Source organism: Sphingomonas sp. PP-CE-1A-559, from assembly GCF_004340965.1.
GTDB lineage: Bacteria > Pseudomonadota > Alphaproteobacteria > Sphingomonadales > Sphingomonadaceae > Sphingomonas.
The window spans coordinates 567327-624997 of record NZ_SLYA01000002.1; the positions used below are offsets into that span (position 1 = coordinate 567327).

Below are 57671 nucleotides of genomic sequence, written 5' to 3' on the forward strand. Positions count from 1 at the left end.
GGGGTGGGGGCGCAGGCTACGGCGGGCGCTTCGGATGTGCGCGGGCCGGGGACGGGGAGTGGGGGGATCGGTAATGGCACCGGCAGCGGGGGGTATGGCGATGGCGACGGTGGTGGGGGCGAGGAGACGCCGCCGGAGTGGCGCAGCGGGCGGTTGCGGGACTCGGATTATCCGCGGGAAGCCGCTGAGACCGGGATTCGGGGGCGGGTGTTCGTGCGGTATCTGGTTCAGACGAATGGGCGGGTGTCGGGGTGCCGCGTGACTCGGTCGAGCGGGAGCCGGGTGTTGGATACTCTAACGTGCCGGCTGATCGAGCAGCGGTTTCGGTATGATCCGTCGCTGGATGCGGCGGGGCGACCGGTGGAGTCGACGATCGTGGAGAGCCACGACTGGTCTGTGGATGACGATTGAGGTCCCAAGCTAGGCGCGTCGTGCTTGGCTTGCCCTCACCCTCGCCGCCTGCGGCGTCTATCCCTCGCCCCTTTGGGGAGAGGGTACCTTGTTACGCGGTCCAGTTGCCGGATTTGCCGCCGCTCTTGGCTCGGACGCGGATGTCGGTGAGGACCATCGTCTTGTCGATCGCTTTGGCCATGTCGTAGATCGTCAGGAGCGTTACCGTGGCAGCCGTCAGGGCTTCCATCTCCACGCCGGTCTTGCCTTCGGTCGAGGCGGTGGCGGTGGCGGTTACGCCGGTTTCGTCCACCACGAGATCGATTTCCACCTTGGTCAGCGGGAGAGGGTGGCAGAGGGGGATGAGGTCGCTGGTGCGCTTGGCCGCCATGATGCCGGCGACGCGCGCGACGGCGAGGACGTCGCCCTTTTTCGCGGTGCCGGCGCCGATCGCCGCGGCGGCTTCGGTGGACATGGTGATGCGGCCGGAGGCGATGGCTTCGCGGGCGGTGACCGCCTTGCCGCCGACGTCGACCATGCGGGCCGCGCCGGCTTCGTCGATATGGGTCAGGCCGGTCACCCGATCAGCGCTCGTGTAGCGGCTTCGACGTCGGCCTGGCGCATGAGCGCTTCGCCGATCAGGAAGCAATGGATGTCGTGTTCGGCCATCGCGTCGAGTTCGGCGCGCGTCGTCAGGCCGCTTTCGGCGACGAAGGTGCAGTCCTTGGGCGCCTTGCCGACGAGGTCGTAGGTGCGCTGGAAGTCTACCGAGAAGTCGCGCAGGTCGCGGTTGTTGACGCCGATCAGCCGCGACTTGAGTCTCAGCGCGCGCTCCATCTCGTGCGCGTCGTGGACTTCGACCAGCACGTCCATCCCGCATTCTAACGCAGAGGCCTCGATCTCGGCCATCTGCACGTCGTCGAGCGCGGCGACGATGATCAGGATGCAGTCGGCGCCGATCGCGCGCGCTTCGGTCGATTGCCACGGGTCGACCATGAAGTCCTTCCGCAGGACGGGGATCGAAACGGCGTCGCGCGCCGCGGTCAGATAGGCGTCGGAGCCCTGGAACCACTTTTCGTCGGTCAGCACCGAGAGGCACGCGGCACCGCCAGCTTCGTAGGCTCGGGCGTGGGCGACCGGGTCGAAATCGGCGCGGATCAGGCCCTTAGAGGGGCTGGCTTTCTTGACCTCGGCGACCAGCGCGTAGCCGGTCTTCGCGTCGAGCGCAGCGCGGAAGCCGCGGGGTTTCGACATGCGGGCGATGCCCGCGTCGATGTCGGCGAGCGAGGTCGTTGCCTTGCGCGCGGCGACTTCGGCGCGCTTGGTCTCGAGGATACGGTCGAGCATGGTCATGTCAGTAGGCGATCCAGCGGGCGAGCAGCGCGTCGGCGCTGCCGGTGTCGAGGGCGGCGGCGGCCTTGGCCGCGCCGTCGACAAGATTGGGGACGGTGCCGGCGACCATCAAGGCGGCGGCGGCGTTGAGCAGGACGGCGTCGCGGTAGGCGCCGGTCTCGCCTTTCAGCAGGCGGCGGAGCGCGTCGGCGTTGTGGCGTGCGTCGCCGCCGCGGATGTCGATGATGGCGTGGCGGGTGAGGCCGGCGTCTTCGGGGGCGACTTTGGCGGGCAGCGTTACGGTGCCGACCGAGGCGACGATGCTGGGGCCGGCGCCCGACAGTTCGTCGAGGCCTTCTTCGCCCGAGACGACGAGCGCGGCTTCGGTGCCGAGCTGTTCGAGGGCTTCGGCGTAGAACGTGACGTAGTCGGGGCGGGCGATGCCGATGAGCTGGCGGGTGGTGCCGGCCGGGTTGGCGAGCGGGCCCATCAGGTTGAAGATGGTGCGCTTGGCTATGCGTTGGCGGATCGGGGTGATGCGCTTCATCGCCGGGTGATGGTTGGCAGCGAACAGGAAGGCGATGCCGATCTCGTTGAGGCTTGCCTCCGCGGTGGCGCCGGCGCGGTGCATGTCGAGGCCGAGAACCTCCAGCGTGTCGGCGGCGCCGGCCTTGCTCGAGGCGGCGCGGTTGCCGTGCTTGGCGACGGGGACTCCGCACGCTGCGACGACCAGCGCGACGGCGGTCGACACGTTCAAGGTGTGGTGGCCGTCGCCGCCGGTGCCGCAGACGTCGATCGCGCCGGCGGGGGCGTCGATCGGGATCATCCGGTTGCGCAGTGCGCGCGCGGCTTCGGCGATCTCGATGCTGGTCTCGCCGCGGGTTGCGAGATCGGTGAGGAAGGTGGCGATGGCGTCGTCGCTGGCGCGGGCGTCGAGGATGTCGGCGAACGCTTCGCGGGCGGATTCGCGCGAGAGGGGGGAGCTGGGGTCGGGAAGGAGCGTGGTGGTGGTCACATTCCCCTCCCATTTGCGGGAGGGGTCAGGGGAGGGGCGTCCTGTCCAGCCGAGGTCGTGGATGCGGCGCGGCCCTCCCCCGACCCCTCCCGCAGGCGGGAGGGGAGTTGGTGGGGAATGTTCGCCATCTTGAGGAAGTTCGCGAGCATTTCGTGGCCGTGTTCGGTGGCGATGCTTTCCGGGTGGAACTGGACGCCGTGGATCGGCAGCGTCTTGTGGCGGAAGCCCATTACCGTGCCGTCCTGCGCGGTCGCGTTGACGACCAGCGTGTCGGGGACCGCGTTGACGATCAGCGAGTGATAGCGCGTGGCGATGAACGGCGAGGGCAACCCGGCGTACAGCCCGGTATCGTCGTGGACGACGGGCGAGGTCTTGCCGTGCATCAGGCCGCCGCGCTCGACCTTGCCGCCGAAATGCTGGCCGATCGCCTGGTGGCCGAGGCACACGCCGAGCAGTGGCTTGCCGGCGTCCGCGCAGGCGGCGACCAGGTCGAGGCTCACGCCTGCCTCGGTCGGCGTGCAGGGGCCGGGGGAAATGAGGAACGCGTCCGCGCCCGACGACAGAGCCTGCCCGGCGGAGATCGCATCGTTGCGGACGACTTCGACCTCGGTACCAAGCTCCATCAGATAATGGACGAGGTTCCAGGTGAAGCTGTCGTAATTGTCGACGACGAGGATCATGGCGCCGCCATAGCCGATGCGGGGCGCGGTGCAACAGCGCTCGGCCGGGACGGTTGGGCGCTAATTGTCCTTGGCAAGGTCGCGAACGGCGATGGCGGTTCCTATATCGCCTGGGCAGGCGACCATCATTCAGTGCGGAGCAATGCTGCATGACGGACGTTATTCGCTCAAAGGAGCCTGATCCATGTTTCGTACCGCTGTCCTCGCCGCACTGATCGCATTCCCCGCCATGGCGTACGCGCAGGAGGCGCAGGTGGACACGCCGCCGCAGCGCATTCGCAGCGTGACGCTGACCGGGGACCAGGCGTGCCCGAAGTCGACGGCCGGCGAAGTCGTGGTGTGTTCGACGCTCGACCAGCCGTATCGCATTCCGAAGCAGTTGCGCGACGACAGGCCGATCGCCGCGCAGAACCAGAGCTGGGTCAATCGTGCGGCGTCGATGGATCAGCTCGGGCGTGTTGCCGGCGGGTTGCCGGATACATGCTCGGCGGTCGGGACCGGAGGCCAGTCCGGCTGCTTCCTGGCGCGGAACAATGCCTATGCCCAGGAGCGTCGTGCGCCGGCTAGCGAGACGAACACGACGCCTTGATTTGATCAACGTCGGTTGATGCGTGGTTGTAGTCGAGCAACCGCCTCTACCACCCCGGCGAAGGCCGGGGCCAAATTGGGGGACGGTGTTAACCGAGGTTGCGTGTTGTTACGGCGACCTTCCCAATTGGGCCCCGGCCTTCGCCGGGGTGGCGTTATCGGGCGGGCCTACTGACCGAAACCCGGAGCTTTCGCCCGGCTGACCGCTTCCCGTGCTGCCGCCAGGATCGCGCCAGCCTTAGCTTCACATTCACGTTGTTCGTATTCGGGTATGCTGTCGGCGACGATGCCCGCACCGGCCTGGACGTGGATCGTGCCGTCCTTCACCACCGCCGTCCTCAGCACGATGCACGAGTCCATCGAGCCGTCGGGCGAGAAATAACCGACCCCGCCGGCATAGGCACCGCGGCGTTCAGGTTCCAACTCGGCGATGATCTGGCAGGCGCGGACTTTCGGCGCGCCGCTGACGGTGCCGGCGGGAAAGCCGGCGAACAGCGCGTCGAGTGCGTCCTTGTCGGGGGACAGCGTGCCGACGACGTTCGAGACGATGTGCATGACGTGGCTGTAGAACTCGACGCTGTAGCTGGCGGTTACCTTCACCGACCCCGGCGCCGCCGCGCGGCCGACGTCGTTGCGGCCGAGATCGAGCAGCATCAGATGTTCCGCGCGCTCCTTTGGATCGGCGAGGAGGCTGACGCGGTTCGCCTCGTCCTCGGCGGCGGTCTTGCCGCGCGGGCGCGTGCCGGCGATCGGGCGGATGGTTACCTCGTCGTCGCGGACGCGGACGAGGATCTCGGGGCTCGAGCCGATCAGCGCGAAGCCGGGGAGATCGAGGTGATAGAGGAACGGCGACGGGTTGATGCGCCGGAGCGAGCGGTAGAGCTCGAACGGCGGTAACGCGAACGGCGTGCTGAAGCGCTGGGCGAGCACGACCTGGAAGATGTCGCCGGCGAGGATGTAGTCTTTCGCGGTGGCGACCATCTCCCCGTAGCGGCCTTCGGGCAGCGCCGGCGTGTATTCGGGCTCGGCGACGTCGGCGCGGATCGGTGCGGGGACGGGCGTGCTGGCGAGCTTGGCGGCGACCGCGTCGAGACGATCTTCGGCATCGGTGACTATCGCGTCGGCATCGCGTGCCGGATCGGGCCAGGCCGGTGCGACGAGGTACAGTGCGTCGGTCAGGCGGTCGAACACCAGGATGACGGTCGGGCGTACGAAGATCATGTCGGGCAGGCCGAGCGGATCAACCGGCGGCTGCGGCAGGGTCTCGACCAGGCCGATCGTCTCATAGCCGAAATAGCCGACCAGGCAGGCCAGCGCGCGGGGCAGTTCCGCGGGAACGTCCGCGCGGCATTCGGCGACCAGCGCGCGGAGTGCATCGAGCGTGGGGACCGGGCATGGCTCGAACGTCTCGCGATCGGTTGCCCAGTGGCGGTTGATCTCGGCGCTGTGGCCATGCGCGCGGAACAGCAGGTCGGGCGCGAGGCCGATCAGGCTGTGGCGACCGCGGGTCTCGCCGCCCTCGACCGATTCGAGCAGGAAGTCGCCACGCCCAGGCTCGATGAGCTTCAGCGCGGCGGCGACCGGCGTTTCGGTGTCGGCGACCTGACGACGCCAGACGAGCGCGGGACGCCCTTCGGCCAAGGCTTCACGCGCGCTCGTCATACGATCAGTTCCCGGCGCCGCCCTGGCCGAGCAGGTCGGCACGGACGCGCGCGAGTGCGGACGGGTTGGTCTTCACGCCGACATCTGCCCGGACCGCCTTGGCGAACTGCTCGACATATTCGCGACCGACCGAGCGGGCGATGTTGCCGCGCGCTGCCTTGATTGCTGCGTCGTTACCGGTCGCGTTGCCGCTCTGGACGTTGTCGAGCTTGATGACGAACCAGCCGCTGTCGTCGGGCGCCGCCAGCGTCTTGGCGGTGTTCGGCGCCATGCTGAACATCAGCGCGAGCGCGGGCGGGGCACCGCGCGGATCGGCGGCAAGCTGCGCACGGGCGGCGGTCAGCGTGCGTGCGGGCGGCATCGGCAGCTTGGTCTGCGCCAGCGACTGCTGGATCGTCATGCCCTTGTTGATGCGCGCGAGCACTTCGCCGGCAACACGACGGGCGGCCTGGCGAGCGCGATCGGCAGTCACGTCCTTGAGCACCGCGGCGCGAACCTGTGCCAGCGGACGCGGGGCGGAATGAACGACGCGGTCGAGCGCGACGACGGCGAAACCGCCATCGGTGCCGACCTGGACCAACTGCGGGCCATCGCCATCGGCCGCCTGGAACGCGGCGGCGACGAGTGGCGTAAGCGCAGGGTCGGGTTTGCTGGCGGGATCGTCGGGGTTGATTCCGCTGGCGATCAGCGCGGGCGTGGTGACAGCCGCGAGCTTCTGGTCGGCGATGACTTCGTCGAACGTCGCGTTCTTCGACAGCGAATCGTCGATCTTGTCGTGGATCGACGAAAGCGCCTCGGCCGACTTCTGGATACCGAGCGCGGCAGCGATTTCGCCACGCACCTGATCGAGCGAACGGGCCGCGACCTTTTCGACCTTGTCGACCTTGGCGACGGTCCAGCCGAGCGGCGTGCGGACCGGGCCGATTACTGCACCGCCGGCGGCAGCGAAGACGGCATCGGCGACCTGCGCGGACGTCGTTCCGGCATAGGCGGCCTTCTCGACACCGGTCTGGGTCGAGGCTTCGAGACCGGCACCGCGAGCGGCGTCGGCGAGGCTGGTGCCACCCTTCACCTTGGCGGCGATCGCGGCGGCACCGGCCTGGTCGGCGACGACGACCTGCGTGATGTCACGCTTCTCGGTCGCGGCGTAGCGGGCGCTGTCCTGCTGATACGTCTTGGCGATCTCGGCGTCGGTCGGGACGGCCTGTGCCTTGACGGCCTCGGGCGTGATCATCGCGTAGCGGACGACGCGGCGCTCGGGGACAGTGTAGCGAGCGATGTTGCGCTGATAGAAGGTATTGAGGTCCGCATCGCTCGGCGCGGGGCCGGCGGGGACGAGGGCGGCAGGAATGAAGCCGATCGTGCCGGTGCGCTTTTCGAGCAGCAGCGATGCGTAGGGCAGCGCGAGCTGGCTGGCGACCTGAGTCGCGCCGTTCGAGGGCAGCGTCAGCTGCTGCGCGAAGGTGTCACGCTCGATATCGCTGCGGATCTGCGCGTCGGTCAGCTTCCGCTGCGCGAGCACCTGGCGGTAGAGATTCTCGTCGAACTTGCCGGTCGGGCCCTGCAGCGCGGGGATGCTGGCGATCTGGCCATCGATCGCGCGCTTGCTGACGACCATGCCCTGCGCACGGCCGAACTGCTCGAGCGCCATGCTGGAGATGATCCGGTCGAGCGTGCCGTCGAAGCCGCCCTGGTTGACGAAGGTCGCCATGTCGAGCGTCGGCTGCTGCTGGCGGAAGCCCTCCATCTCGGTCTGCGCCTGCGTCTTCAGCTGGTTCGCGGTGACGTCCGCCTTGCCGACCTTGGCGACGTCGCCGCCGGTGATTCCGGCGCCGCCGGTCATCGAGCTGAGCCCGGTGACGTCACCCGCCGCGAACGCTAGCGCGATCACGCCGAGTACCAGGAACGTGATGATCACGCCGACCTTCGAATGGGTAAGGCGGCGGAAGAAAGCGAGCATGGACAGCCGATCGACAGGGATGGGAACGCGGTTGCTTTACGGGGGCGAGGGCGGCTCTTCAAGTCGGGCGCGCAACGTTGCTTGGGGTTGTGCGGGGCGGGTGCTGCGCTATCGCTGGTCAAAACATGCGGGAGATGACGATGCGGCGTAAGCTTGTAGCCGGAAACTGGAAGATGAATGGGTCGCGCGCGGCGCTGGCCGAGCTCGATACGATCGCTGCGGCAGCGGCTGCGGCGCCAGGCGTTGACGTCGCGGTGGCGGTGCCGTTCACGCTGATCGACGCGGCGTCGCAGCGCGTGCCAGGGCTGGCGATCGGCGCGGAGGACGTCCACGAGGCGGATTCGGGCGCGCATACCGGGTGCGTGTCGGCGTCGATGGTCAAGGAAGTCGGCGCGTCGTTTGCGATCGTCGGCCATTCGGAGCGACGTGCGGACCAGCACGAGACCAGCCACGACGCCTGGGCGAAGGCGGCGGCGGCGCGGCGGCAGGGGCTGAACGTGATCCTGTGCTGCGGCGAGACAGAGGCGGAGCGGGACGCGGACCGTGCCGAGCGCGTGGTGCAGGCGCAGATCGAGAAGTCGGTGCCGGACAATGCAGACGGCAGCTGGTTCACGCTGGCTTATGAACCGCGCTGGGCGATCGGCACGGGACGTACGCCGACGCTGGACGAGATCGCTGCGATCCATGCGATCGCGCGCGCGAAATTGCGGATGCTGATCGGCGACGCGGCGGCGGGGGTGCGGATCCTGTACGGCGGGTCGGTGACGGGCGCGAATGCGGCGTCGATTCTCGATACGCCGAACGTCGACGGGGCGCTGGTCGGTGGTGCTAGCCTGACCGCGGAAAAGTTCGTGCCGATCATCGAGGCTGCCGCGGGACTGTGACGGTCGTTCCGGTCGATCTTGATCCTGATCTGGACGTTTGTGATCAAGATCGTCGGCGCGGCGTGTTAAGTCTCGATAAACATGGCGGTCTTATGGTTGGTTAACTGATTCGACGGCTGGGTCGTCGATCGAACAACTGCGGTACGAGGGTGGATATGGCCAAGTGGTTCCCCGGTTGCGTGAGTGCCTCGCTGATCGCGAGCGCCGTCCTGTGTCCGATCGCGGCGCGAGCGGAGACGCCGCGTGAGTTGCTGACGCAGGCCGGGTTCGTCGACCGCGATCGCAATGTCGCGCTGGCGCGGATCGACCGGGCGGCGGCGGCGGCGGGGCAGGCGCTGAGCCGTTCGCCGAACGACGCCGAGGCCGCGATCATGCAGGCGATGGCGAAGGGGTATCGCGCCAAGCTGCTCGGCAACCGAAGCGAGGCGATCGCCGCGCGGAAGCAATATGAGGCGCTGGTCGTCCGTTATCCGCGCAATGCGGAGGCGCAGGCTGCGCTTGGCGCATGGCATGTCGGGGTGATCGCGAAGCTCGGGCGGTTCGTCGGGCGTGCGGTCGCGGGGGCGCAGAAGGCTACCGGGTTCGAGGCTTTGGATCGGTCGGTGGCACTGGGTGGTAACCGCGCGATGTTTGCCGGGCTTGCCGGGTTGTTGCGGTTGGAGCTTGATCCGAATGATGCTCGGGGACGGGCGCTGGTGGAGACGGCGAGTAAGGCGCCGACGCCGACCGCAATTGACGGGTATGTGCGGAAAGCTGCGGTGGCAGTGCTGGTGCCGTTGCGCGCTGGCGACGCGAATGCGACGAAGGCTCTGGCGGACAAGTTGCTGCCGTTCGGGCAGTTTGCGACGGGGTGATGTCGTCTTCGCTTGCGCTGTCCCAAGCATCAGCTTGTTCCTCCGCGGAGGCGGGGGCCCAGGATCTCACAGGCTGACGTTCGTGACCCTGGCCCCCCGCCTCCGCGGGGGAACGGGTTAGCTAAGCGAGAACCTTGTCTTCAACATCGCGAACGCGGCGCGGAGGGCGTAAGCTTCGCCGCCCTTCGGCCGCCCCGGCTTGGCGGACGGGCGCCACGCGAACACGTCGAGATGGGCCCACGCCGCGGTCTTCGGCACGAACCGGCGCAGGAACAGCGCGGCGGTGATCGCACCGGCGAACCCGCCATCGGGTGCGTTGACCATGTCGGCGATGTCCGACTTCAGCATCTCATCATACCCGTTCCAGAGCGGTAGCCGCCACATCTGGTCGTTCTGTTCCAGCCCGCATGCGAGCAGGTCCGCCGCCAGCGACTCGTCGTCGGTGAACATCGGCGGCAGATCGGGGCCGAGCGCGACGCGCGCTGCCCCCGTGAGCGTGGCGAAGTCGAGGATCAGCTCGGGATCGCTCTCGCCCGCCTTGGTCAGTGCGTCGCCGAGCACGAGGCGACCTTCGGCATCGGTGTTGGTGTTCTCGACCGTCAGCCCCTTGCGCGTGGCGAGCACGTCGCCCGGGCGGAAGGCGTTGCCGGCGATCGAGTTTTCCACAGCAGGGATCAGGAGATGGAGGCGGACCGGAAGCTTGGCGGCCATCACGAGGCTCGCGAGCGCCAGGGCATGCGCCGCGCCGCCCATGTCCTTCTTCATCAGTCGCATGCCGGCCGACGGCTTGATGTCGAGCCCGCCGGTGTCGAACGTGACGCCCTTGCCGACCAGCGCGATGCGGGGGTGCGACGGGTCGCCCCATTCGAGTTCGATCAGGCGAGGCGCGCGGTCCTTGCTCGCGGCCTGGCCGACCGCGTGGATCATCGGGTAGCCGGTCGCGAGCGCATCGCCGCGCGTGGTCGTGACGGTCGCGCCGTGGCGTTTGGCGAGCGTCTCGGCAGCGGCTTCGAGATCGGCGGGCCCCATGTCGGAGGCGCCGGTGTTGACGAGGTTGCGGACGAGCGCGGTGGCTTCGGCGAGGCGAACCGTCTCGTCGATGTGTGCGGCGTCCGCGGTCAGGAGCACGCGCGGGCCGGTCGCGTCGGGCTTAACGTACCGTGTGAACTGGTGCTGGGCGAGCATCCAGCCAAGCCCGGCTGCGCCGACGGGGCCTTCCGCGAGTCGGTAGGTACCCGCAGGCAGCGACGCGCCGAGCGAGGCGATCCGCCAGGGGGACGTGACGGCTTCGTTGCAGACCAGCAGCATCGACCAGTCGTCCGCGGTCTCGCCGGGCAGGACCGCGCGGTCGCCGGGCTTGCCGGTCAGCCGGTGTGCGGCGATCGTCGTGCGGATGCGCTGCGACTGTTTGGCGAGCCAGCTTTCATACGCGTCGGGCTCGACGACGTGGATCGTCCGCGCGGGCTGGCCGCGGTCGGGTTGGAGCATCGAAGCGAAGTCGGTCATTGTGCGGGCGCCACCAAAAGTTGTTCGTATCGGCCGTTCGCGCCGGGCTCGGCATAGGTGCTGAGCGAGAGCGTGCGGTCGGGATAGGTGATGCGGTAGGTGCGGTTGACGAAGCCGCCGCGCAAGCGGGTCTTGCCGGTTTGTGCGAATGCGGTGGGCTCGCCGAGTGCGCCGAGGCTGGTCTTGTAGTCGGAGAGCGCGACCGGCTTGAAGTAATAGTTCGCGTCTTCAGTCAGCCCTTTGCGGTCGAGCGTGCCGGTGCGGAGCTGGTCGTAGACGGCGCGGGCTCGGGCGAGCGCGGCGGTGTCCTCGGCATTGGCGGGTGCGGTGGGCAGGACGATCTTGGCGACGCCCGCGGCGATGCGGCCCGTTGCGTCGCTGAACCAGCTATTGGTGAGGACGACGATGGCCGCCTTGTCGTCGGGATAAACGGTGTTCTCGGACAGGAAGCCGACCGCTTCGCCGCTGTGCTCGACGTAGCGGCGGCCGTTCGCGCTGCCGGTGAAGACGCCGAGGCCGTAGCCGTTGCTAGATCCGTCGGCGAGTTTGACGGGGGTTTCCTGCGTGGCCCAGTCGTCGGCGGGGAGCGTGGTGCGGTTGAGGCGGGCGACGTCCCATTTGGCGAGGTCTTCGGCGCTCATCGAGAGTTCGCCGGCGGCGTAGAGCCAGCCGTCCGCGCTCGGCGTTTCGGGGCGGACCGGGCCGAGCGCGAAGCGGCCATAGCCTTGCGGGTAGGCCTTGCCGATTGCCTTGTCCTGATCGAGCGCGCGGATGTCGAGCGGCTTGAAGATGCGTTGCTGGAGGAAGGTGAGGAGTGGCTGGTGTGCGACCTTCTCGACGATGAGCCCGGCGACGACGTAGCCGGTGTTGGAATATTGCCACTGCGTACCGGGCTGGAAATCGAGCGGCTTCTTGGCCCAGAGATCGACGATCTGCTGCGGCGTGACGGGCTTGGCCATCGCCGCGAAACTGTAGTCCTGTGGCCAGTAATCCTGCAGGCCTGAGGTGTGGCTGAGCAACTGGCGGATCGTGATCCGGTCGCCGCCGGTGATGCCGGGGATGTATTTCGCGACGGTGTCGTCGAGGCTCAGCTTGCCCTCGTCCTCAAGCAACAGGATCGCGGCGGCGGTGAACTGCTTCGAGATCGAGGCGATCTGGTAGGGAAGTTTCGGGTCGGCCTTGGCGATCGTTTCGGAAGGTTTGCCGTACGCCTTGGCGAACACGATCCGGCCGCCGCGGACGACGGCGATCGAGGCCGAGGGGACGCCGGTGTCGCCGAGCGCGCCGGTGACCAGCGTGTCGATCTGTGCGGTTTCCGCGGGGGTGAGCGATTGCGCGATGGCGGGGGCCGGGAGCAGCGCGGCGACGGCGAGGAGGCGGAGGATCATGCGCCCAACGAAGCAGAACCGGCGTGCGCGCGCAACGCCGTGATTTTTATTCCGTGGCGGTTGAAGGGGTTAGGCTAGGGCAGAAATGTTGACGGAACACGCCGTGTTACACGCACGTTTCATCGTCCGACCGGGAGCCTTTTCACGTCTTAGGGGACACAACCATGCTGTATACCATCGCCGTCATCCTGCTGATCCTCTGGCTGGCAGGCTTCGCCTTCCATGTTGCAGGCGGACTGATCCACATCCTGCTGGTGATCGCGGTCATCGTCGTTCTGGTGAAGCTGTTCACCGGGCGTAACGTCGTCTGACGGACTCGCGAACTTAGCCGTTCTCCCGCGGACGCGGGAGTCCAGGATTACGAACGGGATTGTTCGAGATTCCTGGACCCCCGCTTTCGCGGGGGAACAGCTAATTAAACGGGAACGCCGTAGAGGTCGTGATCGTCGGCGTCTTCGATCGTGACCGGGACGATGTCGCCTACCGTCAGGTGGCCGGAATCGCGGAGGAACACTTCGCCGTCGATCTCGGGCGCGTCGGCCTGTGAGCGGCCGGTGGCGCCTTCTTCGTCGACCGCGTCGATGATCACGTCCAGCGTGCGGCCAATCTTGGCCTGCAGCTTGGCCGCGGAGATGGCCGCGGTCTTTTCCATGATGCGGGCGTAGCGCTCTTCCTTGAGTTCTTCGGGCACGTGGTCGGGCAGCAGGTTCGCCGCCGCCCCTTCGACCGGTTCGAAGCGGAACGCGCCGACACGGTCGAGCTGCGCCTCGTCGAGCCAATCGAGCAGATACTGGAAATCCTCCTCGGTCTCGCCGGGGAAGCCGACGACGAAAGTCGAGCGGATCGTGATGTCGGGCGCGATCGTCCGCCAGTTATGGATGCGCTGAAGCACTTTCGCGTCGTTGCCGGGGCGCTTCATCCGGCGCAGCACCGATGGTGCGGCGTGCTGGAACGGGATGTCGAGATACGGCAGTACCAAGCCTTCAGCCATCAGCGGGATGACGTGGTCGACGTGCGGATACGGGTAGACATAGTGAAGCCGAACCCACGGCGCGATCTTGCCGAGTTCGCGCGAGAGGTCGGTCATGTGCGCGCGGACGTCTCGGGCTTCGTTGCGGGACATCGGGCCGCCGGTCTTCACCGGCCAGCTGGCGTGGCGGAGGTCGACGCCGTACGCCGACGTGTCCTGGCTGATGACCAGCAGTTCCTTGGTGCCGGCCTCGACGAGCTTCTCCGCCTCGCGCAAAATCGCGTCGGGGCGGCGGCTGACGAGATCGCCGCGCAAGGACGGGATGATGCAGAACGAGCAGCGGTGGTTGCAGCCCTCCGAGATCTTCAGATAGCTATAGTGGCGCGGCGTCAGCTTCAGGCCGGCGTCGGGGATCAGGTTGAGGAATGCGGACGGCGGCATCGGTGCCGCTTCGTGGACAGCGCCGACGACCTGCTCGTACTCATGCGCGCCGGTGATCGCGAGGACCTGCGGGAAGCGCGCGCGGATCGCGTCGGCTTCCTTGCCCATGCAGCCGGTGACGATGACGCGGCCGTTCTCCGCGATCGCCTCGCCAATCGCCTCGAGGCTCTCCTCCTTGGCGGAGTCGAGGAAGCCGCAGGTGTTGACCAGCACGATGTCGGCACCGGCATAGTCGGGGGACATGTGATAGCCGTCACCGCGCAGCTGGGTGAGGATCCGCTCGCTGTCGACGAGGTTTTTCGGACAGCCGAGCGAGACCATGCCGATCTTCGGCGGGGAGGGGAGTGTTGTTGCCATGAAGCCCGCGCACATAGGCGCAAAGTTCGGTTTTTTCTAGGCGGGCGAATTTGCTTCGGCCATGGATGGGCGGATTGCGCGGGAAGGAACCGATATGCTGGCGATTGGACTAATGTCGGGGACGTCGCTCGACGGGATCGACGCGGCGTTGATCGAGACCGACGGCGAGGCGTTCGTGCGACCGATCGCGTTTCGTGGCGAGCCGTATTCGGATGCGGCGCGGGCGCAGCTGGCGGAAGCTACGCGGATGGCGCTGACGTTCGACAAGCCGCGCGCTAGTCCGCCGGTGGTTGCGGCGGGTGAACTGATTACGCGCGCGCACGTGTTTGCGGTGCACAAGTTGCTGGCGGATGCGGGGGTTGCGGCGGCGGAGGTCGATGTGATCGGCTTTCACGGGCAGACGATCGCGCATCGGCCGGATCGGCGCTGGACGTGGCAGATCGGCGATGGGGCTGCAGTGGCGCGCGCTACCGGGATCACGACGGTATCGGATTTTCGGTCGGCGGACGTCGCGGCGGGCGGGCAGGGCGCGCCGTTGCTGCCGGTGTATCACGCGGCGCTGGCGGCGAGGCTGGAGGGGCCGGTCGCGGTGCTGAACCTCGGTGGGGTGGGGAACATCACCTTCATTCCCGGCGGGCGGGACATGCATGATTCGCGCGAGATGTCGCCGGAGCGGGCGCAGATGGCGGATCGCGATGGGCTGGTGGCGTTCGATACCGGGCCGGCGAATGGGCTGATCGATAGCTGGGTCGAGGCGGAGACGGGCGCTCGGTATGATGCCGGGGGGGCGTTGGCGGCGTCGGGGCGGGTCGACGAGACCGTGTTGACGGCGATGCTCGATCACCCGTTTTTCGATGCGCTTCCGCCGAAGTCTTTGGACCGCAATGATTTTACGATCCAGCCGGCGCGGGGGCTGTCTGCCGCGGATGGGGCGGCGACTTTGACCGCGTTTACGGCCGCGACGGTGGCGGAGGCTTTGCGGCATCTGCCGGCTCGACCGGTTCGGTTGCTGGTGGCGGGGGGTGGTCGGCATAATCCGACGATGCTGGCGATGATCGCCGCGCGGACCGGGTTGGTGGTGGAGCCTACCGACGTGCTCGGGTGGAACGGCGATGCGCTGGAGGCCGAGGGATTCGCGTATATGGCGGTGCGGACGCTGAAGGGGCTGGCGATTAGTTTTCCGGGGACGACTGGGGTGCCAGTGGCGATGGCTGGTGGGGTTGTGGATCGGGTTTGAGGGGTGGCGGCTGGGCCAATACTACCGAAACTGGAGTAAAGCTTGTTCTCCCGCGAAGGCGGGAGCCCAGTCTGGGCTCCCGCCTTCGCGGGAGAACAAGGAGGGGCGGGCGGTTCGTATTACTGCCACCCGTTACGGTAACCGCACTTCACCTTCTACCACCCCGGCGGAGGCCGGGGCCCAATTGGAAAGGTTGTCGTAACGAAGCGCGCGCTCAGTCAGCGGCGTCCCCCGATTGGACCCCGGCCTTCGCCGGGGTGGTGGTTTTCTTGGCGGGGCTGACTTGCTCAATGCACACCAAGCCCGAGCGTCAGAGCCATGATGCCGGAATGAGTCCGGCATCACAAAGCCCCAAACTTAGTCGGCCTTGCCCTTCTTGCCCTTGCCAGGCTTGGGATCGGCCGGCGTCGGTGCCTTCTTGTCCGCTTCCTTCGCCAGCAACGCCGGCGCTGCGATCGCTGCGGCAATCCCCGCGATTACCGTCGCGCCAACCGCGATCGCGGTCTTCGGGTGCGACTTCACCGCATCCGTGGCCGTCGCGAGCCCAGCCTTTGCTGCATCGGTCGCGTCCTCAACCCAGTCGCTGGTCGTGGCAGTCTTCTTCGCCTCAGCCTTCGGCTTGTGGTCGTCGTCGTGATGGACCTTGGCGTGCGGCATGGCGGAGTTGGGGATCGACGACATCGGGCGTTCCTTTGGGAAGGGAATAATACCCGGTAAACCGATCGCGTCCGTGACGGTTCCGTTACGGTCAGCCAACTACCGTGCCAACTTCATCGTTTCCGCGTCAACTCGCGCATCGCATCGTCGAGCCCGGCCAAGCTCAGCGGGTACATCCGGTCGGTCATTAGCTCGCGGATGATCCGCACCGACTCCGAGTAGCCCCATTGCGCCTCCGGCACCGGGTTGAGCCACGCTGCCGCCGGATAGGTATTCGTCAGCCGCTGCATCCAGACCGCGCCCGGCTCCTCGTTGAAATGCTCGACCGAACCGCCGGGATGGGTGATCTCGTACGGGCTCATCGACGCGTCGCCGACGAAGATCAGTTTATAGTCGTGGCCGTATTTGTGGAGCACGTCCCACATCGGCGTGCGCTCGGCGAAGCGCCGCGTGTTGTCCTTCCACACCCCCTCGTACGGGCAATTGTGGAAGTAGAAGAATTCGAGGTTCTTGAACTCGGTGGTCGCGGCGGAGAACAGTTCCTCGCAGAGCTTGACGAACGGGTCCATCGAGCCGCCGACGTCGAGGAACAGCAGCAATTTCACCGCGTTGCGGCGCTCGGCACGCATGACGATGTCGAGATAGCCTTGCCTCGCGGTGCCGGCGATCGTGCCGTCGATGTCGAGTTCGTCGGCGGCGCCGTCGCGGGCGAAGCGGCGCAGGCGGCGAAGCGCGACCTTGATGTTGCGGGTGCCGAGTTCCTTGGTGTTGTCGAGGTTGCGGAACTCGCGCTGGTCCCAGACTTTCAGCGCGCGCTTGTGCGTGCTCTCGCCGCCGATGCGGACGCCTTCGGGGTTGTAGCCGCCGTTGCCATAGGGCGAGGTGCCGCCGGTGCCGACCCATTTGCTGCCGCCCTGATGGCGTTCCTTCTGCTCCTCGAGACGTTTCTTGAGCGTCTCCATGATCTCGTCCCACGAGCCGAGCGACTTGATCGCGGCCATCTCCTCGGGGGTCAGGAATTTCTCGGCGACCGCCTTCAGCCAGTCCTCGGGGACGTCGCCAGCGGGCGTGCCGTAGCTGGTGGCGAGGCCGCGGAAGACCTTGGCGAAGACCTGGTCGAACTTGTCGAGCAGCCCCTCATCCTTCACGTACACCGCGCGGGAGAGGTAGTAGAAATCCTCGGGCGTCCGCTCGATCACCTCTGCGTCGAGCGCCTCCAGGAGGATGAGGTGCTCTTTCAGGCTGGCGGGGATGCCGGCGCTGCGGAGTTCGTCGAGGAAGTTCAGGAACACAGGATCATGTCCTCACTTGGTAGCCGCGATCGGCAGTTCGATCGCGCTGGGCTGGGCGGCCGAGTGGAAGACGCTGATCGTCGCCTTGCGGTAGTCGGCGGGCTTCGCGTCGAAGATGTTGGCGACGTAGGTCTGCGGGTTGCGGTCGTAGAGCGGGAACCAGCTCGACTGGACCTGGACCATGATGCGGTGGCCGGGGAGGAAGACGTGGCTGGCGTTGGGTAGCACGACGCGGAAATGCGTCGGTTGGCCGGCGACGATCGGGGTCGGCCTCTCGAAGCTATCTCGGTAGCGCCCGCGCAAGATGTCCATCGAGACGGCGAGTTGGTAGCCGCCCATCTCGGGCTTGTCGGAATACTCCGCCGGGTAGACGTCGATCAGCTTCACGACGAAATCGCCGTCGGTGCCGGTGGTGCTGGCGATCAGGTCGGCGACGGGGGCGCCGGCGATCGCGACCGAGCTGGTGAGCGGGGGCGTCTGGTAGGTCAGCACGTCGGTGCGATCGGAGAAGGGGCGCTGGTCGTCGACCAGCCATTGCCGCCAGGTCGAACCGGTCGCGTAGGTCGGGCGGATCGGGCGCAGGCGGTACGGGATCGGCTTGGCGGGGTCGGAGATATAGTCGTCGTGGCCGTCCTGCGCGGGGGCGGTGGCGCCGAGGCCGCTGGCGGGCTGGAAATAGAGTTTCTGCGTAGCGGACGCGTTCGGCCAACCGGCGAGCGTCTGCCACTGGTTGGTGCCGGTCTGGAACGCGGTGACGGGGGCGAGCGGTGCGGGCTGGGCGCCGGTCTTCAGTGCGCCGTTCAGGAACGGGAGCAGGACGTTCTTGCGGAACCAGAGCGCGGTGTCGGCGTCGAAGCGGATCGCGCCGAGCGTCGAGCCATCGCCGTTCGCGCCGCCATGCGCCCAGGGGCCGAGCGCGAGGTGGTTGACGTGGTTGGGGTCGATCTTCGACACGGCTTCGTAGGCTGCGACCGCGCCGTAGATATCCTCCTGGTCCCATTGGCTGGCGACCCATAGCGTCTGCACGGTCTGCGGCTGCTTCGGCAGGATCGTCTCGAGTGCTTGGCCTTGCCAGAATGCGTCGTAGGTCGGGTGATCGTGGAGGCGGTTGACGAAGGGCAACTGCTCCAGCCCGCGACTTTTCACGAACGCGCTGGCGGAACCGGCGCGCAGGAAAGTGTCGTAATCGTCGTACGCGTCGCGCCAGAGGTCGCCGGCTTCGCCCTTCGCCGCGTCCTGCGTGTAGTAATAGTCGTAGCCGATCTGGCGGAACGCGCCGCCGTGGAAGTCGTCGTCGCCCTTCCAGGTGTTGATCACCGGGTTCATCGGGACGGCGGCTTTCAGCGCAGGATGCGGGTTCACGAGCGCCATCGCGGCCATCATGCCGTCGTAGCTGCCACCGATGATGCCGACGCGGCCGTTGCTGTTCTTGAGATTCTTCACGAGCCAGTCGATCGTGTCGTAGGCGTCGGTGGAGTGATCGACTTTCGTCTTGTTGAGCGGGCCGATCAGCGGGCGTTCGTTGATATAGGCGCCGTTCGAGCCGTTCTTGCCGCGGACGTCTTCGAACACGCGGATGTAGCCGGCGTCGAAGAACATCGCGTCGGACGCGCGGAGGTTCATCGCACCGCTGGGGCTGGAGGATCGGCTGGCGACGCTCTCGGCGTTGTAGGGGGTGCGCTGGAGCAGGATCGGCGCGTCGGTGACGCCCTTGCGCTGGACGATGACCGCGTGGAGCGTGACGCCGTCCCGCATCGGGATGTCGACCTCGCGGCGGTCGAAATCGAAGCTCGAATTGGCGGGGACGAACTTGGCGGGGATGTCGCCACCGGGGGGCGGGGACTTTTCCTTCTGCGCCAGCGCGGACGTTGTGAGCAGCGCAAGGGTGATCGTCGTAAGAGCCTTGAACCGCATCACTATCCTCGCCGTCTTTTCGGATACGGTGGTGGCACGGTTTCGAGGGTGGCGGCAATGCTTAGTATTTGGGCTTAGTATTGAAGCGCGCGGCTCTTCTGGCTCCCCTCCCTGGAAGGGAGGGGCTGGGGGTGGGTAGGTTTCAGTATCCCGGCACGGTTGCGACTAAAGCGGGCCGACCCACCCCCGACCCCTCCCTTCCAGGGAGGGGGGAAAGTTAGGGGGAAGGGGGTGTTCAGCGGGCAATGGGTTCGCCGCTTACGGGCACATAGGCGTCGATCAGCGCGCCCACATAATCGGGGTTCCGGCTCGTTAATTCAGCAGCCGCATGCGCGTGACCGTAGATGAAGCCGTACACCGGATACACCCCGCCGCCGAGGCCGTCGACGTCCTTGTACCAGACCTTCACGTCGCTCCAGTCGTTGTTGCGCGAGACGTCGAACAGCGTGACGTCTTGTTCGGCATGGCCGCGCTCGCCGTTCTGGCGTGACCAGTTGGCGTGGGTGAGCATGACGACGCGCTTCTCGACCACCCGGCTGACGACGGCGACATGGCCGAACGGCAGGCGCGGGGTCTTAGCGAAGACGATGACGGCGCCTTCCTTGGGCTTGTGCGTGCGTTCGTACTTGCCGTCGGCCTGCTCCCACCAGGTCCAGGCGTTGCCGTAGATCTGGATACCCGACGCGGCGCGGGCGAAGGGGACGCACTGGCCGACATAGTCGAGCAGAGAGGCGGATGCGGGGGCGGCCATGCCGATTGCCAGCAGTGCCGGCGCCCAACGACGGAAAGCATACAATCTCATGCCGTCACCTTGCCGGACAGGTATGGCATTATTGTTGCCGCAGATGGTTAATGTGCATCAATATCTAATCCGTGGGACTTCGCCGCGATCTGCTCGCCGATCGCCGTGACCGTCTCGACGAATTGCGGTCACAATGGCGCGGAATAGCTGAACGGACGGTGACGTCGATCCTGTTGATTCAAATACGTATAGTTCTCGAACACGGGCCACGAAAACTGCGGCGTCGTGCAATAACTCCGAAGTGGTCGCGTATCGACGGACCGATCCCGGGATTTGCGTTCAAAGAGACTAGGTGGTTCCCCGATCGGAATACTTCGCTTGTCCGACTGAGTGATCACGGTTTCACCATAAAAGGATTGTGATCATGTCGGTCGATATCAGCGATACAATCGATGCAGTTGCGGCAGAAGCACTGCTGGCCAACGTTGTAGACTGGAAGCAGTATGACGGATTGCGCGTTACATCGCACACCAGCGGGGCAGTCTATCTGGTGATGTGGGGCCAGCTTCACTGGATCCCGGATCCCGCAACCTTCAATAGCGTGTTCAAGGACTGGAACGGGATCGTCAACAGCGATTACATCGTCGACAACATGCCGAAGGCGTTGTCGCTGGCACCCGGTTCGTTCATCGCGATCAGCGGAGCGTCGCCGGCGTGGTATTTCGTGACGCTCGGCAAGAAGTTGCACATCCCCGATCCAGCGACGGTGAATCGCTTCAACTTCCGCAGCCCGATCTCGCTGCCGCATCTGGCGCTGGACTATATCCCGACGGGTCCGAACGTCACGTAACGCTCGAACTATCGGACCGGCGGCGGTGCTCATCCGCGGCCGCCGGTTCCTCGATAGCTTACCCCTGGTTCTTCTGCCGCTTCGCCATGAAGGCGAGGCGTTCGAACAGCATGACGTCCTGCTCGTTCTTCAGCAGGGCACCGTGCAAGGGCGGGATCGCCTTGGTCGGGTCGCGGTTCTGGAGGATGTCGAGCGGCATGTCCTCGTGGAGCAACAGCTTGAGCCAGTCGAGCAGCTCGCTGGTGGACGGCTTCTTCTTCAGGCCGGGCACGTCGCGGACGTCGTAGAACAGGTCCATCGCCTTGCTGACGAGGATCTTCTGGATGCCGGGGAAGTGGACGTCGACGATCGCCTGCATGGTCTGGCGATCGGGGAACTTGATATAGTGGAAGAAACACCGGCGCAGGAACGCGTCGGGCAGTTCCTTCTCGTTATTGCTGGTGATGATGACGATCGGGCGCTCGACCGCGCGCACCGTTTCCTTGGTCTCGTAGACGTGGAATTCCATCCGATCGAGTTCCTGCAACAGGTCGTTGGGAAACTCGATATCGGCCTTGTCGATCTCGTCGATCAGCAGGACGGGCGGCGCGGGTTGCGTGAACGCCTCCCAAAGCTTGCCCTTGCGGATATAGTTGCCGATGTCGTGGACGCGCGCATCGCCGAGCTGGCCATCGCGCAGGCGAGCGACCGCGTCGTACTCGTACAGCCCCTGTTGCGCCTTGGTGGTCGACTTGATGTTCCACTCGATCAGCGGCGCGCCGAGCGCCTTGGCGATCTCGTAGGCCAGCACGGTCTTGCCGGTGCCGGGCTCGCCCTTGATCAGCAGCGGGCGGCGCAGCGTCACGGCGGCGTTGACCGCGACTTTCAAATCGTCGGTCGCGACGTAGCTCTGGGTGCCCTCGAAGCGCTTCATGCGATGTCCCGTCCGGTTCTGAATACCGGGTATGGATAGAGGGGAAGCGTTGGTCAGCGCAAGCCGGTTACAGGTCGCCGCGGGCACTCGATCGCGCTTCGAGCAACGACCACAGGCCGCGGTGCTGCGCGAAAAGTTGCTGCGCGCCGAACAGGATCGCGCGCTGGCAGCCGGGCGATGCACCGAGTTCCGCGACGAGCGCGGCGGTGTCGGTATCGGACGGAAGGGTGATCGGGGAAACTGCTACCCCGAACCGGTCGGCGGCGACGTCGAGGACGCGGCGGATCGCGCGCCAGTCATGGAGCAGCGCAGCCACCGCCCCGGTCGCACATCCGCGACGCTCCGAGCGGGCGAGCATTTCGAGCGCATGACGTTCGCCGACCAGTGCCGACTCGCTCTCCGCCTGGCCGGGGGTCGAGGGTAGGGGGCCGACCGCGGCGGTGAGCTGTGCGAGATAGGTGCGCTCGTCCGCGAAGCCACTGGCGGCGGCGGCGAGCCAGTCCGATGCCTCGGGCTGGATCGCGCGGGTGAGCACGTCGACGATCAGGCCGGGATGGTCGCCGTGGACCGCGCACAGCGCGTGGACCGCGTCGGAGAGGTTGCGCTGGCCCGGGCCGCCGGCGATCAGGCGCGCGTGATGCGGATGCGCTGCGCTGCCGTCCGCGTCGGCGAGGGCGACGAGCGCATCCCATGCGCTCCGCTCACTCGGCTCCCCGCCTTGTATGCCCGCGTTCGAAACCATCATTCCCCGGCCGTGCTGCACCACGGAAAGCTCGATCCGCGACGATGTCCCGCTTGCCATAAACGAAGGACGTAAAGACGAAGTATACGCGGCGTTCATTATGCCGTGTTGGAGGGAAATGACGATGATGCGCGTCGAGGTCGTTTCGGCTCGCTCGGCATCACGATGCGCCCTTTACGCCGGGCCATGCCGCCGCGATAACGCGCGACCGAACATTTTCGGGTCCGTCGGGCGGTATCCGGCGGGATGATCCCACGGAGACTACAGGATGCGCACATGGTTGCTCGGGCTTGCACTCGCTTCGGTCGGAACTGCCGCGATGGCTGCTGATCAGGTGACCCCGCCGGCAGCGCCTGCCACGCCCGCGCCTGCGCCCATCCGGCCGGTCGAAGCCGCCAAGCCCGGCGACCTGACGATGGCGCGCGTGTTCGGCAATCCGGACCTGTCGGGATCGCAGCCTAAAGCGGTGCGCCTTTCGCCCGACGGCACGCTGCTGACGTCCCTCCGCAACCGCGCCGACGAGAAGGAGCGCTTCGATCTCTGGGCCGTCGATACCGCGACGGGCCAAGCGCGGATGCTGGTCGATTCGAAGACCGTCGGCAGCGGCGCCGAACTGACCGAGGCCGAAAAGATGCAGCGCGAGCGGGCGCGGATCGGCGGGCAGAAGGGCATCGTCGCGTATGACTGGGCGCCCGATGGCAAGTCGATCCTCGTGCCGCTCGACGGTGACCTGTATCTCGCGGGCCTCGACGGCAAGGTGAAGCGGCTTACCAACACCCCCGGCGGCGAGCTGAACCCGGTGGTGAGTCCCAAGGGCAGCTTCGTCTCGTTCGTCCGCGACCAGAACGTCTTCGTGCAGCCGCTCGCCGGCGGCGACGCGCGCGCGGTGACGACAGGCGGCGGCGGCACGGTCCACTTCGGCGAGGCGGAGTTCGTCGCGCAGGAGGAAATGCACCGCGACACCGGCTATTGGTGGTCGCCCGACGAACAGTACGTCGCGGTGGAGCGTTTCGACGAGGCACCGGTCCATACCGCGACGCGCGCGTCGATCGGCGCGACCGGGACCAAGGTCTACGAACAGCGCTATCCGGCGGCTGGCACGCCGAACGTGCTGGTCGACTTGTATATCATGAAGCCGGACGGCTCGGGTCAGGTGAAGGTCGATCTCGGCACCAACCCGGACATCTATCTGGCGCGCGTCGACTGGACGCCCGATGGCCGAATGCTGCTGGTGCAGCGCCAGAGCCGCGACCAGAAACTGCTGGAAATGCTGCGCGTCGATCCGGCGACGGGCAAGTCCACGGTGCTGTTCACCGAGAAGTCGGGCGTGAAGAGTTGGCTCAACCTCTCCGACGCGTATCGCGTGCTCAAGGACGGCAGCCTGATCTGGCGGTCGGAACGGAGCGGCTACGGCCAGCTCTACCGGTTCGCGTCGGGCAAGTGGACGCAGCTGACCAAGGGCGACTGGGTCGTCACCGATCTGGTCGGCGTCGATGAAACCAAGGGGCGGTTGTTTTTCCTCGGCAACAAGGACGACGTGCTCGAGCAGCAGCTCTATTCGGTCGACGTCGCCAAGCCGAACGTGATCACCAAGTTGACCGAAGCAGGCTGGTGGAACAGCGCGACGATGGACGCGGCCGCGAGCCGGTTCATCATCTCGCGCTCGAACCCGAAACAGCCGACGCAGGTGTATCTGGCGGATGCGACCGGCAAGCGGCTCTCGTGGATCAACGAGAATGCCGTCGTCGAGGGGCATCCTTACTACCCGTATCTGTCGAGCCATCAGGAGACCAAGTTCGGGACGCTGAAGGCCAAGAACGGCATGACGCTCCATTACGAGATGATCACGCCGCCGCTGGAGCCCGGCAAAAAATACCCGGTGTTCTTCGAGCATTACGGCGGACCAGGTACCGGTCAGGTCGTGACGCGTGGCTGGCAGGGTGCGCTGCCGCAATACCTCGTCGATCGTGGGTGGATTTACTTCAAGATCGACAATCGCGGCTCGTATAACCGCGGCAAGGCGTTCGAGGACCAGATCTATCACGCGATGGGCACGGTCGAGGTCGAGGACCAGCTATCGGGCGCGAACTACCTGAAATCGCTGCCGTTCGTCGAACCGAGCAAGATCGCGACCTATGGCTGGTCGTACGGCGGTTATATGTCGCTGAAGATGCTGGAGAAGACGCCGGGCGTGTATGCGGCCGCGGTCTCGGGCGCGCCGGTCACCGACTGGCAGTTGTACGACACGCATTATACCGAGCGCTATCTCGGCGATCCGGCGAAGGACCCGGCGAGCTATGCGACGTCGGCGGCGGTCGAGGAGGCGAACCGCATCGTCGATCCGTTGCTGCTGATCCACGGCATGGCGGACGACAATGTGTTCCTCGACAATTCGACCAAGGTGGCCGCGCGGATGCAGGCGACCGCGACGCCGTTCGAGATGATGTTCTACCCCGGCTACACGCACCGCGTGGCGGGGCCGGGGATCAGCGAGCATGTCTGGGGGACGATCCTGAACTTCCTCGACCGGACGGTGAAGGACAAGCCGGTGCCCGACGCGGCTGCGGCGCCGGTGAAGTAAAGCCGGTGCGGTTCGTCGAGACGTTTCACCTGTGGCCGTTCCTCGACACGGTGGTGAGCTATATCGCCGCGTTCGTGTTCGGGACGCTGATCGGGGCGGAGCGGCAATATCGCCAGCGCACCGCGGGGTTGCGGACGAATACGCTGGTCGCGCTCGGTTCGGCGGCGTTCGTCGATCTCGGGCAGCGGCTGGGCGGGGACGTCGAGTCGATCCGGATCATCGCCTATGTCGTGTCGGGGATTGGCTTCCTCGGTGCGGGCGTGATCATGAAGGAGGGGATGAACGTCCGCGGGCTGAACACCGCGGCGACCTTGTGGTGCTCGGCGGCGGTGGGGTCGTGCGCGGGGAGCGACATGATCGCGGAGGCGGGGTTGCTGACGTTCGTCGTGCTGCTGGCAAACACCGCGCTGCGGCCGCTGGTCGACGGGATCAACCGGATTCCGACCGAGGGGCGCACGATCGAGGCCACCTACAGCGTGATGGTGACGGTTGCGGCGGGGGATGCGGGGCCGATCGGCGATCTGGTGGTCGAGCATCTGGAAGCTGCGCAGTTGCAGGTGGCGGAGCTGGACGTGACCGAGCGGGGGGAGGACCGGGTCGAGATCGCGGCGACTCTTGTGGCGACGAACGTGCCGGCGGAGGAGCTGGATGCGATCACGGATCACCTGGCGATGGTGCATGGGATCGAGCATGCGACCTGGCAGGCAAGGACGCACGACTGACGCGGGAGCGGATCTCACCTTACATTCGACACCACCCCGGCGAAGGCCGGGGCCCAATTGGGAAACGTTGCTAACGGAGCGCGGTCCCCTGTTACTGCGACCTTTCCAATTGGGCCCCGGCCTCCGCCGGGGTGGTGCTACTATTGGAGTGGAGCGGAAAGAAGCGTGTTCCCCCGCGAAGGCGGGGGCCCAGACTGGGCTCCCGCCTTCGCGGGAGAACACGGAAGGCAGGGGTGCCGTCTCCCAAGTCCGGCCAAACCTCCAACTCCCCAAAACTCCCCCTATCCGCGCAACAAGTCGAAAGCCGTTGGACCTCGCCGCGCAACGTCGGTACTGCCCGCCCCAAGTCCAATCGGAGTTAAGACATGGGTTATCGGGTGGTGGTCGCAGGGGCGACCGGCAATGTCGGGCGTGAGATCCTCAACATCCTGGCGGAGCGCGAGTTTCCGGCGGACGAGATCGCCTGCGTCGCGTCGTCGCGCAGCCAGGGGTTGATGGTCGACTATGGCGACACCGGCAAGCAGATCAAATGCACGAACATCGAGCATTTCGACTGGAACGGCTGGGACATGGCGCTGTTCGCGATCGGCTCCGAGGGTTCGGCGATCTACGCGCCGATCGCTGCCGCCGCCGGCTGCGTGGTGATCGACAATTCGTCGCTGTACCGCATGGATCCCGACGTGCCGCTGATCGTGCCCGAGGTGAACCCCGAGGCGATCGACGGCTACAAGGTCCGCAACATCATCGCCAACCCGAACTGCTCGACCGCGCAGATGGTCGTCGCGCTGAAGCCGTTGCACGACGCCGCGAAGATCCTGCGCGTGGTCGTCTCGACCTACCAGTCGGTCTCCGGCGCGGGCAAGGCGGGCATGGACGAGCTGTTCGAGCAGAGCCGCAACATCTTCGTCGGCGATCCGGCCGAGCCCAAGCTGTTCACCAAGCAGATCGCCTTCAACGTGATCCCGCACATCGACAGCTTCCTCGACGACGGCTCGACCAAGGAAGAGTGGAAGATGGTCGTCGAGACCAAAAAGATCCTCGACAAGAAGATCAAGGTCACCGCGACCTGCGTCCGCGTGCCGGTGTTCGTCGGTCATTCGGAAGCGATCAACATCGAGTTCGAGAACGAGATCACGGCCGAGGAAGCGCAGAACATACTCCGCGAGGCGCCCGGCATCATGCTGGTCGATAAGCGCGAGGACGGCGGCTACATCACGCCGATCGAGTGCGTCGGCGACTTCGCGACGTACATCAGCCGCGTGCGCGAGGATCCGACCGTCGAGAACGGCCTGAACTTGTGGTGCGTTAGCGACAACCTCCGCAAGGGTGCGGCGCTGAACGCAGTGCAGATCGCCGAGCTGCTCGGGCGACGGCACCTGCAGAAGGCGTAGTCGGGCGGGGCCATCGCGCCTCCATCACGCTCCAAACGACCGATCGAAACCGCGTCGTCACCCCCGTGTGACGGCGCGGTTTTGCGATTCGCGTCCGATGACGAGCGCGAGCGGCGAAAGGCACCGATCGAACCAAATCGCGGTGAATTTACTTGGGCGGTTGGATAGCGACCAATTTGGATGTGATCATTAACGATCCAAAATACCGGATACAGCAACAGTCTGGTCGCAAACGCGATCTATGCAACAAGAACGGTTTTATCTTCCGATCGATATGGATTGAAGTTGTGTAGAATAACGATAACTTGCTTTGTCTGTTCCGTATTTATGCTTATTTATTACGGTAACAGACTGTTAGTATTACAGGGGTGAACATCCTCCCGTTCCGATAGTCGAATCTAGAGTTCGACGATGCGGAAAATCAGGGCTGCTGTTGCAGTCGTCAGTGGAGGTTGTTTGATGTCCAACGCGTTTGTTCGCCCGCAAGATCGAGACGCCGTGACGCCGACTGGCGCCAAGACGTTCGCTTCGCATCCTGCAAAGTCGCCCACCTTTGCCCGCACGCTGCGCCGCCTGCGCGATGGCGCTTCGCTGATCGGGCTGGCGACCACGTCGCTGTTCGCGACCCAAGCGGCTTCAGCGCAGACAGCCACGCCGAACATCGTCAGCGTATGCTCGGGCGTCAGCCTGCCACGCTCGGTCGTCACGGATATCCTGACCCCGGTGGTCAACGGAATCGTCACGCCGATCCAGAACACGGTCAACCCCATCACCGGGGGCATCAACACGTTGCTGCCGCTGCTTGGTGTGCCGACGCTCGGCATCAACGCATCCGCGCTTCTGACAAATGCGGCGGCGGGCAACAACATCACGTTGCAGGTGCTCAACGCCAACGGACAGCTCGTCGGACCGGCGGACCGCTGCGATACGCAGGCGGACAGTTTCACGTTGCGGACGCCGGCCGGCATCGCGATCGGCGGCAATCGGATCACCGGGCTCGGCGCGACCGGCGCCGAAGCGTCTGCAGGAGAGGGAAATTCGATCGCATTCGGTAACAGAGCGCTGACCAGCGCGACCGCGCTCGGCTCGATCGCGCTCGGCACCGGATCGACGGTCGGCGCCAATGCAACCGGCGCGATCGCTTTGGGTACGGGAGCGATCGCGACCGGCGCGAACGGCGTCGCGCTCGGTGCAGGCAGCGTCGCCGCACGCGGACCGCTGGCAGGCTACACCGCGATCGGGCTCGCTGTTCCCCAGAACTCGGCCGGCGAAGTCTCGGTCGGTGCGGTCGGCGGCGAGCGCCAGATCACCAACGTCGCGGCGGGCACCGCGGCAACCGATGCGGTCAACGTCGCCCAGCTCACCGGCGTCCAGGCGCAGATCGGCACGCTCGCAAGCGGTGCGGTCCAATATGACGGTGCGACCCGCACCAGCGTGACGCTGGGGGGAGCCGGTACCGGCGCGCCGGCGGTGGCGCTCCGCAACGTTGCGGCAGGCACGCTCGGCGCGGCATCGACCGACGCCGTCAACGGCAGCCAGCTGTTCGCGACCAACACCAATGTCTCGAACCTGACGACCAACATCAGCAACGGCGCGATCGGCGCGCTGCAATATTCCAACGCCGCGACGCCGACCGTCCCGAATGGTGGCGTTCCCTCCAACGACGCTGCGCTGGTCGGTGTCGCGGCGGGTCCGGTCGGGCTGCACAATGTCGCCAATGGCGTCGTTGCCACCGGATCGACCGATGCGGTCAACGGCGGGCAATTGTCGACTGTGACGGATCAGGTCGGCACGCTGGCCGGGCTCGCCGTCCAGTATGACGACGCGACGCGGACGCGGGCGACGCTTGGCGGCGTGGGCACGGGTGCAGCGCCCGTCGCGCTCGGCAACGTCGCGGCCGGCACGCTCGGTGCGACCTCGACCGATGCGGTCAACGGCAGCCAGCTGTTCGCGACGAACACCAACGTCACCAACACCAACACCGCGCTGACCAACCTGACGACCAACATCACCAATGGCGGGATCGGCGCGCTGCAATATTCGAACGCGGCGACGCCGACCGTGCCGAACGGTGGCGTTCCGACCAACGACGTCGCGCTGGTCGGTGCAACGGCAGGACCGGTAGCTCTGCACAACGTAGCCGATGGCACTGTCGCGACCGGATCGACCGACGCCGTGAATGGCGGTCAGCTTGCCACGGTGACCGGCCAGGTCGGCAACCTCGCGGCGCTGTCGGTCCAGTATGACGACGCGACGCGGGCTCGCGTCACGCTGGGTGGTCTCGGCACGGGGGCTGCTCCGGTGGCGATCGGCAACGTCGCGGCGGGTGCGCTCGGCGCGACTTCGACCGACGCGGTCAACGGCAGCCAGCTGTTCGCGACCAACACCAACGTCACCAACCTGACGACCAACATCGCCAATGGTGCGATCGGTGCGCTGCAATATTCCAGCGCGGGTGCACCGACCACGCCGAACGGTGGCGTGCCGTCGAACGATGCGACGTTGGTGGGCGGTGCCGCCGGCGCGGTCGCTCTGCACAATGTCGCGGATGGCAGTGTCGCGGTGGGTTCGACCGACGCGGTCAATGGCGGTCAGCTTGCCCTGGTCTCGGGGCAGGTCGGCACGCTGAACGGTTTGGCGGTGCAGTATGACGATCTCAGCCGGTCGCGCGTGACCTTCGGCGGGACTGGTGCGGCACCTGTGGTGCTCGGCAACGTCGCGGCGGGGACGCTGGGCGCCGCCTCGCTCGAGGCGGTGAACGGCAGCCAGCTGTTCACGACCAACGCCAACGTCACCAACACCAACACCGCGCTCACCAACCTCACGACCAACATCGCCAATGGCGGGATCGGCGCGGTGCAATATTCCAACGCCGCGACGCCGACCACGCCCAATGGCGGCGTGCCGAGCAACGACGTCGCGCTGGTCGGTGCGGCGGCTGGCCCGGTCGGATTGCACAATGTCGCGAATGGCAATGTCGCGGCGGGATCGACCGACGCGGTCAACGGTGGTCAGCTCGCCAGCGTCTCCGGACAGGTCAGTGGCCTGTCCGCACTCGCGGTCCAGTATGACGATGTCGGCCGCTCGCGGATCACGCTTGGCGGCGTCGGGACCGGTGCGGCGCCCGTCGTGATCGGCAACGTTGCGGCAGGCACGCTCGGTGCGACCTCGACCGATGCGGTCAACGGCAGCCAGCTGTTCGCGACCAACACCAACGTCACCAACCTGACGACAAGCATTGCGAATGGCGCGATCGGTGCGCTGCAATATTCGAGCGCAGGTGCACCGACCACGCCGAATGGCGGCGTACCGTCGAACGACGTGACGCTCGTCGGGGGTGCCGCTGGTGCCGTCGCCTTGCACAATGTCGGCAACGGCGTGGTTGCGGCCGGCTCGACCGATGCGGTCAACGGCGGCCAGCTGGCAACCGTCTCCGGCCAGGTCGGCAATCTCGCCGCGCTGTCGGTGCAGTATGACGATCCGACCCGGACGCGCGTGACCTTCGGTGGAGCAGGGGCCGCTCCGGTCGTGCTCGGCAACGTCGCGGCGGGAACGCTCGCGGCAGGGTCGACCGAAGCGGTGAACGGCGGACAGCTCGTCGGGCTAGGCACCTCCGTCGCGGCGGGTCTGGGTGGCCTGTCGAGCTACGACGCGGCGACCAACCGCGTGCTGGCCTCGATCGGGTTCGGCGGGGTGCAATATGGCAACGTCCAGTCGGTCTTCGACGCGGTCGATGGTGCGATCAACGGCGGTGCGGGCATCCGGTATTTCCGGGTTCTCTCGACCCGCGGCGACAGTGTCGTGACCGGTACCGACAGCATCGCGATCGGTCCGGAAGCGACCGCGACCGCGGACAACAGCGTCGCCATCGGCACCGGATCCTCGGCGCTTCGTGGCGGTACGCTTGGCTATGCCGCGCTGGGTCTTACAGGCTTGCAGAACTCGGTCGGTGAAGTGTCGGTCGGGTCGGCCGGTGGCGCTCGGCAGATCACCAACGTTGCGGCAGGCACCGCGGCGACAGATGCCGCCAATGTCGGCCAGGTCGCAGGCGTCGCGGCGCAGGTCGCGGCCTTGGGCACCACGACCGTCCAGTACGACAACGGGACGAAGAACTCGATCACGCTCGGCGGTGCCGGCGGGACGGTCATCACCAACGTCGCCGCCGGCAACGTTGCCGCCGGGTCTACCGACGCGGTCAACGGCGCGCAGCTCGCGGCGACCAACACGCAGGTGGCGAACAACACGACCGCGATCACCAACCTGGGCAACCAGATCAGCAACGGTGCGACCGGGCCGGTGCAATACTCCAACCCCGGCAGCGCCACCACGCCGAACGGTGGCACGAAGACCAACGACCTGACGCTGGTCGGTGCGGCGGCCGGTCCGGTCGGGCTGCACAACGTCGCTGGCGGCTCGATTGCGGCCGGCTCGACCGACGCGGTCAATGGCGGGCAGGTCTATGCCCTGGCGCTGACGGCGGTGAACGCGGTGTCGTACAACACCGACGCGAACGGCGCGCGGACCAACACCGTGACGCTGGCGGGCGGCAATGCAGCAGCGCCGGTGACGATCGCCAACGTGGCCGCCGGTACGGTCGCGGCGGGGTCCGCCGAAGCGGTGAACGGTGGCCAGCTCTACACCACCAACCAGGCGGTCGCGGCGGCGCAGGGCACCGCGAACAGCGCGCTCGCGCTGGGTAGCAACTCGGTGCAATACGGTCCTTCGCGTACCAACGTGACGTTCAACGCAGGCGGTCAGGCGACCGTTCTGAGCAACGTCGCGGCGGGCGTTTCGACCACCGACGCGGTCAATGTCGGGCAGCTGAACTCGGGCATCAACTCCGCGGTGACGCAGGCGAACGCCTATACCGACGGGCGGATCGCGGCGCTCGACTTCGATCTGCGCAACCTCCGTCGGGACAGCTTCGCCGGGACCTCCAACGCGCTGGCAGCAGCCGGCCTCCCGCAGGCGTATGAAGCGGGCAAGGGGATGATCGCGATGGGTGGCGGCACCTATGCCGGCCAGTCGGCGGTCGCGGTCGGGATGTCGAAGGCGTTCAGCGATGGCCACACGGTCGTCAAGCTGAGCGGCACCTACGACTCGCAGGGCCGTGCCGGTGCATCGGGCGGGATCGGGTATCAGTTCTGATCCTGTCTTTCGAAGTTGGGAACGGGCGGCCTTCGGGTCGCCCGTTTTCGTTTGAGGCTCAGGGGCGCTCGACGTTGGAGGCCGCGGAAGACGAGGGCGCGGGTTGACTTGGGCGGCGGCGGCTACGACTTGGCGGCGAACAATGCAGGATGTTACCGTGGCCAGCACCCCGAGCGAGACGCAGTTTTTCGAGAGCTTCGACGGCACGCGGATCGCGTGGCGCGAGGTCGGCGACGGTCGGCCGGTGGTGCTGATCCACGGCTATTTCTCCGATGCGAAGACCAACTGGATCCGCTACGGCCACGCGGCCAAGATCGCCGCCAAGGGCTTCCGGGTAATCATGCCGGACCTGCGCGCGCACGGCGAAAGCGCCAAGCCGCACGGGCTGGAGGCGTATCCGGCGGATGCGCTGACGCAGGACGGCCACGCGCTGATCGCGCATCTCGGGCTGACGGAGTACGACCTTGGCGGCTATTCGCTGGGTGCGCGGACGACGTCGCGAATGCTGGCGACGGGCGCGACGCCGCGGCGGGTGATCTTCTCGGGCATGGGTCTCGAAGGGCTGACGCAGACGTCACGCCGCGCCGGGCATTTCCGCAATATCCTGACCAAGCTCGGGCAGCATGTGCAGGGTACGCCGGAGTGGCTGGCGGAGGCGTTCCTGAAGACGACGGGCGGCGATCCGGTCGCGTTGCTCGGTATCCTCGAGACGTTCGTCGATACGCCGCTCGAGTCCGTGAAGGCTATCCAGCAGCCGACGTTGGTCGTGTGCGGAGGTGAGGATCAGGATAATGGTTCGGCACCGGACCTGGCGGCGGCATTGCCGAACGGGACGTATGTCGAGACTCCGGGCGGTCATATGAGCGCGGTGGTGAAGCCCGAACTCGGCCAGGCGATCGCGGACTTTCTTGCAGATTAAGACCAAACCGCGCGCCTCAAATCCGTCATCCTGACGAAAGTCAGGACCCAGGGTTACTGGCGCTGCCGGCCTTGGTTCTGGGTCCTGACTTTCGTCAGGATGACGGAAGAAGGATAGGATTGCGCTCGGCATCGTGGGTTGACCGTCGCGCGCCGGACCAGCAATTACAGCCCCATAAAAAGGGGATGACGATGGTTCGGTTCACTGTTTCGATAATCGCTTTGGCTGGAGCTTTGTGCGCCGTGCCGTCCATTGCCGGCGCGCAAGTCGCTCCGACCGCCACCGGCAAGCCCACCGTCGCGCAGGCCGATGCGTTCGTTGCCGAGGCGGAGACGGCGATGGCGGCAGCGTCGCTCGACGCGAACCGCGTGGCGTGGGTGAACGCGACGTACATCACCGACGATACCGATGCGCTGGCGGCGAAGTCGGGCGCGGAGATGACCGATCTCGGGGTGAAGTATGCGCTTGGCGCCGCGCGCTATGCGTCGCTGCCGGGGCTTTCGTTCGATACGAAGCGCAAGCTCGACCTGTTGCGCGGCGGGCTGACGCTGCCGGCGCCGACGCGGGCAGGGGCTTCCGAGGAACTGTCGACGCTCACCACCAAGATGTCGTCGTCCTACGGCAAGGGCATGGGGACGCTCGACGGCAAGCCGATCAACGGGTCGGATATCGAGGCGGCGATGGGCTCGGTGCGCGATCCCGCCAAGCTGACTGAGATGTGGACGAGCTGGAACGACAAAGTCGGCGCGCCGATGCGTGGCGATTATGCGAAGATGACGTCGATTTCCAACGAAGGCGCGCGCGAGCTCGGCTACAAGAACGTCGGCGCGCTGTGGCGCTCGGGCTACGACATGACGCCCGAGCAGTTCGCGGCGCTGACCGACACGATCTGGAAGCAGGTCGAGCCGCTATACATGGCGCTCCACACCTACACGCGGTGGAAGCTGAACGAGAAATACGGCGACGAGGTGCAGGCGAAGACCGGGCCGATCCGCAGCGACCTGCTCGGCAACATGTGGGCGCAGGAATGGGGCAATATCTACGACATCGTCGCACCCAAGGGCGCCGGGGATCTGGGGTTCGACACCGGCGACCTGCTCAAGGCGAAGGGCTATGATCCGCTGAAGATGGTGAAGCAGGGCGAGGGATTCTATTCGTCGCTCGGGTTCGCGCCGCTGCCGGAGACGTTCTGGAAGCGGTCGCAGATCACCAAGCCTGCCGACCGCGACGTGATCTGCCATGCGTCGGCGTGGGACATCGACGCCAAGGACGATATCCGGATCAAGATGTGCACGAAGGTGAACGCCGACGACTTCGTCACGATCCACCACGAGCTCGGCCACAATTACTATCAGCGCGCGTACAAGGCGCAGCCGTTCCTCTACGCGAACGGTGCGAACGACGGCTTCCACGAGGCGATCGGCGATACCGTCGCGCTGTCGATCACGCCGGATTACCTGGTGAAGATCGGGCTGCTCGATCAGGCGAAGGTGCCGAGCGCGGACAAGGACATCGGGTTGCTGCTGCGTCAGGCGATGGACAAGGTCGCGTTCCTGCCGTTCGGGTTGCTGATCGACAAATGGCGCTGGGGCGTGTTCTCGGGGCAGATCCCGGCGACTGGGTATCAGGCGGCGTGGGACGCGTTGCGGTTGCAGTATCAGGGGATCAAGCCGCCGGTCGCACGCGACGAGACCAAGTTCGATGCGGGCGCGAAATACCACATCCCGGCGGCGGTGCCGTACACGCGCTACTTCCTGGCGCGGGTGTTGCAGTTCCAGTTCTACAAGGCGGCGTGCGACCAGTCGGGCTGGAAGGGGCCGCTGCATCGTTGCTCGTTCTACGACAACAAGGCGGTGGGGACGAAGCTGAACGCGATGCTGAGCATGGGGCAGTCGAAGCCCTGGCCCGATGCGCTGCAGGTGTTCACCGGCAGCCGCGAGATGTCGGGCGCGGCGCTGGTGGAGTATTTCGCGCCGTTGAAGGCGTGGCTGGACGTGCAGAACAAGGGGAAGCCGACTGGGTGGTGAGGGATAAACCTGACTACTCCAACTTCTAGTTCCCCCGCGAAGGCGGGGCCCAGGGTTACGAACGCACCCGTGGTTTTAGCTGGGCCCCCGCTTCCGCGGGGGAACGAGAAAGGCGGGACTTTCCGTCTTGCCCACCCCGGCGAAGGCCGGGGCCCAATTGGGAAACGCCGCTAACAGAGCGATGAGCTTCGTTACCCAAGACGTTCCAATTGGACCCCGGCCTTCGCCGGGGTGGAGTATCTATTCAGTACTCGGTCGGGATATGTTTACTCCGGCACCGTCCCAGGATCGACGATGCCCGCGTCGAACGACTTCGACGAGTCCGTCCCGTCAGCCTGATGCGCGTGCGTACCCTTCGGTTTGGGTGCTGTCTGAGACTTCGGCGTGCTGCCACGCAGAGTTAGCAGCGCGCCAACCGCCGCTCCAGCTACCGCGACACCACTAAAGATCGCAGCAGCGCCCCATTTGCCACGGGTCTTCTCTGGCGGCTTCGCAATCGGAACAGGCGTGGCCGTATTGCGTGCAGGCACCGGGCGGGGCGTGCTGCGCTTGGTCGAGCGCGGCTTTGGCGTCGGCTTGCCCACTGACTTCGACGACGCGGCGGTGACAGGCTTGTCCGCAACCGGCACGGGCTTGGACGCGATCGGCTTGGCAGCCGACGTGGCAGCCGGTGCCGCCTTCGGCGCGCTCGTCTTGCGCGGCGCGCGGCGGCGGGCGGCGGGCTTCTTTGCTTCCGTATCGGGCGTGTCGGTGTCGGCCACTTCTATCTTCCCTCAGCAATGATCCCGGAAGCGTAACGCATTCCCGTGCGATCCGCTCCGATTTTTAGCGGCTCACGTTATCGGAACGGGGGCTCGTCGAACGCGCGGAGCTTGCGGCTGTGGAGCTTCGGGCCTTCCAGGCGGAGCTGCTCGCAGGTCTCGATCCCGATCCGCAGATGCTCGCTGATCGCGCGTTCGTAGAAGCGGTTGGCCTGGCCGGGCAGCTTGAGTTCGCCGTGGAGCGGCTTGTCCGAAACGCAGAGCAACGTGCCGTAGGGGACGCGGAACCGGTAGCCCTGCGCAGCGATCGTCGCGGATTCCATGTCGATGCCAACCGCGCGGCTGAGTGAGAAGCGGAGTGCGGACTTCGAGTAGCGGAGTTCCCAGTTGCGGTCGTCGGTGGTGACGATCGTGCCGGTGCGGAGGCGGCGCTTGAGTTCCTCGCCCGACTGGCCCGAGACGATCTCGGCGGCCTTGGCCATCGCAAGCTGGACTTCGGCGATCGCGGGAATGGGGATTTCGGGCGGCAGGACGTCGTCGAGGACGTGGTCGTCGCGCAGATACGCGTGCGCGAGAACGTAATCGCCGATCCGCTGGCTCGGCCGCAATCCGCCGCAATGGCCAATCATCAGCCATGCCTCGGGGCGGAGGACCGCAAGATGGTCGCAGATCGTCTTGGCGTTCGACGGGCCGACACCGATATTGACCAGCGTGATTCCGGTACGGTCGTCCGCCATCAGGTGATAGGCGGGCATCTGGTGCCGCCGCCACGCACTGTCGGAGATGATCTTGTCGATGTCGTCACCCGACGAGATCGTGATCCCGCCCGCACCCGACAGGCTGGTGAAACGCGAGCCTTCCCCCAACTGCGTGCCGGCCCAGCGGACGAACTCGTCGACGTAACGGTGATAGTTGGTGAACAGCACGAAGCGCTGCGCGTGCTCGGCCGGCGTGCCCATGTAATGACGCAGGCGAGCGAGGCTGAAATCGGTGCGCAGACCGTCGAACAGCGCGAGCGGCCGCGTCTCGTCCTGCGCGATCCACAGGCCGTCCGCGATCTCGTCGCCGATATGTGCGAGTTCGGTGGCGGGGAAATGCCGCGACAATTCAGTCGCGGAGACCTCGTCGAGGCTCAGCGCGTGGCCGGGCTCGATCACATAGGGGAACGGGATTTCCTGACGGCCCTCGACCGCCTCGACGGTGACGTCGTAATCCTCGATCAGCAGGGTGAGCTGTTCGATCAGGTATTCGGCGAAGATCGCGGGCTTGGTGACGCTGATGCGGTACTCGCCTGCGTTGACCAGGCGACCGAACGAGCGGAGCGGGGTGGGCCGGTCGACGCCGCCTTTATAGGTCAGCCGGATTTCGGGATAGGCGAACGAGCCGTCGGTGCGGCTGGCCGGATCTGGCGTCCTACCGTCGGCGATATAGGCGCTCATGGCGGCTTGGAGGCGTTCGACGGAGGCGCGGTAGAGGCGGTCGAGTTCGGCGACGAGGTCGGATGCGATTGTCATCGGGCAGTGTTAGGTGGCGCAGGTTACGGTGGCAAGACCACCAAATCCCCCCGGCGCGGGGAGGGGGACCGTTCGCGAAGCGAAGGGTGGAGGGGGCGTGCCGCACGCGGTACGTTCGCGGATAGCCCCCTCCGTCAGCCCTGACGGGCTGCCACCTCCCCGTGCCGGGGAGGAATGATCAGATTTTGCTAAGAAGATGCTCGGCCGAGCTCACCTTGAACTCGCCGGGAGCCTCGACGTTCAGCTGCTCGACCACGCCGTCATTGACCAGCATCGAATAGCGCTGGCTGCGCGTCCCCATGCCGAAGCCGGAACCGTCCATCGTCAGCCCGATCGCCTTGGCGAAATCACCATTGCCGTCCGCGAGCAGCGTGATGTCGCCGGCGCCTGCTGACTTGCCCCACGCGCCCATTACGAACGCGTCGTTGACCGACACGCACGCGACCTCGTCGATGCCCTTGGCCTTCAGCTCGGCTTCCTTCTCGACGAAACCGGGCAAGTGCTTGGCCGAGCAGGTCGGGGTGAACGCGCCGGGGACCGCGAACAGCGCGACCTTGCGGCCCTTGAAGAAGCTGTCGGTATCGACCTGGTCGGGGCCATCTGCGGTCGCCTTGACGAGGTTGGTGGTGGGAAGCCGGTCGCCGACGCTGATCGTCATCTGAAATCTCCTGTCGCCGCGCGTTGGTCGCGGGCGCGCCGTACCTTGGACGCGGGCGCGAGTATTTCAAGCGTGGCGGGCGATCGTCCGCGTCGCTATGTTCGAACGCATGGACAAGACGCCCTTTCTTTCCGGACAATTCCTGCTTGCGATGCCGGGGATGAGCGATCCGCGGTTCGCCCGCGCGGTGATCGCGATGTGCAGCCATGACGAGAATGGCGCGATCGGCATCGGCATCGGCGCGACGATCGACGGTCTGGGTTTTCACGATCTGCTCGAACAGTTCGGGATCGAGCCGGGCGACGCCCCCAACGCACCGGTGCATTTCGGCGGGCCGGTCGCGCCACGGCGCGGGTTCGTGGTGCATTCGTCGGATTGGGGCGGGCAGGACTCGGTCGATGTCGCCGGGCGGTGGAAGCTGTCGAGCACGGTCGACGTGCTCCGCGCGATCGCCGAAGGGAAGGGCCCGTCGGAGTGGGTGGTCGCGCTCGGCTATGCCGGCTGGGATGGCGGGCAGCTGGAGGGCGAGCTGTCGCGGCCGGGGTGGTTCAACGTGCTCGGCGATACGGAATTGCTGTTCGATACCGCTGCGGAGGACCGGTGGACGCTTGCCTTCGCGCAGGCCGGCGTGGATCCGCGGTTGCTCGTGGCGGAGACGGGCACGGCCTGACTTCTGCTCCCCTCCCTGGAAGGGAGGGGCTGGGGGTGGGTCGGCCGGTTGGCTAGCTGTGCGCCCGCCTCAAACCGACCCACCCCCAACCCCTCCCTTCCAGGGAGGGGAGTCGAAGAAGGGCGATGCAGCTAACGCGAACGGCATCCCCGAGCATCATATAAAGATATCTTTATATTTGATTTGGGCCCCCTGATCCCCTAAGTGGCACGGCATCCGGCACGGGCATGAGGCTCGCCGATCACAGAATTTCCAGGAGACCCATAGTGGCCACCACCCTCGCCCCCGCGAAGACCGACTACGTCGTCGCCGACATCAGTCTCGCCGATTTCGGCCGCGCCGAGATCAACATCGCCGAGACCGAAATGCCCGGCCTGATGTCGCTGCGCTCGGAATTCGGCGCAGCGCAGCCGCTCAAGGGCGCGCGGATCACCGGCTCGCTGCACATGACGATCCAGACCGCCGTGCTGATCGAGACGCTGACCGCACTCGGCGCCGACGTGCGCTGGGCGACGTGCAACATCTTCTCGACGCAGGACCATGCCGCCGCCGCGATCGCCGCGACCGGCGTGCCGGTTTTCGCGATCAAGGGCGAGAGCCTCGCGGATTACTGGAACTATGTCGGCGACATCTTCTCGTGGGATCGCGACGTCGAGGGCCAGACCGCCAACATCATCCTTGATGACGGCGGCGACGCGACGATGTTCGCACTCTGGGGCGCCAAGCTCGAAGCCGGCCACACGATGCCCGAGCCCGAGAACGAGGAAGAGGTCGAGATGCAGCGTGCGCTCAAGGCGTATGTCGCGAAGAACCCCGGTTACCTGACCGAGACCGTCAAGAACCTGAAGGGCGTTTCGGAAGAGACCACCACCGGCGTCCACCGCCTGTACGAGATCGCCAAGAAGGGCGAGCTGCCGTTCCCCGCGATCAACGTCAACGACTCGGTCACCAAGTCGAAGTTCGACAACCTCTACGGCTGCAAGGAGTCGCTGGTCGACGCGATCCGTCGCGCGACCGACGTCATGCTCGCCGGCAAGGTCGCCTGCGTTGCCGGCTTCGGTGACGTCGGCAAGGGCTCGGCCCAGTCGCTCCGCAACGGCGGCGCGCGCGTGATGGTCACCGAAGTCGATCCGATCTGCGCACTGCAGGCGGCGATGGAGGGCTTCGAGGTCGTGACGATGGAAGAGGCCGTGAAGCGCGCCGACATCTTCTGCACCGCGACCGGCAACGCCGACGTCATCACCGCCGATCACATGAAGGCGATGAAGCCGATGTCGATCGTCTGCAACATCGGCCACTTCGACTCGGAGATCCAGATCGCCGCGCTTTCGAACTACGACTGGACCGAAGTGAAGCCCGGCACCGACCTGGTGAAGTTCCCGGACGGCAAGCAGATCATCATCCTGGCGAAGGGTCGCCTGGTGAACCTCGGTTGCGCCACCGGCCACCCATCGTTCGTCATGTCGGCCTCGTTCACCAACCAGACGCTCGCGCAGATCGAGCTCTGGACCAAGGGCGAGAACTACAAGAACGAAGTCTACGTCCTGCCGAAGCACCTCGACGAGAAGGTCGCGATGCTCCACCTCGAGAAGCTCGGCGTGAAGCTGTCGAAGCTTTCGGACAAGCAGGCCGGCTATATCGGCGTGCCGGTCGAGGGCCCGTTCAAGCCGGACCACTACCGCTACTGATCTTAGGGATTTAGTAGGGTTTTCGAAAGCCGCGTCCGCGATTAGGCGGGCGCGGCTTTTTCGTTACGCATCCGTGTTGCAGCTCTGCAACATGTTTGTAATGTTTTGCTGCCCGGATTGAAAAACGGGCAGGAAAGGTGTCCTTCTGACCTCAGTAAAAGATTGGGTTCAGGGGTTATTTAATATGACTGGCATGCCGATCCGGAAGTCCGGATTGTTCGTAACAGCGTCGACGGTGGCGTTCGTATTAGTCTCAATGATCCCGGCAGCGGCGTAGACTGCAACACCGGTTGACGCGCAAAGCCAGGCGCCCGGCACCGATCCAACAGCTCCGGTTGGTTCGGACACTACGACGGGCGCAGTTGCACAGACAGTGGCGGCCGAAGCCAATGCCGGCAGCGAGATCGTCGTCACCGGTTCGCGCATCGCGCGGCCGACGCTCAATTCGCCTATCCCCGTCACCACCGTGACGCAGGCCGACCTGACGCGGACCGGCGCTGTCGTGATCGGCGACGTGCTGAACGACCTGCCGTCGCTGCGCTCGACCTACAGTCAGGCGAACTCGACCCAGTTCATCGGTACTGCCGGCATCAACCTGCTCGATCTTCGTGGTCTTGGGCCATCGCGTACGCTGGTTCTCGTCAACGGCCGCCGTCACATCACCGGATCGACCGGCGAGTTTCTCGTCGACACCAACACGATCCCGACCGACCTGATCGACCGCGTCGACATCGTTACCGGCGGTAGCTCGGCGGTGTATGGTTCGGACGCCATGGCCGGTGTCGTGAACTTCGTGCTGAAGCGCAATTTCGACGGCGTATCGCTTAATGCCCAGAGCGGGATCGCGGATCGCGGCAATCGCGGTACATATCGCCTGTCGGGCACCTTCGGGACTAACTTCGCCGAGGGGCGCGGCAACATCGCGCTCGGTCTCGAATATAACCAGGCCGATCTGCTGACTTATACCGACCGTCCGGGGTTGACCGGTGCCTATGATGGCCGGAACCAGTTCCAGCGTGTCGCGACCAACGCGTCCGGTCAGCCGCAGCGGACTTTCCTAACGGGTGTCCGTAGCTTCGGCTATGACAATGGCGGCAACTTCATCGCCTATAACGGCGGCAATCTGCTGGGCTGCGGTGGTGGCGTAGCTGCTGCCTGTCGTGCGAACGGCGCTCCCCGCGTGTTCGGCTTCGGGTCGAACGGGCAACTCTCCGAGTATAATTACGGGAATGATTTCCGCCCGGTAGGCTCGAACAACAACCAGAACGGCAGCGGCGCGACGCTGACCGATACGGGTACGTTGGATCCGTCGCTCAAGCGCTACGTCGCAAACCTGATCGGCCATTACGACGTATCGGAAGCGTTCAAGCCGTTCTTCGAAGCGAAGTTCGTGCGCGTTGAAAGCTTTGCCCAGTCGAGCGGTACGTTCAACCAAGGTGGATCGCAGGGGACCGATGCCGAGGGCGAGACGTATCTTGGTGGGGGCGTGCCGATCGCGTTCGACAACGCGTTCCTCAATCCTCAGGCTGCGGCGACCATCCGGTCGTTGTTGCCGGCAGGCTCCGAGTATTTCCGCCTCAATCGCAACAACACCGATCTCGGCACGCGTGATGAGGCCGATCGTCGCGATACCTATCGCATCGTCGTCGGTGCAGAGGGGACTTTCAACAACGACTGGAAGTATGATTTCTCGATAAACTACGGCGAATTCCGTACGAAGTCGAAATTCTACAACAACCAGTTCCAGTCGCGCTTCTACAACGCGATCGATGCGGTCCGTAACGGGGCCGGCCAGATCGTCTGCCGCATCAACCAGGCGACTGTCGTCGATCCGTCGTGCGCTCCGCTCAACATCCTGGGCGGGGGGCGGGCTAGCCAGGCCGCGCTGAACTACATCAACACGACCTCGACCAGCCGCGGCAAGGCGACTGAGTTCGACGTGACGGGCAACATCGTCGGGGATAGCTCGCAGCTGTTCGAACTGCCCGGCGGTCCGGTCCGGTTCGCGGTCGGCGGCGAGTATCGTCGCGAAACGGCGTTCTCGGCGTATGACGATACCATTAAGGGCGGCGACACGTTCTTCAACGTCATCCCCGACTTCCGTCCACCCGCATTCGCCGTGAAGGAAGCGTATGGCGAGATCGAAATTCCTCTGTTGAAGGACATCAGCTTCGCCAAGGAGCTGACGATCAACGCTGCAGGTCGTGTCGCGGATTACAAGGGGTCCACGGGAACGGTCTATGCCTATAACTTCGGCGGGATCTATGCGCCGATCAACGACATCAAGTTCCGCGTGAACTATTCGCGGTCGGTCCGGGCGCCTACGCTTGGCGATCTGTACGCTTCGAACAGCCAGGACTTCCCGCAGCTCGACGATCCGTGCGATGTCAACTTCATCACCACGGGGCGCTCGACCCGTGCTGCAAACTGTGCGGCAGCAGGTGTTCCGGCTGGTTTCATCAACAGCACGGCCCGGGCTGGTTCCACTGAAATCCTGTCAGGCGGCAATCCCAACCTACAGGCGGAGAAGTCACGGAGCTGGACCTATGGTGCGATCTTCCAGCCCAGCTTCCTTCCAGGCTTTGCGCTCACGGTCGATTATTACGACATCAAGATCAACAAGGTCATCAACGCTGTCGACGCACAGACGATTCTCGATGCCTGCTATGACGCTCCGACGCTGACCAACCAGTTCTGCAGCCTGATCAATCCGCGCCAGGCGAACGGCCTGTTCGCACGGCCGGCGCTGTTGCAGAGCACGGTCAACTTCGCCGCGCTCAAGGCCAAGGGCATTGATTTCGACGCCAGCTACAACCGCCGGTTCGGTGCGGACACCAAGGCTGCGGTGCGCGTGGTGGGGACCTGGGTCCGCGACCGGACCGACTTCCCGTATCTCGACGAGCCGAGCCGCCCCGACCGGGTGAAGGGCGAGCTTGGCGATCCGATCTGGAACGTCAACGCATCGGTCGACCTGACGCACAAGAACTTCACGATCGGCTATCAGGTCCGCTATATCGGCCGCCAGTCAATCACCGATTGGGAGGCGCAGCACGACACAAACGGCGTTCCTGCGCTCAACCCGAACTATGCCGACGTCGTCTATTATCCGAAGGTGTTCTATCATGCGGTTCGCGCGTCGGTCGACGTCGACAAGCGCTTCACCTTGTACGGCGGCGTCGATAATCTGACCGATAAGAAGCCGCCTTACGGTCTGCTCGGCAATGGCGATGGCGACGCGATCTACGACAACATTGGTCGCGCGATGTACATCGGCGCTTCGGTGAAGCTGTAAGCGTAAGCCAGGTTCTATCGGTTAGATCGAGAAGGGCGGGTCCTTATGTCGGGCCCGCCCTTTTCCTTGTCTCGTGGCTTTCCCCTGGGGGACGGTTTGGCCTACATGGTCCGATGATGTCGCTACGGGCTTCCCGATAATGGTCCTAGGGATCGGTGCCGCCGTGATGGTAGGGGCGTTGCTGCTCCTGGTGATCCTCGCCGGCTTGGTACTGCTATACATCGGACTGCAAGCCCGTTCCGACGCCGCGGAAGTGATAGAGGTGCGCGCGCAGTTGCAGACGATCCTCGATGGATCGCCGGCGATCGTGACGGTGATCCGTTCTGGCGGGCGGATCGAGATGACGCAGCGGATGGCGGACTGGCTTGGGCTTGGGGCGCCGCCTCGGTCGATCGCGGAGCTTGCTGCCGGGGGGACGGGGCTGTCCGCCGACGATGCCGCGCGACTGATTGCCGACGTCACGGCGGCGCAGCGGTCGGGGCGGGCGTTCGTGCGCTCGGTGCGATTGCAGGGCTCGACGCGGGCGATCACGTTTCGCGGCGGGCGCGCGCCGGGCGCGATGGGCGCGACCGGGGCGGTGCTGCTATGGGCGTTCGATGCGACCGACAGCGAGGCGGAGATCGCACGACTTGGTTCCGAGACCGCGCGACTCGGCGAGGCGTATGAATCGCTGACGGGGCTGATCGAGGCGGCGCCGATGCCGATGTGGTATCGCGCGACCGACTTGCGACTGGCGATGGTCAACAGCGCGTATGTCGATGCGGTCGAGGGGCGTGATGCCGCCGACGTCGTCGCGCGTGGGCTGGAACTGGTCGAGGGATCTGGGCGTGGCGGGCCTCTCGCTGGTGCCGCGGTCGCGCGCGAGCAGGGACGCCCGCATCAGCAGGTCCTGCCCGCGACGATCGACGGTGCGCGACGGTCGCTGCAAATCTACGACGTACCGTTGCCGAGCGGCGGCGTGGCCGGGTTCGCGATCGATATCGAGGAACTGGAGCAGGCGCGGTCGGGCGCCAAGCGCTTTGCCGAAGCCCAGCGCGCGATGCTCGACCGGCTATCGGCAGGCGTGGCGCAGTTCGGTGGGGATCGCTCGCTCGTGTTCTGCAACCAGCCGTTCCGGCGGATGTTCGCGATGCGGAGCGAATGGCTCGCCGACCGTCCCGAATTCGACCGCGTGCTCGAGCGGATGCGCGAGGCGAACCGGCTACCGGAGGTCCGCGATTTCCCGAGCTGGAAGGCGGAGCGGCGCGACTGGTTCATGCAGACTGGCTCGGCCCAGGGCGGCGGTGCGATGGAGGAGAATTGGCACCTGCGCGGCGGCACGCATCTCCGCGTGGTCGCGCAGCCGCTCCCCGATGGCGGCCTGTTGCTGATCTTCGAGGATCGCACCGAGCAGGTCCAGCTCGCCAGCGCGCGCGACACGTTGCTGCGGGTGCGGACGGCGACGTTCGACAATCTGTTCGAGGCGCTCGGCGTCTTCGCGGCGGATGGCCGGTTGCAGCTGTGGAACAACCGGTTCCGGGCATTGTGGGGGCTGGAGGAGGAGTTCCTTGCCTCGCATCCCCGCGTCGATGCGTTTGCCGAGGCGGCTGGCGCCAAGCTCGCGACCCCGGGGCGGTCCGCGTTGATCCCCGACCTCGTCCGGTCGGCGACGGTCGGGCGCCAGCAGCGCGGCGGACGCGTGGCGTTCGCGGATGGGCGGCATTTTGAGTTTGCCGGCGTGCCGCTGCCCGACGGGAATGCGCTGTTCACGATGCTCGACATCACCGACAGCCGGCGCGCGGAGCAGGCTTTGCGGGATCGTGCGGACGCGCTTGAAGCGACCGACAAGGTGAAGACCGCGTTCGTCGCGAACATGAGCTACGAACTGCGCACGCCGCTGACGTCGATCAGCGGGTTCGCGGAGATGCTTCACGGCGGCTATGCCGGCGCGATGACGCCGCAGGCCGAGGGCTATGTAGGGGCGATCCTCGAGTCGGTCGAGCGGCTGGGGTTGCTGGTCGACGACGTGCTCGACCTGACGCGCGCGGAGAGCGATCGTGCGGAAACCGATCGCAGCGACGTGGACCTCGCAGCTACCGTGCGCGCCGCGGCGGAAACGATCCTGCCGTCGGCCAAGCGACGTAAACTCGACTTCGCGATCGAGGTCGCGCGCTCGACGGGCCGCGTGAACGGCAATCCGAAGCGGCTGAAGGAGGTCGTCGAGCATCTGTTGCGCCATGCGGTCGCGGCGACGCCGGACGGCGGGCGGGTGCTGCTGCATACCGACGGTAATGCGACGTCGGCGCGGATCGTGGTGTCGGACGATGGGGTTGGGATGGATGCGGAGGCGGTGGCGCATGCGTTCGACCGGTTTGCGGAGTCGAAGCCTATGGGGGATCGCGCTCTGGGTCTCGGATTGCCGTTGGCGAAACAGTTCGTCGAGGCACACGGCGGGACGATCGAGCTTATGTCCGAACCCGGCGCCGGCACGCTGATCACCGTCGAGCTACCACGCCGATGAGCGCCGATCTTCTGCCCCCTCTCCCCTCCGGGGAGAGGGTCGGGGTGAGGGGTCGCCGAGCAGCGCAGCGCCTCGAACGGCCCCTCACCCAACCCTCTCCCCGAGGGGGAGAGGGCTCGTGCGCATGATCCGTCTACCCGACCCGCAAGCCACCGAAGCGTTCGGGGCTATGCTTGCCAAGCGCGTTCGACCCGGCGACGTGATCACTCTTGTGGGCACGCTCGGCTCCGGCAAGACCAGCGTCGCCCGCGGCCTCCTCGCCGCACTCGGCCTCGCCGGAGAGGCACCATCGCCCAGCTTCGCGATCGTCCAGCCCTACGAGCCACCCGAAGTGCGCTTTCCCGTACTGCACGTTGACCTCTACCGCATCGACGACCCCGCCGAGATCGAGGAACTCGCGCTCGACGACGCGCGCTACGATTCGCTCCTGCTGGTTGAATGGCCGGAACGCGCAGGCCCGGATTACTGGCCGGATGCGCTTCGCCTGAGCCTGACGATCGAGCCGGACGGCACGCGCAGCTTGACTATCGGCGTGCCGGAAGCTTGGAAGTCGCGATGGCCGACATGACCCCGCCGCCCGGCGCCGCCGCTTTTCTCGACGTTCATGGCTGGGGTGGGGCACAGATCCTTCCGGTCGCGGGCGACGCGTCGTTCCGGCGCTATTTCCGCGCGATCGAGAGCGCCGAACAGGGTGGGCGCCAAGCGATCCTGATGGATGCGCCACCGCCGCACGAAGATCCCCGCCCGTTCATCGCCATCGCCGAATGGCTGGTCGAGCGCGACTTCGCCGCGCCCGCCATTCTGGCGTGTGACCTCGACCAGGGGCTCGTGCTGATCGAGGATTTTGGCGACGATAGATTGCGTGAGGCGGTCGACGCGGCGCCCGCGGACGAACTGTCGCTCTACGGGCCGGCGATCGACTTGCTGGTGCGGTTGCGCGCCGAGCCGGCTGGGCCGGTCCCCCCTTACGATCGCGCGGTGCTGAAGCGCGAGGCGGGGCTATTCGTCGAATGGTACTGCCCGGCGGTCGGGGTCGAGCCAGATCTGGCTGGCTGGGCCGCGGCATGGGAGGCAGTGTTCGATCACGCCATCGCCGAGACTCCGGTCACGGTTTTGCGCGATTATCACGCCGAGAACCTGATGCTCGTCGGACCGGCGCGGTCGCTCGGGTTGCTCGATTTTCAGGACGCGCTCGCGGGGCATCCGGCCTATGATTTGGTGTCGCTGTTGCAGGATGCGCGGCGGACGGTCGATCCGGCGGTCGAGGCGGCGATGCTGGCGCGATATCGTGCGGCGGCGGATGCGGGAGACGAGTTCATGAACGCGTATCACGTGCTCGGCGCGCAGCGGAATGCGAAGATCCTCGGCATCTTCACGCGGCTGTGGAAGCGCGATGGCAAGCCGCATTATGCGACGATGTGTCCGCGTGTGTGGACGTATCTGGAGCGCGATCTGGCGCAGCCGGTCATGGCGCCGGTCGCGGCGTGGTTCGCGGCGAACGTGCCGCCCGCGAAGCGCGGCGATCCGCTGGCCTTGAGCGCGTGACCCGCCAGCAGACGATCCGGCCCGTCCCTCGCGGTGTCGTGCCCGAAACGGCGATGGTGATGGCGGCGGGCTTGGGCAAGCGGATGCGCCCGCTGACCGCGACGCGACCAAAGCCGCTGGTTCAGGTCGCGGGCAAGCCGTTGATCGACCACGTGTTCGAGCGGTTGCAGGCCGCCGGGATCAAGCGCGCGGTCGTCAACGTGCATTACTTGGCGGACACGCTGGAGGCGCACGTCACCGACCGGTTCGCGGGGATCGACGTCGTGATCTCCGACGAGCGGAAAATGCTGATGGAGACGGGCGGCGGGCTCGTCCAGGCGCGGCATCTGCTCGGCGACGCGCCGGTGCTGGTGGTCAACAGCGACAATCTCTGGATCGACGGGCCGGTCGACGCGATCAGGCTGCTCGCGTCGCGCTGGGACGACGCGAAGATGGACGCGCTGCTGCTGATGGTGCCGCTCGCGCGTGCCAACAATCACGGCGGGATGGGCGATTTCTATCTCGGCAGCGACGGGCGGATCGTCGGGCGGCGCAAGCCCGGCCGGGTCGCGCCATTCGCCTATACCGGCATCCAGATTCTCCACCCGCGGTTGATCGCCGACTGGCCGGAGGGGCCGTTCTCGACCAACATCTTCTGGAACCGCGCGATAGCCGCCGGCCGCGCCTACGGCCAGGTCCACCAGGGCCTGTGGTTCGACGTCGGCACGCCCGCCGCGATCCCGAAAACCGAGGCAATCCTCGCGGATGGCTGACGTCGCCACGGCGGATCGCCCGACGCTCTACACGATCCCGGCGCACCGGGCGTTTGCTGACGCGCTGGTCGCCGGGCTGACGCGGCGGGCCGGGCGCGATCCGCTGGCGCTCGCCCGTGCGCTCGTCGTGCTGCCGAACAACCGCGCGGTGAAGGCGGTGACCGAGGCGTTCGTCCGCGCGAGCGGCGGCGGGCTTGTCCTCCCGCGTCTGGTGGCGCTGGGAGATCCGGAGATGGGCGAAGCGGTTGGCGCCGCGCTCGATCCGGCGGACGATATCGATTCGCCGCTGCCCGCGGTACCACCCTATCAGCGTCGCATGATCCTCGCGCGACTGGTATCGGAAGAGCGGGCGCGCGAAGGCCATCCGGTCGATGCCGCCGAAGCGGTGCGCCTCGCAGGCGAACTCGCACGGACGCTCGATCAGTTGCTGGTCGAGGAAGTGCCGCCGACAAGGTTGCGCGATATCGAACTCGGCCCAGAACTGACCGAGCATTGGCGGCGCGCGCTGGCGACGTTCGAAATCGTGCTGCAACGCTGGCCAGGCGAACTCGCGCGGCTTGAGCGGATCGATGCGGCGACGCGGCGCTCGGCGTTGCTCGACCGGCTCGCCCAGCGCTGGCGGAATGCGCCACCAGCCGGGATCGTCTGCGCGGCTGGCGTGACGGATTCCGCACCAGCGGTCGCGCGTCTGCTCCGCTGCATCGCCGACATGCCGCAGGGCATGGTAGTGTTCGCCGGCCTCGACCTCGCGCTGCCCGACGAGGAATGGGACGCGCTCGGCCCGCATGATCCGCACCCGGTGACCGGGCTCACGCGGCGCTCGATCGAAACGCATCCGCAGTTCGATGCGAAGCTGATGCTCCTGCGCATGGGCGTCGCCCGCGGCGAGGTGCAAACATGGCGCGAGGGTGGCGGGCACGATGCCGACCCCGCGCGCGGCCGGGCCATCGCCAACGCGCTGGCGCCCGCGGACTTCACCGGCAAATGGACACAGATCGCGGCGGAGGATCGCCGATTGAAGGGCGTGACCGCCGCCGAACTCGCGACGCCAGCAGAGGAAGCACAAGCGATAGCTCTCGTCCTTCGCGAGGCCCTGGAAGTCCCCGAAAGGACCGCCGCATTAGTCACGCCAGATCGCGCGCTCGCACGGCGCGTAGCGGCGCATCTCGGGCGCTGGGGCATCGGCATCGACGACAGCGCGGGGCGGCCCTTGTCGATCCTGCCGCCGGGGACGTTGCTGCTCGCGCTGGCCGAGGCAGCAGGGCAGCGCTTTTCGCCGCTCCCGTTGCTCGCGTTACTGAAACACCCCCTGGTGCGGGCGGGCGAGGATCGCTTGCTCTGGCTAGACGGCGCACGCGCGCTCGACCGGCGGTTGCGCGGGCCAAGGCCGGCGGCGGGGCTCGACGGGATCGCCGGACATCTGGAGGAGCGTAAAGGCACGGCGGCAACATGGTGGACCGACGTCCAGCCTCTGCTGACGCCGTTGGCGAACGCGTTCGATCAGGGGCAGCAGCCGTTGGCTTCGGTGCTCGCCTGCCTGCGCGAGACGGCGCAGACCTTGTGCGGCGACAATCTCTGGTCGGGTTTGGCCGGGCGAGCGGCGGCGGAGTTCCTCGCCGATCTGGAAGCCGAAGCACCGGCCGGACCGCCGCGGATCGATCCGCGCGAACTGCCGCAACTGTTGCGGACGTTGCTCGACGAAGTAGCGGTACGGCCGGCACCGGGCGGCCATCCCCGGCTCGCGATATACGGCCTGATCGAGGCGCGGTTGCAGACCGCCGACGTCATGGTGCTCGGCGGTTTGAACGAAGGCGTTTGGCCGGGGCGGCCTGCGCCCGATCCTTGGCTCGCGCCGCGCATCCGCATGGAGCTAGGGCTGCCGGGGTTGGAGCGGCGTGTCGGCACCGCGGCGCATGATTTTGCGCAAGCGTTAGGCGCACCTCGCGCGGTAGTCACGCGGGCACGCAGGGATGCGAAGTCACCCGCTCTGGCCTCGCGTCTTTGGCTTCGGTTGCAGGCGCTTGCCGGAGATCGGTTCGAGCGGGCATCTGCACTGGAAGGCTGGACGCGTGCGCTAGACGATCCGGGCGAGCATCTCCCCGCCGACCGTCCCGCGCCATCGCCGCCTGCGCTGCTGCGTCCGAAAGCCATTTCTGTCACAGAGGTCGATCGCCTAAAGGCCGACCCTTACGCCTTCTATGCGCGCCGCGTGCTGGGTTTGATGCCGCTCGATCCGGTCGATGCCGATCCCAGCGCGGCGTGGCGCGGGACGGCGGTGCACGACATCCTCGAGCAATGGTGGAAGCAGGACAACTGCACCGTCGACACGCTACGGCAGCGCGCGAAGGCGATGCTCGATGACGAGCGGACGCATCCGATGATGCGCGCGCTGTGGCAGCCGCGCTTGCTCGAAGCGATCGACTGGATCGCCGGCGCTATCGTCGCGCAAGGCGAGGACGGCCGTACGGTCGCCAGCGCCGAGGGCAAGGGCAAGATCGAGATCGCTGGCGTGACGCTGTCGGGCCGCTACGACCGCATCGACAAGCTCCCCGACGGGCGCCTGGCGGTGATCGACTACAAGACCGGCAAGCCGCCTTCGCCGACCGCCGTCCGCGCCGGTTACAGCCTGCAACTCGGGCTGCTCGGCTTGATCGCGGAACGCGGCGGCTTCCCCGAGGTCTCGGGGACCGCAGGCGCGTTCGAATATTGGTCGCTCGGCAAGAAGCGCGACGCGTTCGGCTATATCGAGAGCCCGGTCGATCCCGAGGGCAAGCGCGACAAGATCCCGACCGCCGAGTTCACCGCCATCGCCGCGCACAACTTCACCGAAGTCGTCGGCGAATGGCTCACCGGCAGCGCCGCGTTCACCGCGAAGCTCGTCCCCGAATACGCCCCCTATGCCGAGTACGACCAACTAATGCGACGCGACGAATGGTATGGCCGTGAGCGGTGACGCGCTCGCCACGCTGCCCCGGCTCAGGGGGGCGCAGGCCGACGCGAGCAACCCGGCGTCGCACGTCTGGCTGTCCGCGTCGGCTGGCACGGGCAAGACGCAGGTCTTGGCGGCACGCGTGTTCCGACTGCTGTTGCGGGGTGTCGATCCCGGTGCGATCCTTTGCCTGACCTTCACCAAGGCAGGCGCGGCGGAGATGGCGCAGCGGATCAACGGGCGGCTCGCCGCGTGGGTGCGGATGCCCGCGCCGGCGTTGGCGGCGGACCTGATCGCGCTCGGCGAGAGCCCGGTCCAGGCGTTGCAGGACCGCGCGCGCACCCTGTTCGCCAAGGTGCTCGACGCGCCGGGCGGGGGCCTGCGCATCCAGACGATCCATGGCTTTTGCCAAGGCTTGCTGGCCGCGTTCCCGGTCGAGGCCGGGCTGACGCCAGGCTTCCGACCGCTGGAAGCGCGCGAGGAAGCCGGCCTGGCGCGCGAGGCGCTGGCGTCGATGCTGTCGGACGCCGAGCGCGAAGGCCGCGAACGTCCGGTCGAGATCGTCGGCCGCCTGTCGCTGCGAATGGGCGAGGGCGGGGCGGAGGCGTTCCTGCTCGCCTGCGCCCGTGCGCTGCCAGCGCTGGAGGCGTTGCCAGTCGGGATCCAGCCATGGCTCCGGCGCGAACTCGGCCTGCCCTCCGGAGACATCGACGAAGCGATCGCGGACTGGTGCGACGCGCTTGACCTCGACGCGATCACGCGCATTGCCGCGGCGAACCGCGCGTGGGGGACCGCCACCGGCCAGGCCGCGGCGGCGACCGTGCAGCGCTGGCTCGACCTCGACGACCGCGCGGCGACGTTGGACGAGCTTGCCAGCGTCGTGCTCACTGGCACGGGCACCCAGCGCAAAGCCTCGAAGAAACTGATCGATGCCGAGCCCGACTACGAAGTCCTCGCGCGCGATCTGGGCGAGGCGTGCACCGACGTGCTGTCGATGGTCCAGCGCGCGACCTATTGCGACCTGCTCGCCGACGGGCTGGAGGTCGGGCGCGATTATGCTCGCGGCTATGCACTGGCCAAGCGGCGCGCAGGCGCGGTCGATTTCGACGACCTGATCGCGACGACGGTGGCGCTGCTAGACCAGCCGGGGATCGGCGAATGGGTGCGCTACAAGCTCGACCAGGCGACCGAGCATCTGCTCATCGACGAGGCGCAGGACACCAACGGCCACCAGTGGCGGATCGTCCGCGCGCTGGCGGACGAGTTCTTCGTCGGTCGCGGCATCTATGCGCCGTCGACGCGGACGCTGTTCACGGTCGGCGATTACAAGCAGGCGATCTTCGGGTTCCAGGGCACCGATCCGCTCAATTTCCAGGCTGCCGAACAGTATTTCGGCGGTCGTGCGAGCGAGGCGGAAGGCGACGACGACTGGCCCGAGGAGGAGCGCGGGCTTCCCCTCGCGCGACTGTCGCTCCGCCACTCGTTCCGGTCGACGCGGACCGTGCTGGAGTTCGTCGATGCGGCGATCGAGGCGATCGGCGAGCCGGGGCTCGGGATTGCGGGCGAAGTCGAACAGCACGCCAGCGAGGTCGCCGGCCCCGGCACCGTGACCTTGTGGCCGCCAGTCTCCGCTGGCGGTAGCGAGGACGACGAAGAGGGTTGGGTCGACGACGCGGTGCGTAAACTCGCGAGCGATATCGCGCGCGCGGTGAAGGGCTGGCTTGCGCCCGAGACAGGCCTGATGCTGGAGAGCAAGGGGCGGCGGTTGCGGCCCGAGGACGTCATGATCCTGGTCAAGCGCCGTGGCGATCTCGCCTCGCTGATCGTCGCGCGGCTCTATGCCGAGGGCGTGCCGGTGGCGGGCGTCGATCGCTTGCGGCTGAACGCGCCGTTCGCGGTGCAGGATCTGCTGGCCACGATCCGCTTCGTGCTGCAGCCCGAGGACGATCTGAGCGTCGCCGCGCTGTTGGTCTCGCCGCTGATCGGCTGGACGCAGGACGAATTGATGGCCGCCGCCCCGCGCGAGGCCGGGCCGTTGTGGCGGCACCTGCAACGCACGCAACCCACGACACGGCTCGCCCCCTTGCTGGCGATGCTGGCGCGCGCCGACATCGCCACGCCGTACCAGTTCCTCGAGGAACTACTGTCGGGGCCGCTCGACGGTCGCCGCAAACTGATCCGCCGGCTGGGAACCGAGGCGCGCGATCCGATCGAGGAACTGCTCAACGCCGCGCTGACGTTCGAGAGTACGACGACGCCCTCGTTGCAGCGCTTCCTCGACTGGTTCGATCGCGGCGATGTCGAGATCGTCCGCGATCCGTCCGCGCCGCTGGACGCGGTACGGGTGATGACCGCGCACGGTGCGAAGGGGTTGCAGGCGCCGCTGGTGATCCTGGCGGATGCGACCGCGGATCCGTCGGCCGCGCCGCGCTCGATCCTGAAATGGGCGCCCGAGCCGGGGGCGGCGCCGATCCCGGTATTCCGGCCGCGGTCGAGCGAGCGTGGCGGGCCGCTGGATGCGGTCGTGTCGGCCGCCGAGCAGCGCGAACTGGAGGAGCATTGGCGGCTGTTCTACGTTGCCGCGACGCGCGCCGAAGAGCGGCTGGTGATCGCCGGTGCGCTCGGGCCCCGCGCAAAGGGCCTGCCGCCGGAGAACAGCTGGTACGCCGCGTCCGATCGCGCGTTGACGGCGCTCGATGTCCCGGTGGGCGAGGGCGCGCGGACGTTCGCCGGGGTCGAGCCTCAGCCTGCGGTGATCGCCAAGGCTTCGGCTTCGGTCGAGATCACGGCTAATGCGCAGCTACCGGGATGGGCGCATGAACCCGCACCGCAAGAAGCGCGTCCGCCTCGTCCGCTGTCGCCGTCTGCGCTGGGTGACGACGCGGTATCCGATCCGCCGCCGACACCAGCGATGCGCGTCGCGGCGGAGCGAGGTCGACTGATCCATGCGTTGTTCGAGCGTCTGCCGGCGGTTGCCGCCACCGACCGCGCGACGGCAGCCGATCGCTGGCTGGCAAAAGCGGGCGGCGTCGACGATGTCGCAGCACGGTCCGAAATCGTGCAGAGCGTGGTCGCCGTGCTTGACGACCCGCGCTTTGCCGAGCTTTTCAGCGCGGATACGCTCGCCGAGGCACCGATCGCTGCGACGCTCGCGAACGGCATGGTCGTGTCGGGAACGGTCGATCGCCTGCTGATCGAGCCCGACCGCATCCGCGTCGTCGACTTCAAGACCGGTCGACGCGCACCGCGCGGCCTCGACGATGTGCCGGAATACCATCTGAAGCAGATGGCAGCCTATGCCGAAGCCTTGGCCGTGATCTTTCCGGGCCGGTCGGTCGAGGCCGCCTTGCTGTACACGGCCGGCCCGCGGTTGATCGTGCTGACCGACGAGACGCTGGCCGCGAACAAGCCGCACTATCGGCCCACGGAGCAAAGCTAGCGCCCCGGTGGTTGAGCGCACACGCGAGCGACCTTAGATACGACTCAACCAAGGAGAATTCACGATGGCTACCAAGCAGATCACCGATGCCAGCTTCGATGCGGACGTACTGAACGCCGACGGGCCCGTGCTCGTCGATTTCTGGGCGGAATGGTGCGGCCCGTGCAAGATGATCGGGCCGTCGCTTGAGGAGATTTCGGAAGAACTCGGCGAGAAGGTAACGATCGCCAAGCTCAACATCGACGAGAACCCCGACGCGCCCGGCAAGTACGGCGTCCGCGGCATCCCGACGATGATCCTGTTCAAGGGCGGCGCACCGGCAGCGACCAAGGTCGGCGCGGAGCCCAAGGGCCGGCTTAAGGCGTGGCTCGAAGGCGAACTCGCTTAAGCTAAATTCCCGCCGTCATCCCAGCGAAAGCTGGGGTGACGGCATTAGCGGTATCAACTTCGATAGTCGGCGTTGATCGAGATGTAGCCATGCGTCAGGTCGCAGGTCCAAACTGTGGCCCGGCCTTCGCCCAGCGCTAGATCAACGCCGATTTCGATCTCGTGACCCTTGAGATGCGCAGCGACCGGCGCCTCGTCATAGCCGCCCAGCGCCAAGCCACCCTCGGCAACCTGCGTATTCCCGAACCGGATCGACAGCGTGTCGCGATCGGCTGGTTCGCCGGCCTTGCCGACCGCCATCACGACGCGGCCCCAGTTGGCGTCCTCTCCAGCAATGGCGGTCTTCACCAGCGGCGAGTTGGCGATGCTCATAGCGATGCGGTGGGCGCTGCGGTCGCTGTCGGCACCGGTCACCTGGATCTCAATCAGCTTCTGTGCGCCCTCGCCATCGCGAACCACGAGCATAGCAAGTTGATGGCACAAGTCTGCCAGCGCCGCGCGGAAGGCGTCCGCCCCCACGCTGTCATCGTCCGCCAGCGCGACGTTACCGGCCTTGCCCGTCGCGAACGCCAGCACGGTGTCGCTGGTCGATGTATCGCTGTCGACGGTGATGCACGAGAAGCTCGGCGCGTTCGCCTTCGACAGCGCGGCTTGCAGGAATTCCGGCTCAACCGCGGCGTCGGTGAAGATAAAGCCGAGCATCGTCGCCATGTCCGGCGCGATCATCCCCGAACCCTTGATGATGCCGACGAGGCTAACGGTGCGATCGCCAATCACTGCCGTCGTCACTGCGCCCTTGGTGAAGGTGTCGGTCGTCATGATCGTCGCTGCGGCATCCTCCCAGCCGCACGGCGCTCCGGCAAACGCGGCGTCAAGCCCGGCCTCGGCCTTGTCGATCGGCAACGGCACGCCGATCACACCCGTCGAGGACACGAACACGTCCGAAGGCTGGCACCCGAGATGCGCCGCCGTCCGCGCCGCGATCGCCTCGACTGCGGCCCGACCACGCGATCCGGTGAACGCGTTGGAATTACCCGCATTCACGACAAGCGCCCGCGCCTGACCGAGCGTCAGCGCCGCGCGGCACCATTCGACTTCAGGCGAAGGGCATTTGCTCGTCGTCAGCACCCCTGCAACGACCGTCCCCGGCTCCAACGTCACGAACGTCAGGTCGTACCGGTCCCACGCCTTGTACTGCGCCCGCGCGACATGCAGCGCGACTCCGTCGATCGCCGGCATGGCGGGAAAGGGTAGGGCGAGGGGAGATGTGGACTCGGTCATGCCTGCCATTTGCCGCTTGTGCCCGGCGGCTGCAACGGCTTGGTTGCGCGCCGGATCATTTCGGGGGATTCGTCAGTGAAGGTATACGGGGTTGTCACGGGACTGGCGTTGTTCGCTGGTGTACCAGTCGAAGCTGCGCCCGAGCCTATCGCGCCAAAACCTCGGATCGAACTGGCGACGTTGTTTGGGTCCGACGCGTATCCGCCGTTGGCGACTAATCTTGGCGAAGACGGGCTGGTGGTCGCGGCGTTGACGATCGATGCGCTGGGCGCGGTAACGGCATGCCGGATCGTCACGTCCTCCGATTCGACGTCGCTCGATGCTGCGACGTGCAGGATCATGACCGAGCACAAGACGGCGTTTTCTCCCGCGCATGATGCCGAGGGCAAGGCGGTTGCAGGATCATACACCTTGAAGACGCGTTGGATATTGCCCGAACCGCCACCCAGCCCCTTGAACAGCGTGGGGCAGCGGTTGACCCTGTTGCTGTCCAACAAAGCCGTGATCAAACGCTGTGAGCTTCGCGACATGCCCGGCAATGTTGCAGTCGAAGCAATGACCATGTGCGCAGGGTTTCGTGAATCCATGGCCGCGATGTTCGGCGGCAACCCCGAGACCTCGCCACCGGGCGACATCGAGGTCCTGGCGCTGATCGACCGGACGATTGGACAGGCCGCTCGTTTGTCTGGTCCGATGCCCGCCGGAATCACGCTCATTCAGGACGTTGGCAGCGAGTTCGTCGTCCAGCCCGATGGCACGCGTACCGGTTGCACGCCGGTCTCGACTTTGGTCGTTGAGACGATGGACGAGGAAGATGCGAAGTCCGCAGACCCGTGCGTCAGCGCCGAGCGGTTCGTCGCGCATAAGGGCGCGCCGATCAAAGTGCAGGACCGGATGCAGATGGGCTATCGGCCGATCGGGCGGCCCGTCGGGAAATGATCACCGGACGACGGATGGACCTTGACGACGTGTTCGCATAAAGCCGGTCCCGCATGAACCTGCTGCTACTCCTCTCTGCCCTGCTCTCCGCGCTGACCGGCGCGGTACCGGGTATGCGTGGGCAGTCCGCCCAGGCAGTAGTGCAAGGCAACGT

At 66.4% G+C, this 57671-nt stretch carries 43 protein-coding genes (1 of these 43 only partly in view); 24 read left to right on the forward strand and 19 right to left on the reverse strand.

Translation table 11 applies throughout. The features are described 5' to 3' along the window. Positions 1–411: the 3' portion of an energy transducer TonB gene (locus C8J42_RS08140; RefSeq protein WP_243644194.1), read on the forward strand. 282 nt of this gene lie to the left of the window's left edge; only the last 411 of its 693 coding nucleotides appear in the window; its start codon lies beyond the left edge, outside the window; the stop codon is at positions 409–411. A gap of 91 nt (positions 412–502) precedes the next feature. On the opposite strand, the gene moaC is transcribed toward C8J42_RS08140, so the two are convergent. The 4 genes from moaC to C8J42_RS08160 are packed head-to-tail and all read right to left on the reverse strand — an operon-like array spanning position 503 to position 3417. Next, positions 503–970, reverse strand: a complete 468-nt coding sequence (gene moaC / locus C8J42_RS08145; RefSeq protein ID WP_133019591.1) for a cyclic pyranopterin monophosphate synthase MoaC — start codon at positions 968–970, stop codon at positions 503–505. Further along, on the reverse strand, positions 967–1743 hold the full coding sequence (gene trpC, locus C8J42_RS08150) for an indole-3-glycerol phosphate synthase TrpC (RefSeq protein WP_133019592.1): 777 nt from the start codon (positions 1741–1743) through the stop codon (positions 967–969). The genes moaC and trpC overlap by 4 nt, the downstream gene beginning before the upstream one ends. Before the next feature lies 1 nt (position 1744). Then, positions 1745–2737, reverse strand: coding sequence for an anthranilate phosphoribosyltransferase (gene trpD, locus C8J42_RS08155; protein WP_133019593.1), 993 nt, complete (start codon positions 2735–2737; stop codon positions 1745–1747). Then, positions 2734–3417, reverse strand: a complete 684-nt coding sequence (locus C8J42_RS08160; protein WP_133019594.1) for an aminodeoxychorismate/anthranilate synthase component II — start codon at positions 3415–3417, stop codon at positions 2734–2736. Before C8J42_RS08160 ends, trpD begins: the two co-directional genes overlap by 4 nt. Positions 3418–3601: 184 nt before the next feature. Between C8J42_RS08160 and C8J42_RS08165 the strand changes: the two genes are divergently transcribed. Continuing rightward, the gene (locus tag C8J42_RS08165; RefSeq protein ID WP_133019595.1) at positions 3602–4006 is read left to right on the forward strand and encodes a hypothetical protein; all 405 of its coding nucleotides are present in this window, start codon (positions 3602–3604) and stop codon (positions 4004–4006) included. 167 nt (positions 4007–4173) lie between these two features. Here C8J42_RS08165 and trpE read toward each other — a convergent pair whose 3' ends face one another. Continuing rightward, a complete protein-coding gene (gene trpE / locus C8J42_RS08170; protein ID WP_133019596.1) occupies positions 4174–5667 on the reverse strand; it encodes an anthranilate synthase component I in 1494 nt (497 codons plus the stop codon). A gap of 4 nt (positions 5668–5671) precedes the next feature. Continuing rightward, on the reverse strand, positions 5672–7627 hold the full coding sequence (locus C8J42_RS08175) for a peptidylprolyl isomerase (protein WP_133019597.1): 1956 nt from the start codon (positions 7625–7627) through the stop codon (positions 5672–5674). Positions 7628–7761: 134 nt separating this feature from the next. On the opposite strand from C8J42_RS08175, the gene tpiA reads away from it, so the two are divergent. Both tpiA and C8J42_RS08185 read left to right on the forward strand, forming a co-directional pair. After that, a complete protein-coding gene (gene tpiA / locus C8J42_RS08180; protein WP_207897102.1) occupies positions 7762–8511 on the forward strand; it encodes a triose-phosphate isomerase in 750 nt (249 codons plus the stop codon). Positions 8512–8666: 155 nt separating this feature from the next. Continuing rightward, positions 8667–9365, forward strand: a complete 699-nt coding sequence (locus C8J42_RS08185) for a hypothetical protein (protein WP_133019599.1) — start codon at positions 8667–8669, stop codon at positions 9363–9365. Positions 9366–9482: 117 nt separating this feature from the next. Here C8J42_RS08185 and C8J42_RS08190 read toward each other — a convergent pair whose 3' ends face one another. Next, positions 9483–10871 carry a leucyl aminopeptidase family protein gene (locus tag C8J42_RS08190; protein WP_133019600.1) on the reverse strand — a complete coding sequence of 463 codons (1389 nt, stop codon included), beginning with the start codon at positions 10869–10871 and terminating at the stop codon, positions 9483–9485. Further along, positions 10868–12259 (reverse strand): serine hydrolase domain-containing protein, encoded by a 1392-nt coding sequence (locus tag C8J42_RS08195; protein WP_133019601.1) that lies wholly within the window; start codon positions 12257–12259, stop codon positions 10868–10870. Before C8J42_RS08195 ends, C8J42_RS08190 begins: the two co-directional genes overlap by 4 nt. Positions 12260–12423: 164 nt before the next feature. Here C8J42_RS08195 and C8J42_RS08200 point away from each other — a divergent pair, with 164 nt between their 5' ends. Next, complete coding sequence (locus C8J42_RS08200) at positions 12424–12570, forward strand: lmo0937 family membrane protein (protein WP_107954842.1); 147 nt, start codon at positions 12424–12426, stop codon at positions 12568–12570. Positions 12571–12674: 104 nt separating this feature from the next. On the opposite strand, the gene rimO is transcribed toward C8J42_RS08200, so the two are convergent. Continuing rightward, positions 12675–14027 (reverse strand): 30S ribosomal protein S12 methylthiotransferase RimO, encoded by a 1353-nt coding sequence (rimO, locus tag C8J42_RS08205; RefSeq protein WP_133019602.1) that lies wholly within the window; start codon positions 14025–14027, stop codon positions 12675–12677. Between the two features lie 94 nt (positions 14028–14121). Here rimO and C8J42_RS08210 point away from each other — a divergent pair, with 94 nt between their 5' ends. After that, positions 14122–15264 (forward strand): anhydro-N-acetylmuramic acid kinase, encoded by a 1143-nt coding sequence (locus C8J42_RS08210; protein WP_133019603.1) that lies wholly within the window; start codon positions 14122–14124, stop codon positions 15262–15264. Positions 15265–15621: 357 nt separating this feature from the next. Here C8J42_RS08210 and C8J42_RS08215 read toward each other — a convergent pair whose 3' ends face one another. From C8J42_RS08215 to C8J42_RS08230, 4 genes are all read right to left on the reverse strand, one after another. After that, a complete protein-coding gene (locus C8J42_RS08215; protein WP_133019604.1) occupies positions 15622–15945 on the reverse strand; it encodes a hypothetical protein in 324 nt (107 codons plus the stop codon). Between the two features lie 89 nt (positions 15946–16034). Continuing rightward, complete coding sequence (locus tag C8J42_RS08220; protein ID WP_133019605.1) at positions 16035–17213, reverse strand: VWA domain-containing protein; 1179 nt, start codon at positions 17211–17213, stop codon at positions 16035–16037. Positions 17214–17225: 12 nt separating this feature from the next. After that, complete coding sequence (locus C8J42_RS08225; protein WP_133019606.1) at positions 17226–19127, reverse strand: CocE/NonD family hydrolase; 1902 nt, start codon at positions 19125–19127, stop codon at positions 17226–17228. 235 nt (positions 19128–19362) lie between these two features. After that, positions 19363–19929 (reverse strand): CHAP domain-containing protein, encoded by a 567-nt coding sequence (locus C8J42_RS08230; protein ID WP_056482168.1) that lies wholly within the window; start codon positions 19927–19929, stop codon positions 19363–19365. 364 nt (positions 19930–20293) lie between these two features. On the opposite strand from C8J42_RS08230, the gene C8J42_RS08235 reads away from it, so the two are divergent. Next, on the forward strand, positions 20294–20719 hold the full coding sequence (locus C8J42_RS08235) for a hypothetical protein (protein WP_056482165.1): 426 nt from the start codon (positions 20294–20296) through the stop codon (positions 20717–20719). 58 nt (positions 20720–20777) lie between these two features. Here C8J42_RS08235 and C8J42_RS08240 read toward each other — a convergent pair whose 3' ends face one another. Both C8J42_RS08240 and C8J42_RS08245 read right to left on the reverse strand, forming a co-directional pair. After that, complete coding sequence (locus C8J42_RS08240) at positions 20778–21632, reverse strand: MoxR family ATPase (RefSeq protein ID WP_060525606.1); 855 nt, start codon at positions 21630–21632, stop codon at positions 20778–20780. A 67-nt stretch (positions 21633–21699) separates the two neighbouring features. Further along, positions 21700–22374 carry a hypothetical protein gene (locus C8J42_RS08245; RefSeq protein ID WP_133019961.1) on the reverse strand — a complete coding sequence of 225 codons (675 nt, stop codon included), beginning with the start codon at positions 22372–22374 and terminating at the stop codon, positions 21700–21702. Between the two features lie 268 nt (positions 22375–22642). On the opposite strand from C8J42_RS08245, the gene C8J42_RS08250 reads away from it, so the two are divergent. From C8J42_RS08250 to C8J42_RS08275, 6 genes are all read left to right on the forward strand, one after another. Next, positions 22643–24955 (forward strand): S9 family peptidase, encoded by a 2313-nt coding sequence (locus tag C8J42_RS08250; RefSeq protein WP_133019607.1) that lies wholly within the window; start codon positions 22643–22645, stop codon positions 24953–24955. 5 nt (positions 24956–24960) lie between these two features. Beyond that, the gene (locus tag C8J42_RS08255) at positions 24961–25677 is read left to right on the forward strand and encodes an MgtC/SapB family protein (RefSeq protein WP_133019608.1); all 717 of its coding nucleotides are present in this window, start codon (positions 24961–24963) and stop codon (positions 25675–25677) included. 365 nt (positions 25678–26042) lie between these two features. Next, positions 26043–27068: an aspartate-semialdehyde dehydrogenase gene (locus tag C8J42_RS08260; RefSeq protein ID WP_107954835.1), complete on the forward strand. Its 1026-nt coding sequence runs from the start codon at positions 26043–26045 to the stop codon at positions 27066–27068. 459 nt (positions 27069–27527) lie between these two features. After that, complete coding sequence (locus C8J42_RS08265; protein WP_165895458.1) at positions 27528–32216, forward strand: YadA-like family protein; 4689 nt, start codon at positions 27528–27530, stop codon at positions 32214–32216. 157 nt (positions 32217–32373) lie between these two features. Continuing rightward, a complete protein-coding gene (locus C8J42_RS08270) occupies positions 32374–33135 on the forward strand; it encodes an alpha/beta fold hydrolase (RefSeq protein ID WP_133019610.1) in 762 nt (253 codons plus the stop codon). A gap of 191 nt (positions 33136–33326) precedes the next feature. Beyond that, entirely contained in the window at positions 33327–35162 is a 1836-nt protein-coding gene (locus C8J42_RS08275; RefSeq protein ID WP_133019611.1) for a M2 family metallopeptidase, read from the forward strand. A 266-nt stretch (positions 35163–35428) separates the two neighbouring features. On the opposite strand, the gene C8J42_RS08280 is transcribed toward C8J42_RS08275, so the two are convergent. The 3 genes from C8J42_RS08280 to C8J42_RS08290 form a co-directional block, all read right to left on the reverse strand. Next, a complete protein-coding gene (locus C8J42_RS08280; protein ID WP_133019612.1) occupies positions 35429–35923 on the reverse strand; it encodes a hypothetical protein in 495 nt (164 codons plus the stop codon). Positions 35924–36000: 77 nt separating this feature from the next. Beyond that, complete coding sequence (locus C8J42_RS08285; protein WP_133019613.1) at positions 36001–37437, reverse strand: AMP nucleosidase; 1437 nt, start codon at positions 37435–37437, stop codon at positions 36001–36003. Between the two features lie 178 nt (positions 37438–37615). Then, positions 37616–38095 (reverse strand): peroxiredoxin, encoded by a 480-nt coding sequence (locus tag C8J42_RS08290; RefSeq protein ID WP_133019614.1) that lies wholly within the window; start codon positions 38093–38095, stop codon positions 37616–37618. 109 nt (positions 38096–38204) lie between these two features. On the opposite strand from C8J42_RS08290, the gene C8J42_RS08295 reads away from it, so the two are divergent. The 10 genes from C8J42_RS08295 (at position 38205) to trxA (ending at position 55298) form a co-directional block, all read left to right on the forward strand. Beyond that, the gene (locus C8J42_RS08295; protein ID WP_133019615.1) at positions 38205–38765 is read left to right on the forward strand and encodes a YqgE/AlgH family protein; all 561 of its coding nucleotides are present in this window, start codon (positions 38205–38207) and stop codon (positions 38763–38765) included. Between the two features lie 266 nt (positions 38766–39031). Then, positions 39032–40453 (forward strand): adenosylhomocysteinase, encoded by a 1422-nt coding sequence (ahcY, locus tag C8J42_RS08300; protein WP_133019616.1) that lies wholly within the window; start codon positions 39032–39034, stop codon positions 40451–40453. A 373-nt stretch (positions 40454–40826) separates the two neighbouring features. Continuing rightward, positions 40827–43745, forward strand: a complete 2919-nt coding sequence (locus tag C8J42_RS08305) for a TonB-dependent receptor (protein WP_133019617.1) — start codon at positions 40827–40829, stop codon at positions 43743–43745. 139 nt (positions 43746–43884) lie between these two features. Further along, complete coding sequence (locus C8J42_RS08310; protein ID WP_133019618.1) at positions 43885–46245, forward strand: PAS domain-containing sensor histidine kinase; 2361 nt, start codon at positions 43885–43887, stop codon at positions 46243–46245. Between the two features lie 124 nt (positions 46246–46369). Further along, positions 46370–46813, forward strand: a complete 444-nt coding sequence (gene tsaE / locus C8J42_RS08315) for a tRNA (adenosine(37)-N6)-threonylcarbamoyltransferase complex ATPase subunit type 1 TsaE (protein WP_056058455.1) — start codon at positions 46370–46372, stop codon at positions 46811–46813. Further along, a complete protein-coding gene (locus tag C8J42_RS08320) occupies positions 46810–47790 on the forward strand; it encodes a phosphotransferase (protein ID WP_165895473.1) in 981 nt (326 codons plus the stop codon). Before tsaE ends, C8J42_RS08320 begins: the two co-directional genes overlap by 4 nt. Further along, complete coding sequence (locus C8J42_RS08325; protein ID WP_056058461.1) at positions 47787–48542, forward strand: nucleotidyltransferase family protein; 756 nt, start codon at positions 47787–47789, stop codon at positions 48540–48542. The genes C8J42_RS08320 and C8J42_RS08325 overlap by 4 nt, the downstream gene beginning before the upstream one ends. Then, positions 48535–51495, forward strand: a complete 2961-nt coding sequence (addB, locus tag C8J42_RS08330; RefSeq protein ID WP_133019619.1) for a double-strand break repair protein AddB — start codon at positions 48535–48537, stop codon at positions 51493–51495. Before C8J42_RS08325 ends, addB begins: the two co-directional genes overlap by 8 nt. After that, on the forward strand, positions 51479–54910 hold the full coding sequence (gene addA, locus C8J42_RS08335; protein WP_165895459.1) for a double-strand break repair helicase AddA: 3432 nt from the start codon (positions 51479–51481) through the stop codon (positions 54908–54910). Before addB ends, addA begins: the two co-directional genes overlap by 17 nt. Before the next feature lie 64 nt (positions 54911–54974). Beyond that, complete coding sequence (gene trxA, locus C8J42_RS08340; protein WP_055877560.1) at positions 54975–55298, forward strand: thioredoxin TrxA; 324 nt, start codon at positions 54975–54977, stop codon at positions 55296–55298. Between the two features lie 53 nt (positions 55299–55351). On the opposite strand, the gene argJ is transcribed toward trxA, so the two are convergent. Beyond that, a complete protein-coding gene (gene argJ, locus C8J42_RS08345) occupies positions 55352–56578 on the reverse strand; it encodes a bifunctional glutamate N-acetyltransferase/amino-acid acetyltransferase ArgJ (protein ID WP_133019621.1) in 1227 nt (408 codons plus the stop codon). A gap of 75 nt (positions 56579–56653) precedes the next feature. Here argJ and C8J42_RS08350 point away from each other — a divergent pair, with 75 nt between their 5' ends. Beyond that, the gene (locus tag C8J42_RS08350; RefSeq protein ID WP_165895460.1) at positions 56654–57517 is read left to right on the forward strand and encodes an energy transducer TonB; all 864 of its coding nucleotides are present in this window, start codon (positions 56654–56656) and stop codon (positions 57515–57517) included. Positions 57518–57671 lie beyond the last annotated feature (154 nt).

Bases quoted from the DNA above. Each gene is read 5' to 3' on its own strand.
- trpC (WP_133019592.1), bottom strand. From the start codon at position 1,743: ATGACCATGCTCGACCGTATCCTCGAGACCAAGCGCGCCGAAGTCGCC.
- C8J42_RS08160 (WP_133019594.1), bottom strand. From the start codon at position 3,417: ATGATCCTCGTCGTCGACAATTACGACAGCTTCACCTGGAACCTCGTC.
- C8J42_RS08165 (WP_133019595.1), top strand. From the start codon at position 3,602: ATGTTTCGTACCGCTGTCCTCGCCGCACTGATCGCATTCCCCGCCATG.
- trpE (WP_133019596.1), bottom strand. From the start codon at position 5,667: ATGACGAGCGCGCGTGAAGCCTTGGCCGAAGGGCGTCCCGCGCTCGTC.
- C8J42_RS08175 (WP_133019597.1), bottom strand. From the start codon at position 7,627: ATGCTCGCTTTCTTCCGCCGCCTTACCCATTCGAAGGTCGGCGTGATC.
- tpiA (WP_207897102.1), top strand. From the start codon at position 7,762: ATGACGATGCGGCGTAAGCTTGTAGCCGGAAACTGGAAGATGAATGGG.
- C8J42_RS08185 (WP_133019599.1), top strand. From the start codon at position 8,667: ATGGCCAAGTGGTTCCCCGGTTGCGTGAGTGCCTCGCTGATCGCGAGC.
- C8J42_RS08190 (WP_133019600.1), bottom strand. From the start codon at position 10,871: ATGACCGACTTCGCTTCGATGCTCCAACCCGACCGCGGCCAGCCCGCG.
- C8J42_RS08195 (WP_133019601.1), bottom strand. From the start codon at position 12,259: ATGATCCTCCGCCTCCTCGCCGTCGCCGCGCTGCTCCCGGCCCCCGCC.
- C8J42_RS08200 (WP_107954842.1), top strand. From the start codon at position 12,424: ATGCTGTATACCATCGCCGTCATCCTGCTGATCCTCTGGCTGGCAGGC.
- rimO (WP_133019602.1), bottom strand. From the start codon at position 14,027: ATGGCAACAACACTCCCCTCCCCGCCGAAGATCGGCATGGTCTCGCTC.
- C8J42_RS08210 (WP_133019603.1), top strand. From the start codon at position 14,122: ATGCTGGCGATTGGACTAATGTCGGGGACGTCGCTCGACGGGATCGAC.
- C8J42_RS08215 (WP_133019604.1), bottom strand. From the start codon at position 15,945: ATGTCGTCGATCCCCAACTCCGCCATGCCGCACGCCAAGGTCCATCAC.
- C8J42_RS08225 (WP_133019606.1), bottom strand. From the start codon at position 19,127: ATGCGGTTCAAGGCTCTTACGACGATCACCCTTGCGCTGCTCACAACG.
- C8J42_RS08230 (WP_056482168.1), bottom strand. From the start codon at position 19,929: ATGAGATTGTATGCTTTCCGTCGTTGGGCGCCGGCACTGCTGGCAATC.
- C8J42_RS08235 (WP_056482165.1), top strand. From the start codon at position 20,294: ATGTCGGTCGATATCAGCGATACAATCGATGCAGTTGCGGCAGAAGCA.
- C8J42_RS08240 (WP_060525606.1), bottom strand. From the start codon at position 21,632: ATGAAGCGCTTCGAGGGCACCCAGAGCTACGTCGCGACCGACGATTTG.
- C8J42_RS08245 (WP_133019961.1), bottom strand. From the start codon at position 22,374: ATGGTTTCGAACGCGGGCATACAAGGCGGGGAGCCGAGTGAGCGGAGC.
- C8J42_RS08250 (WP_133019607.1), top strand. From the start codon at position 22,643: ATGCGCACATGGTTGCTCGGGCTTGCACTCGCTTCGGTCGGAACTGCC.
- C8J42_RS08260 (WP_107954835.1), top strand. From the start codon at position 26,043: ATGGGTTATCGGGTGGTGGTCGCAGGGGCGACCGGCAATGTCGGGCGT.
- C8J42_RS08265 (WP_165895458.1), top strand. From the start codon at position 27,528: ATGTCCAACGCGTTTGTTCGCCCGCAAGATCGAGACGCCGTGACGCCG.
- C8J42_RS08275 (WP_133019611.1), top strand. From the start codon at position 33,327: ATGGTTCGGTTCACTGTTTCGATAATCGCTTTGGCTGGAGCTTTGTGC.
- C8J42_RS08285 (WP_133019613.1), bottom strand. From the start codon at position 37,437: ATGACAATCGCATCCGACCTCGTCGCCGAACTCGACCGCCTCTACCGC.
- C8J42_RS08290 (WP_133019614.1), bottom strand. From the start codon at position 38,095: ATGACGATCAGCGTCGGCGACCGGCTTCCCACCACCAACCTCGTCAAG.
- C8J42_RS08295 (WP_133019615.1), top strand. From the start codon at position 38,205: ATGGACAAGACGCCCTTTCTTTCCGGACAATTCCTGCTTGCGATGCCG.
- C8J42_RS08310 (WP_133019618.1), top strand. From the start codon at position 43,885: ATGGTCCTAGGGATCGGTGCCGCCGTGATGGTAGGGGCGTTGCTGCTC.
- tsaE (WP_056058455.1), top strand. From the start codon at position 46,370: ATGATCCGTCTACCCGACCCGCAAGCCACCGAAGCGTTCGGGGCTATG.
- C8J42_RS08320 (WP_165895473.1), top strand. From the start codon at position 46,810: ATGACCCCGCCGCCCGGCGCCGCCGCTTTTCTCGACGTTCATGGCTGG.
- addB (WP_133019619.1), top strand. From the start codon at position 48,535: ATGGCTGACGTCGCCACGGCGGATCGCCCGACGCTCTACACGATCCCG.
- addA (WP_165895459.1), top strand. From the start codon at position 51,479: ATGGCCGTGAGCGGTGACGCGCTCGCCACGCTGCCCCGGCTCAGGGGG.
- trxA (WP_055877560.1), top strand. From the start codon at position 54,975: ATGGCTACCAAGCAGATCACCGATGCCAGCTTCGATGCGGACGTACTG.
- argJ (WP_133019621.1), bottom strand. From the start codon at position 56,578: ATGACCGAGTCCACATCTCCCCTCGCCCTACCCTTTCCCGCCATGCCG.